This window comes from Actinomycetota bacterium (assembly GCA_005888325.1).
GTDB lineage: Bacteria > Actinomycetota > Acidimicrobiia > Acidimicrobiales > AC-14 > AC-14.
This window is the reverse complement of sequence record VAWU01000062.1, coordinates 1-43,216: the sequence shown is the minus strand read 5'-3', so window position 1 is coordinate 43,216 and position 43,216 is coordinate 1. Positions and strand designations below refer to the sequence as shown.

At 71.3% G+C, this 43,216-nt stretch carries 39 protein-coding genes and 2 pseudogenes (1 of these 41 cut by a window edge); 23 read left to right on the top strand and 18 right to left on the bottom strand.

The window, feature by feature from the left end; translation table 11 throughout:
* Positions 1-91 (top strand): annotated as a pseudogene (locus tag E6G06_17835) (VOC family protein); it begins 316 nt to the left of the window's first position.
* A 93-nt stretch (positions 92-184) separates the two neighbouring features.
* Here E6G06_17835 and E6G06_17830 read toward each other — a convergent pair.
* A pseudogene (locus E6G06_17830) lies at positions 185-896 on the bottom strand (aminoglycoside phosphotransferase family protein).
* Positions 897-1,109: 213 nt separating this feature from the next.
* On the opposite strand from E6G06_17830, the gene E6G06_17825 reads away from it, so the two are divergent.
* Positions 1,110-1,475: an alpha/beta hydrolase gene (locus E6G06_17825; GenBank protein ID TML87416.1), complete on the top strand. Its 366-nt coding sequence runs from the start codon at positions 1,110-1,112 to the stop codon at positions 1,473-1,475.
* Between the two features lie 4 nt (positions 1,476-1,479).
* Positions 1,480-1,857, top strand: a complete 378-nt coding sequence (locus tag E6G06_17820) for an alpha/beta hydrolase (protein TML87415.1) — start codon at positions 1,480-1,482, stop codon at positions 1,855-1,857.
* A gap of 59 nt (positions 1,858-1,916) precedes the next feature.
* On the opposite strand, the gene E6G06_17815 is transcribed toward E6G06_17820, so the two are convergent.
* Positions 1,917-3,299, bottom strand: coding sequence for an HAD-IB family hydrolase (locus tag E6G06_17815; protein TML87414.1), 1,383 nt, complete (start codon positions 3,297-3,299; stop codon positions 1,917-1,919).
* Positions 3,300-3,379: 80 nt separating this feature from the next.
* Here E6G06_17815 and E6G06_17810 point away from each other — a divergent pair, with 80 nt between their 5' ends.
* From E6G06_17810 to E6G06_17800, 3 genes are read left to right on the top strand one after another with little or no spacing between them, the layout of a single operon-like run.
* Positions 3,380-6,058, top strand: coding sequence for a GNAT family N-acetyltransferase (locus tag E6G06_17810; protein TML87413.1), 2,679 nt, complete (start codon positions 3,380-3,382; stop codon positions 6,056-6,058).
* 26 nt (positions 6,059-6,084) lie between these two features.
* A complete protein-coding gene (locus E6G06_17805; GenBank protein ID TML87412.1) occupies positions 6,085-6,342 on the top strand; it encodes a scaffolding protein in 258 nt (85 codons plus the stop codon).
* A complete protein-coding gene (locus E6G06_17800; GenBank protein TML87411.1) occupies positions 6,296-8,656 on the top strand; it encodes a hypothetical protein in 2,361 nt (786 codons plus the stop codon). Before E6G06_17805 ends, E6G06_17800 begins: the two co-directional genes overlap by 47 nt.
* Here E6G06_17800 and E6G06_17795 read toward each other — a convergent pair.
* A complete protein-coding gene (locus tag E6G06_17795; protein ID TML87410.1) occupies positions 8,625-9,947 on the bottom strand; it encodes a hypothetical protein in 1,323 nt (440 codons plus the stop codon). The two genes, E6G06_17800 and E6G06_17795, sit on opposite strands and share 32 nt — an antisense overlap.
* A 61-nt stretch (positions 9,948-10,008) precedes the next feature.
* Positions 10,009-10,698: a carboxymuconolactone decarboxylase family protein gene (locus E6G06_17790; protein ID TML87409.1), complete on the bottom strand. Its 690-nt coding sequence runs from the start codon at positions 10,696-10,698 to the stop codon at positions 10,009-10,011.
* Here E6G06_17790 and E6G06_17785 point away from each other — a divergent pair.
* The gene (locus tag E6G06_17785) at positions 10,647-11,129 is read left to right on the top strand and encodes a GNAT family N-acetyltransferase (protein ID TML87408.1); all 483 of its coding nucleotides are present in this window, start codon (positions 10,647-10,649) and stop codon (positions 11,127-11,129) included. The genes E6G06_17790 and E6G06_17785 overlap by 52 nt on opposite strands.
* Here the strand turns inward: E6G06_17785 and E6G06_17780 are convergent.
* Entirely contained in the window at positions 11,126-12,148 is a 1,023-nt protein-coding gene (locus E6G06_17780; GenBank protein ID TML87407.1) for a hypothetical protein, read from the bottom strand. The genes E6G06_17785 and E6G06_17780 overlap by 4 nt on opposite strands.
* On the opposite strand from E6G06_17780, the gene E6G06_17775 reads away from it, so the two are divergent.
* The 3 genes from E6G06_17775 to E6G06_17765 all read left to right on the top strand — a co-directional run bounded on the left by E6G06_17775 (position 12,042) and on the right by E6G06_17765 (position 15,085).
* Entirely contained in the window at positions 12,042-12,914 is an 873-nt protein-coding gene (locus E6G06_17775; protein ID TML87406.1) for a fumarylacetoacetate hydrolase family protein, read from the top strand. The two genes, E6G06_17780 and E6G06_17775, sit on opposite strands and share 107 nt — an antisense overlap.
* Before the next feature lie 72 nt (positions 12,915-12,986).
* On the top strand, positions 12,987-13,679 hold the full coding sequence (locus tag E6G06_17770) for a response regulator transcription factor (protein TML87405.1): 693 nt from the start codon (positions 12,987-12,989) through the stop codon (positions 13,677-13,679).
* A complete protein-coding gene (locus E6G06_17765) occupies positions 13,676-15,085 on the top strand; it encodes a HAMP domain-containing histidine kinase (GenBank protein TML87404.1) in 1,410 nt (469 codons plus the stop codon). The genes E6G06_17770 and E6G06_17765 overlap by 4 nt, the downstream gene beginning before the upstream one ends.
* Positions 15,086-15,112: 27 nt before the next feature.
* Here the strand turns inward: E6G06_17765 and E6G06_17760 are convergent, their stop codons facing one another.
* Positions 15,113-16,468, bottom strand: coding sequence for a hypothetical protein (locus tag E6G06_17760; GenBank protein ID TML87403.1), 1,356 nt, complete (start codon positions 16,466-16,468; stop codon positions 15,113-15,115).
* A 146-nt stretch (positions 16,469-16,614) separates the two neighbouring features.
* Complete coding sequence (locus E6G06_17755; GenBank protein ID TML87402.1) at positions 16,615-18,786, bottom strand: glycoside hydrolase; 2,172 nt, start codon at positions 18,784-18,786, stop codon at positions 16,615-16,617.
* 415 nt (positions 18,787-19,201) lie between these two features.
* Here E6G06_17755 and E6G06_17750 point away from each other — a divergent pair, with 415 nt between their 5' ends.
* From E6G06_17750 to E6G06_17735, 4 genes are all read left to right on the top strand, one after another.
* Positions 19,202-19,981 (top strand): MBL fold metallo-hydrolase, encoded by a 780-nt coding sequence (locus E6G06_17750; protein ID TML87401.1) that lies wholly within the window; start codon positions 19,202-19,204, stop codon positions 19,979-19,981.
* Positions 19,982-19,989: 8 nt separating this feature from the next.
* Complete coding sequence (locus E6G06_17745; GenBank protein ID TML87400.1) at positions 19,990-20,856, top strand: GNAT family N-acetyltransferase; 867 nt, start codon at positions 19,990-19,992, stop codon at positions 20,854-20,856.
* 100 nt (positions 20,857-20,956) lie between these two features.
* Positions 20,957-22,024, top strand: coding sequence for an o-succinylbenzoate synthase (gene menC / locus E6G06_17740; protein ID TML87555.1), 1,068 nt, complete (start codon positions 20,957-20,959; stop codon positions 22,022-22,024).
* Between the two features lie 71 nt (positions 22,025-22,095).
* Positions 22,096-22,584 (top strand): glutathione peroxidase, encoded by a 489-nt coding sequence (locus E6G06_17735; protein ID TML87399.1) that lies wholly within the window; start codon positions 22,096-22,098, stop codon positions 22,582-22,584.
* Between the two features lie 7 nt (positions 22,585-22,591).
* Here the strand turns inward: E6G06_17735 and E6G06_17730 are convergent, their stop codons facing one another.
* Complete coding sequence (locus E6G06_17730) at positions 22,592-23,206, bottom strand: ATP-dependent Clp protease proteolytic subunit (GenBank protein TML87398.1); 615 nt, start codon at positions 23,204-23,206, stop codon at positions 22,592-22,594.
* Between the two features lie 114 nt (positions 23,207-23,320).
* On the opposite strand from E6G06_17730, the gene E6G06_17725 reads away from it, so the two are divergent.
* Entirely contained in the window at positions 23,321-23,770 is a 450-nt protein-coding gene (locus tag E6G06_17725) for an ATPase (GenBank protein ID TML87397.1), read from the top strand.
* A 313-nt stretch (positions 23,771-24,083) separates the two neighbouring features.
* Positions 24,084-24,347 carry a helix-turn-helix transcriptional regulator gene (locus E6G06_17720; protein ID TML87554.1) on the top strand — a complete coding sequence of 88 codons (264 nt, stop codon included), beginning with the start codon at positions 24,084-24,086 and terminating at the stop codon, positions 24,345-24,347.
* Here the strand turns inward: E6G06_17720 and E6G06_17715 are convergent.
* The 4 genes from E6G06_17715 to E6G06_17700 form a co-directional block, all read right to left on the bottom strand.
* Complete coding sequence (locus E6G06_17715; GenBank protein ID TML87396.1) at positions 24,323-25,372, bottom strand: DUF2332 domain-containing protein; 1,050 nt, start codon at positions 25,370-25,372, stop codon at positions 24,323-24,325. The genes E6G06_17720 and E6G06_17715 overlap by 25 nt on opposite strands.
* On the bottom strand, positions 25,369-26,901 hold the full coding sequence (locus E6G06_17710) for an acyl-CoA synthase (GenBank protein TML87553.1): 1,533 nt from the start codon (positions 26,899-26,901) through the stop codon (positions 25,369-25,371). The genes E6G06_17715 and E6G06_17710 overlap by 4 nt, the downstream gene beginning before the upstream one ends.
* A gap of 116 nt (positions 26,902-27,017) precedes the next feature.
* Positions 27,018-27,539, bottom strand: a complete 522-nt coding sequence (locus E6G06_17705; GenBank protein TML87395.1) for a histidine phosphatase family protein — start codon at positions 27,537-27,539, stop codon at positions 27,018-27,020.
* Positions 27,540-27,566: 27 nt separating this feature from the next.
* The gene (locus E6G06_17700; protein TML87394.1) at positions 27,567-28,343 is read right to left on the bottom strand and encodes a phytanoyl-CoA dioxygenase family protein; all 777 of its coding nucleotides are present in this window, start codon (positions 28,341-28,343) and stop codon (positions 27,567-27,569) included.
* A gap of 119 nt (positions 28,344-28,462) precedes the next feature.
* Between E6G06_17700 and E6G06_17695 the strand changes: the two genes are divergently transcribed.
* The gene (locus E6G06_17695) at positions 28,463-28,648 is read left to right on the top strand and encodes a hypothetical protein (GenBank protein ID TML87393.1); all 186 of its coding nucleotides are present in this window, start codon (positions 28,463-28,465) and stop codon (positions 28,646-28,648) included.
* A 24-nt stretch (positions 28,649-28,672) separates the two neighbouring features.
* On the opposite strand, the gene E6G06_17690 is transcribed toward E6G06_17695, so the two are convergent.
* Entirely contained in the window at positions 28,673-29,554 is an 882-nt protein-coding gene (locus tag E6G06_17690; GenBank protein ID TML87552.1) for an EamA family transporter, read from the bottom strand.
* 26 nt (positions 29,555-29,580) lie between these two features.
* Complete coding sequence (locus E6G06_17685; GenBank protein TML87392.1) at positions 29,581-30,636, bottom strand: hypothetical protein; 1,056 nt, start codon at positions 30,634-30,636, stop codon at positions 29,581-29,583.
* A gap of 90 nt (positions 30,637-30,726) precedes the next feature.
* On the opposite strand from E6G06_17685, the gene E6G06_17680 reads away from it, so the two are divergent.
* Together E6G06_17680 and E6G06_17675 are read left to right on the top strand one after the other, a co-directional pair.
* The gene (locus E6G06_17680; protein ID TML87391.1) at positions 30,727-32,427 is read left to right on the top strand and encodes a hypothetical protein; all 1,701 of its coding nucleotides are present in this window, start codon (positions 30,727-30,729) and stop codon (positions 32,425-32,427) included.
* Between the two features lie 23 nt (positions 32,428-32,450).
* Complete coding sequence (locus tag E6G06_17675) at positions 32,451-33,599, top strand: acyl-CoA dehydrogenase (GenBank protein TML87390.1); 1,149 nt, start codon at positions 32,451-32,453, stop codon at positions 33,597-33,599.
* 42 nt (positions 33,600-33,641) lie between these two features.
* On the opposite strand, the gene E6G06_17670 is transcribed toward E6G06_17675, so the two are convergent.
* On the bottom strand, positions 33,642-34,853 hold the full coding sequence (locus tag E6G06_17670) for a hypothetical protein (protein TML87389.1): 1,212 nt from the start codon (positions 34,851-34,853) through the stop codon (positions 33,642-33,644).
* Positions 34,854-35,013: 160 nt separating this feature from the next.
* Between E6G06_17670 and E6G06_17665 the strand changes: the two genes are divergently transcribed.
* The gene (locus E6G06_17665) at positions 35,014-37,302 is read left to right on the top strand and encodes an arylsulfatase (GenBank protein TML87388.1); all 2,289 of its coding nucleotides are present in this window, start codon (positions 35,014-35,016) and stop codon (positions 37,300-37,302) included.
* 6 nt (positions 37,303-37,308) lie between these two features.
* Here E6G06_17665 and E6G06_17660 read toward each other — a convergent pair whose 3' ends face one another.
* Positions 37,309-37,653: a hypothetical protein gene (locus E6G06_17660; protein ID TML87387.1), complete on the bottom strand. Its 345-nt coding sequence runs from the start codon at positions 37,651-37,653 to the stop codon at positions 37,309-37,311.
* Positions 37,654-37,707: 54 nt separating this feature from the next.
* Positions 37,708-38,022, bottom strand: coding sequence for a hypothetical protein (locus tag E6G06_17655; GenBank protein ID TML87386.1), 315 nt, complete (start codon positions 38,020-38,022; stop codon positions 37,708-37,710).
* A 22-nt stretch (positions 38,023-38,044) separates the two neighbouring features.
* Here E6G06_17655 and E6G06_17650 point away from each other — a divergent pair, with 22 nt between their 5' ends.
* Both E6G06_17650 and E6G06_17645 read left to right on the top strand, forming a co-directional pair.
* Positions 38,045-38,263, top strand: coding sequence for a hypothetical protein (locus tag E6G06_17650; GenBank protein TML87385.1), 219 nt, complete (start codon positions 38,045-38,047; stop codon positions 38,261-38,263).
* A 512-nt stretch (positions 38,264-38,775) separates the two neighbouring features.
* A complete protein-coding gene (locus E6G06_17645) occupies positions 38,776-39,705 on the top strand; it encodes an alkaline phosphatase (protein ID TML87384.1) in 930 nt (309 codons plus the stop codon).
* 314 nt (positions 39,706-40,019) lie between these two features.
* Here E6G06_17645 and E6G06_17640 read toward each other — a convergent pair whose 3' ends face one another.
* A complete protein-coding gene (locus E6G06_17640; GenBank protein ID TML87551.1) occupies positions 40,020-41,984 on the bottom strand; it encodes a hypothetical protein in 1,965 nt (654 codons plus the stop codon).
* Between the two features lie 242 nt (positions 41,985-42,226).
* Between E6G06_17640 and E6G06_17635 the strand changes: the two genes are divergently transcribed.
* A partial coding sequence (locus E6G06_17635; protein ID TML87383.1) for a DUF1996 domain-containing protein occupies positions 42,227-43,216 on the top strand: 990 nt, incomplete at its 3' end.

Genomic DNA, 43,216 nt, shown 5'->3' with positions numbered 1-43,216 from the left:
TCACGGCCGCGAGCTCCGCGCCTATGTTCGCGACCCCGATGGTCACCTGATCGAGGTCGGCCAGTCCACCGGCATGCTCGACGAGATGTGAGGACCATCCGCACGGCCCACCGCTGACGCGCCGCAGAGAGGATGCAGCGGGTGTGTCGCTGCCTCACCCCACGCCGTCGAGGTTCGGCGGGCTTCAGACGACAGATCGGTGACGACGCTGCTTCTCGAGGAAGGCGGTCAGCGTGTCGAACTCCTCCTCGATGCCTTCGATGAATCTTGCCGCGACGCGGACGATCAGCCAGCGACGGAGCTCTCCGCTGTCGACCGGTCGAGCCGTCCGATAGACAGCGAGATAGCGGCGGGCAAACAGTGAGCGGCCCATGACCACGAGGGCCCGAAAGGCCGCCGGAGTGCCGGGCGGCGGCGCCGCGAGTCGGTGGAGGAGCTCGGTGCGGGCCACGTCGGCGAGCGGATCGCCCCGCGAGGCGTCGCCCCAGTCGATCACGGCCAGTGTCTCCCAGGTGCCCATCATGTTGCCCGGGTGGAAGTCGCCGTGGCACAGACGGTCTCCGGCCGGGAGACCGTCCAGCCGTCCGCAGTATCGGTGCCAACTCGATCCGCTGACGAAGCTCGTCGTTCAGCTGGGGGAGCGACGCCGGCGCCTGGCATTCATGCATGGCGGCGTGGGTCGTTGCCATCGCAATGGCGGCGCGCAGGAAGAGCCAAGGGCTACCGGTTAGCAGGCTCATCAGGTCCGTGCCCACGATGCGCTCGGATACCAGGCCCGGCCTTCCATCGACCGTGACGACCTCGTGGAGCCGAGGCGCGAGATGGCGAGGACCCGCCAGCGTCCGCAGGGCAGCCGCCTCGCGCTCGACCCGGAGCCGGTGGTCGGGCGAGCGCATGAGCTTGAGCACCGACCCGTCGGGCCGCAGGAACACCTCGGCCTCGCGCCCGGCACCCAGCGGCACAAGCCCGTCCAAGGCACCCACGATCCGAGGGAATAGCACACACCGCCGTAGGAGCGAGCGTGGCACGGACTGCGGTTCCACTGCCGCGAGGCAGGCCAAGGCGGAGAGCCGGTCGTCTTGCTCCACGGCTTCCCGGAGACGTCCCGTATGTGGACGGGCGTGATGGAGCAACTGGCTGCGGAGGGCTACCACTGCCTTGCTCCCGATCAGCGCGGCTACAGCCCCGCGGCACGACCGGACGATGTTGACCGCTATCGGTACGAAGACCTCGCCAGCGACGTGCTCGCCCTCGCCCAGGCGAGTGGCTTCGCAACGTTTCACCTGGTGGGCCACGACTGGGGAGCGATCGCGGGATGGGCCGCGATCGCCGTTGATCACGAACCGATCAAAAGTTGGACGTCGCTCTCGATTCCCCACTACCAGGCGTGTGCCCAAGCGGTGCGAGACGATCCCGAGGGCGAGATGTTATCGAGGGATGCTCGCAATGTTCACGGCTCGAGACGGAAGTGCTGAAGCCATGTGCTCCGCTGAGGACTTCGCCTTGCTGAAGGCGACATGGGTCTACAGCAGCCCGACGGAGGTCGAGGACTACCTGGAAGTGTTTCGCAGCCCTGGCGCACTCACAGGCGCGCTCAACTGGTATCGCGCGTCGGACGGGCACCGCCGGGCACTGGGAACTGACACAATCGACTTCGGTCCCGTCGGCACACCGACGCTGCTCATCTGGGGGAAGAACGATCCCTACGTGCGGCGTATGCCGGTGGACCTGGCCGCCAACCTCATGCGTGGGCCGTACCGCGTGATCGAGGCGGACGCCGGTCATTGGTTGGTACAGGAAGCACCGGAGCTCGTACACAACGAGTTGCTGGAGCACCTCCGGGCGAACGCCATCTGACCCGAACTTGAATCAGGAGTACCCACCGCGGCCGCGCCCTTCGGGCTGCGCCTCTGTGGTCAGTGGGAAGGCATGGCGAGCGCGATCTCCTCGGGCGTCGGCGTGTGCCGGTCACGCGCCTCGGCGGGCAGGAGCGAGATGATCGCCTCCATGATGCGCGCGGTGTCCGCGGCAACGTCGTCGTAACCCAGGGCCACCGGCGCGCCGACGCGCGTGCGCACGGTCGGGGGGCTCGTGAGGTTGGTGACGTTGGGCAGGCGCGCCCGGCGGGGCCACACCTTCTCGGTGCCCCACAGCCCGATCGGGATCACCGGGGCCTTCGTCATCGCGGCCAGACGGGCGGCACCCGGCCTTCCCTTCAACATCGGGTCGAAGAACAGCTCGCCACGCGGGATCGTGCCCTGGGGCATCAAGGCGACCAGCTCTCCCGCCTCCAACGCCTCGGCTGCGGCGCGTAGCGGCTCGTCGGAACCGCTCCCTCGCTCGACACGGATGCCGCCCATCGCGCGGGCGAGGGGACCGACGACGGGCGCGTCGAACACCTCCTTCTTGCCGAGGAAGCGGATCGGACGCCCTCGCTTCATCACCGTCAAACCCACCGCGGCGGTGTCAAAGTAGCTGCGGTGGTTGGCCACGATGATCGCCGGGCCCCGTTGGGGGATGCGATCGACGCCTGCGATGTCGAAGCGCGCGTACGGGAACAACTCGGGCCGGGTCAACAGCCGAACGATGTCGAGGGGCTCCAAGCCGGCCAGCTTGGGCACGCCGGGTGGAACGTCGAGCCAGCGCATCGGCCAGCGTCGCAGTGTGGCCAGCACGCGCAGCCGGGGGTCGGGGTTCACCGCGGTCGGATGACCGACGGCCGCGAGCATCGGCGCGTCGTAGACGCTGTCGGAGTAGGCCCAGCTCTGCCGGAGGTCGACGTCGTGCTCGTTGGCCCACCGTCGGATGGCAGCCAACTTGCCCGTGAACCACACGAACTCGCCGTCGATCCCGCCCGAGTAGCGGCCCTCGTCGTCGACTCCGTAGCGGGTCGCGACCACGTCGTCGAAGCCCAGGCGCTCGGCCAGGGGCAGGACGAGGTCGTACGGCGTGGTGGTGGCGAGCACCACCGGGCGCCCGGCGCGCTGGTGCTCGTCGACCAAGGGCACGGCGTAGGGCAGCACGTGCTCGGCCAGCGACTCGGCCGCCTTGGCCGCCGCCTCCTGGACGACCTCGCGGTTCCACCCGGCCGCGAAACCCGCCGCCCGGCGCGCGAGTGCCATGCCGACGAGCGTCTCCCCCACCACCTCGTAGACCTTGAAGACGAGGTTCTCGCCGGGCAGGTGCCGGTCGGGCAGCAGCCCGGCTGCGATCAGGGCCTCGTTGAGGAGCGGCCCGCTGGCCCCTCCCAACAGTGTGCGGTCGAGGTCGAAGAAGGCAGCGGCGCGGTCGGCGGCCATGCTGCGACGTTAGTGCGCCCGTGCGGCGACGACCGGGGTCGGTCGCGCCGGCACGAGGACGGGCGCGTACGCTCGCCCCCATGTCCGCGACCCACGGCTACCCGGCCGAGTGGGAGTCCGACGTGGTGCTCACGGATGGCGGCACCGCCCACGTCCGTCCGATCCGGCCGACCGACGCGGATGCGCTCGTCGCGCTGCACGCCCGCCTCTCGCAGGAGACGATCTACCTCCGCTTCTTCACGCCCCACCCGGTGCTTTCGACGCTCGAGATCGAGCGCTTCACCCAGGTCGACTACGACGACCGCATGGCGCTCATCGCCGAGCTCGACGACGAGATGGTCGCGGTGGCGCGCTACGACCGCAACCCCGGAGGTGACGGCACCGAGGCAGAGGTCGCCTTCACCGTCGACGATGTCCACCAGGGTCGGGGCCTGGGCACGATCCTGCTCGAGCACCTCGCGGTGATCGCCCGGGCCCACGGCATCACCCGCTTCGTCGCCGAGACGCTGCCGCAGAACCGCCGCATGCGCGATCTCTTCCACGCGGCCGGCTTCCAGGACGCCACCAGCTTCACCGAGGGTGTCGTGCGCGTCGTGTTCCCGATCGAACCGACCGAGGCGTCGGAGGCCGCGATGCACGATCGCGAGCAATCGGCCTCGGCACGATCGGTGGAGCGATTATTGCGACCCCGGTCGATCGCGGTCATCGGAGCCGGGCGGCGACGGGGGACGATCGGGCACGAGATCTTGCGCAACCTCCTCGACGGCGACTTCGCCGGGCCCGTCTACCCCGTGCACCCGACCGCGCCCCACGTCGCGAGTGTGCGCGCCTACCCCAGCGTCATCGACGTCCCCGACGACGTCGACGTGGCCGTGATCGTCGTGCCCGCCTCGCAGGTTCTGGAGGTGGTCGAGCAGTGCGCCACGAAACGGGTGCGTGGGCTGGTCGTCATCTCGGCGGGCTTCGCGGAGACGGGTCCCGACGGTGCCGAGGCGGAACGCGAACTGGTGCGGCGGGCCCGGGCGCACGGCATGCGCATGGTCGGGCCCAACTGCATGGGCGTGGTGAACACCGCGGCGGGCGTGAGCATGAACGCGACGTTCGCGCCCGTTCCGCCGCGTGCGGGCCGGGTGGCGTTCTCGTCGCAGTCGGGGGCGCTCGGGATCGCCGTCCTCGAGCAGTCGAGCCGCCTGGGCCTCGGTGTGTCCACGTTCGTCTCGGTGGGCAACAAGGCCGACGTCAGCACCAACGACCTCCTGCAGTACTGGGAACGCGACGATGGCACCGACGTCGTCCTGCTCTACGTCGAGTCGTTCGGCAATCCCCGCTCGTTCAGCCGCATCGCCCGCCGCGTGTCGCGCCGCAAGCCCATCGTGGCGGTGAAGAGCGGACGATCCGCGGCGGGCACGCTCGCCGCCACGTCGCACACGGCCGCGCTGGCCAGCCCCGAGGCCGCAGTCGACGCGTTGTTTCGCCAGACAGGTGTCATACGCGTCGACACGCTCGAGCAGCTCTTCGACGTGGCGCACGTCCTCACCCACCAGCCGCTGCCGCGCGGCGGCCGGGTCGCGATCGTCGGCAACGCGGGCGGTCCCGGCATCCTGGCGGCCGACGCGTGCGAGGGTCAGGGCCTGGAGGTGCCGGAGCTGTCGCAGGACACCCGGGGCGAGCTGCGGTCGTTCCTGCCCGCGGCTGCCGCGGTGCGCAACCCGGTCGACCTGGTGGCGTCGGCCTCCGCCGCCGACTACGGCCGCGCGGTCCGCACGGTGCTGGCCGACTCCGGGGTCGACGCCGTCGTCGTCATCTTCATCCCGCCCCTCGTGACGCGCGCCGATGACGTGGCTCGCGCCGTCAGCGAGGCCGCCGCCGGCTCCGACAAGCCCGTGCTCGCCAACTTCCTCGCCATGCAGGGCACCCCGGAGCCGTTGAGCCTCGGGCCGCGACCCATCCCTTCGTTCGCCTATCCCGAGGCGGCGGCCAACGCGCTGGCGCGCGTCGTCGACCACGCGGCCTGGCTGCGGCGCCCGGAGGGCGCGCTCCCCGATCTCGAGGGTGTGGACGGGCGAGCGGCGCGGATCCTCGTCGACACCGTGCTCGACGAGCGCCCCGACGGAACCTGGCTCGACCCCGCCTCGGCCATCGAGCTGCTCAGCGACTACGGCATCCCGATCGTGGCGACGACGCACGTGACGTCGGCCGACGAGGCGGTCAAGGTGGCGGAGAAGATGGGCTTCCCGGTCGTGCTCAAGGCCGGCTCCGGCGACATCGTGCACAAGATCGACGTCGGCGGGGTCCGCCTCGGGCTCGGCACCGCGCCTGAGGTCGCCGCCGCCTACACCTCGATGGAGGCGTCGCTCGGCGAAGCGATGGGCGGCGCAGTCGTGCAGACCATGGCCGACGCGGGACCCGAGGTCATCGTGGGTGTGGTGCAGGACCCGTCGTTCGGGCCACTGGTCATGTTCGGCTCGGGCGGCACCGCCGTCGAGCTGCTCGGCGATCGCGTCTTTCGCGTGCTGCCGCTCACCGATATCGACGCGTACGAGCTCGTGCGCGCCACCCGCGGCTCGCCGCTGCTCTTCGGGTACCGGGGTGCGCCGCCGCTCCGCGTCGGCCGCCTGGTCGACGACATCCCCGAGATCGCCGAGCTCGATCTCAACCCCGTCATCGCCTCGCCCGCGGGCGCGGTGGCCGTCGACGCCAAGGTTCGGCTCGCGCCGTGGATGCCGCGGCCCGAGCTCGCCCTGCGCCGGCTGCGGTAGACAGACGCCGATCAGGGAGGACGTCCATGGCCACCGCCTCACCCGCGCCCACGCCGAACCCCAACGCGATGCGGTTCCAGCTCGACACCACGCTGCCCGGCACGATCAACTTCAAGCGCGCCGCCGACGCAGTGGACCATCCGTTCGCCAAGGCCGTGTTCGAGACGGATGGCGTCGCCGCGGTGTTCGGTGTGAGCGACTTCGTCACGATCACGCGTGAGCCCGACGCGAGCTGGGATGCGATCGTCGAAGCCGTCCAGGCCGCGGCGGCCGAGCACCTCTGACGAGGTGACGCCCTGGCCGCAGCACTGGCGGGGACAGTGGATCTGGAGCCCGGAACCCGACACGGCCCGGCCGAGGCCCGACGCACCTGTGGCCCACGACGTCTACCTGCGGGTGGTGATCGCGGTCACGGAGCATCCGGTCTCGCTCCCCGCTCGCGCCACATGCGACTCGCGGTACGTGCTCTACGTCAACGGCGTCGAGCTCGGTCGCGGGCCCGTGCGCGGTGAGCCACAGTTCCTCGGGTGGGACGAGCACGACCTCGCGCCGCACCTGCGCGTCGGCCCCAACGTCGTCGTCGCGCACTGCCGCCACTACGGCACGCCCAACCCGTGGTGGGTGCCTGCCCCCCTCATCGGGTCTCTCGGCCGGGGGTCGTTCTGCTTCGAGACGGCCCCCGCCGCACCGGTCGAGATTCTGAGCGGCGGGCACTGGCGGGCGTTGCCGACCGAATGGTTGCCCTCGACCTGGGCGCGCCTGCACGGGCTGCCCCCCGAGATCGTGGACGGGCGGCTCTCACCGCCGGGGCTGCACGACGCCGCGGTCAACGGCTCCGAATGGCCCGCCACCGTCGGGTTGAGGTCGCGGCTCGGAACCGTCCTCGACCGGCCTCCCGCGGCGCCCTACACCTCGCCGCTCCCCCGCCTCATCCCCCAGCTCCGGTCGACACCCGTCGGGCCGGTACGCGTCGTCGTCGACCAACAACCCGTGCGCGCCGACACCGGGGACGATCCGCTCTCCGCGTTCGAAGCCATCGAACGCGCTTCGGACGGCGACCGCCGGCTGTCGGTGTTGGACCTGGGCCGCGTCTGCCTGGGCCATGTGCGGTTGCGAGCCAGGGCACCGGCCGGTGCCATCATCGACGTCGCCGGCGGCGAGGACCTGCGCGGCGACGGCCTGCCCGAGCTCGAGCCGCGCAACTGGGCCGGGCGGTACATCGCAGGGAGCACCACCGACGTGGTCGTCACCTTCTTCGACCCCGTGGGGCTGCGCTACCTCGCGGTGCATCATCCGGAGGGCACACAGGTCGACGTCGACCTCGACGAGCGCACGTTTCCCCGGCCGGAGGGGGCCGCGTTCACGTGTGACGACGAACGCTTCGAGCGGGTGTGGCAGGTCGGCGCGCGCACGCTCGACCTCTGCTCGACCGACGCGTTCCTCGACTGCCCCGGGCGCGAGCAGCGGGCGTGGGTCGGCGACTCCTACGTGCACGCGCTCGTGACCTACGTGAGCAACCCCGACTGGCGGCTCGCCCGTCACCACCTCGCCCTGGCCGGGCGCAGCCGCCGTCCCGACGGCCTGCTGGCGATGGCCATCGCCTGCGACCTGTCCCTCGGCGGGATCACCATCCCCGACTACTCACTGCACTGGATCCGCGCGCTGGCGCGCTATTGGGAGCACTCGGGCGACGAGGAGCTCGTCCGCGACCACCTCGCGGTCGCGGACGGGATCGTGGAGCGGTACGAGCGACAACGGGGCGCGAGCGGCCTGCTGGAGGACTTCCCGGGCTGGGTGTTCATCGACTGGGCGCAGGTCGAACGCGACGCGGTGACCGGCGCGCATGACGCGTTGTACGCCGCCACGCTCGCGGATTACGCGACCCTGCCCGGCGCGAGCAACGTGCGCGCGCTCATCGCTCGCACCGCGAACGCCTTTGAGGCGCTCTGGGACGACGAACGCGACGTCTACGTCGATGCGCTCGGTCCGCGCGGCCGCAGCCGGCGGGTGAGTCAGCAGACCAACGCCGCCGCGCTCCTGGCCGGCCTCGTTCCCGACGCACGCGTCCCCGGGGTCATCGAGCGCATCACCGACCCGGCGCGCCTCGTCATCACCGAGACACCGGCCGACCCCTCCGGGCTCCGGTCGCAATGGTTGGCGCCCGATCCTTTCGACGTCGAGCACGACGTGGTGGCGGCCCAGCCCTTCTACTGCCGGTTCCTCCACGAGGCACTCTTTCGCCACGGGCGGCGCGACTTGGTCGTCGCCAGCCTCCTGCGCTGGCACGCGCAGGTGGCGCGGGGCAACACGACGTTCGAGGAGTATTGGGACGCCCCGCTGGGCCGCTCGAGCCGCTGTCACGGCTGGTCGGCCAGCCCGACCTACGACCTCGTCGCGTACGTCGTCGGCGTGCGCCCCGTCACCCCCGGCTACGCGTCGGTGTTCGTCGACCCCTACCTCGGGCCGCTGCGGTGGGCGGCGGCCCGGGTGCCCACGCCGAGGGGCTGGGTGTCGGTGCGCGTCGACGGAACCGACATCAGCGTGGAGGCCCCCGAGGGGATGGCGGTCACGACCCGCCCGCCGGCGCCTTCTCCTTGACCCGCCGCAGCACCGCGAGCAGCGACAAAGCGACAGGGATGGCGAACAGCGGGACGGCGGGAACGTGGAAGCGCGGATCGCCGAAGAACACCAACGGAGGCGCCGCCAGCGCGGCCATCGCGAGCACGACGAACAAGCGCCGCACATCCTGTCGGGCCCGGATGCGCCAGAGGCCGAGCACCCCCAGGCCGAGCGCGGCGAAGAAGTAGAAGTCCGCGACCGTTCCCAGCAGCTCCCGCGCATGGCCGCTGAGGTACCGGTAGTGCCCGTACGACTCCGACGCCTCCAACCCGTCGCGGTCGTGATGGAACGTGAAGTACGCCCGCCAGAACATGAGACGCGGCTCGTCGAGCGGGTGGTGGAGGAGATAGCTGATGGCGCGGCTGCGGGTGCCGGCATCCTTGCGGATCTCGTAGTCCGGCGGCTTGTACTTCTCGAACCCGTGGTAGCAGTAGTCGCTGAGGTCGAAGCCGCCGGTGGCATGAGGGTGCCGGCTCATGCAGAGGTCCTCGCCGAAGTTGGCCGAGATCACCACCGGGTAGTTCATGCGGATGACGTTGCGGATCGTCCACGGGGCGATGACGGCGCCGGCGGCGAGCACGACAACGAGCAGCCACCGCAGCGATGGCCGCCACGCGACGCCCGCCCGCCTCCACGCGAACAGCAGCACCGGGAGGAACAGGAGCGAGATCGGGCGCACGAGCGCGGAGACGCCGACGAGCGCACCGAAGAGCGCCACCTGGCCGGTCCGCAGGCGGCCCCATGGCCTCCACACGATCACGAGCACCGCGCCCATCACCAGGAAGTTGAAGACGGTCTCCGACAGCGCGACCGCCGTGTGGAAGATGAGGTTGGGCCAAAGAGCGACGACGGCCGCCGCCACCAGGCCCGTGGCCTCGTCGTACAGGCGCCGCGCCACCTCGAAGACGAGGGCCACGGTTGCCACTCCCAGGACGAGCTGGAGGAACCCGATCACCCGCGCCGGGCTGTCCGGCACGAAGGTATGGTGCATCAGCCAGAACGCGGCGCCGAGCACGGCGGGGTAACCGACCGGATAGAACGCGGTGGGGTCACCGGAGAGGAGGGTGTAGCCGCGACCCTGCGAGATCTGCTCGCCGAACACGGTGTAGAAGTACGGGTCGTTCAGCGCTCTGGTCGGACGCGCGGCATGCAGGACCCACAGCACGCGCAACAGCGTGGCGAGGCCGAGAACGACGGCGAGCCACAGGCGCGTCGATCGCGGGCTTGCGACGCGCGGGCTGTCGGTCGGTGCGATGACCTCGTCGGTCACCACCTGCGCCAACGAGCCCCTCCCGTTCTCATCCGGGGCAGCCTATCGGGCGACCGCCGCGCTAGGGATCGACGGGAAGGCCCTCGAGGCCGGGCTCGAGCTGCACACCGAGCGAGTTCAGTGTGAACGCGACGAGGTGGTAGTGGCCCACGAGCATGGGCAGCTCGATGAGCTGCCGCTCGTCGTACCGCGCGGCCAATGCGGCCCACGTGTCGTCCGCGATGCACGCGTCGGCGTGCAACTCGTCGGTCGCGCGGAGGAGCACGCGTTCGAACTGCTCCCAGCCGTCGGCGTCGGGCCCCGACTGCACGCGGCGGATCTCGTCGTCGGAGATGCCGGCGGACCGGGCGATGAGGACGTGCTGGCCCCATTCGTAGTTCGAACGGCACAACCACGCGGTGCGCAGGATGGCGAGCTCGCGCTGGCGCGCAGGGATCCGCCCGCTCAGCAACTTCCCACCGAACGGGAGCCACCGGCGGAAGAGGCCGGGGTGGCGCACGAGGGTGCCGAAGATGTTCGAGGCGAAGGCGCCCGGCACGACGACCCCCTCGAGCAGCTCCCGCACCTCCTCGTCGTGCTCTCCCGGCGGGAGGGGCTCGATGCGGGCGTGGGTCGGGCGACGGATCACGAGCGAGAAGGCTATGCCCGTACGCTGGCCCCGGCTCCGAAGACGGTACGGCTCCGAAGGCGGTGATCCTGATGACGGTGACGGTGCGCGCGTTCGAGCCCGCCACCGACCGGTCGTGGGCATCCGAGGTGCTCGATCGCGATTTCGGGGGCGCGGTGCAGGCTCGGCGGGGTGAGGCCTTGAACGCGTTGGACATGCCGGGGCTCGTCGCCGAGGCCGGCGGGCGAGCGGTCGGACTTCTGTTCTACCGGTTCGACGGCGACGACTGCGAGCTGTTCGCGATCCTCGCCACCACCCGGGGAGACGGCATCGGCACCGCGCTCGTCGACGCGCTCGTCGCCCGTGCGGCGGGTCGGCGGCGCATCTGGGTCGTCACGACCAACGACAACCTCCGCGCCCTGCGCTTCTACCAACGTCGAGGCTTCTCGCTGTGCGCGCTGCGGCCGGGCGCGGTCGACGATGCACGACGCCGACTCAAGCCCGGCATCCCACTCGCGGGGTTCGACGGCATCCCCTTGCGCGACGAGCTCGAGCTCGAACGGCGCCTCGACTAGAGGACGCGGGTCGACGGGGTCGCCGCGAGGCGGACGCGTCGAGCGAGCTCCGACATCTGCACGGGCTCGAGTCGATCGTCGGACGCAACACGCGCAAGAAGGCGGTCGAGCACACCGAGCCGCTCGTCGTCGAGACACGACACATGGGCGTGCACGACGAACACCACCGGCTCGGCGTCCGCGACGGCGCGATCCAAGGTGCCGAGCCAACGGGACTCGACCTCTGCGGGACCCGCCGGCTCGGGCCGCAGGTAGTGGGCCCCGTCGACGTGACCCCACACGAAGGGGAGGGACACGACGCCGTCGGGCAGGACGCGGGGCGTGCGCCCGTCGCCGAGGCTGGCGTCGTAGTCGATGCCGCGCTCGGCGAGCAACGCTGCGGTGTGGACACCGCGCTCGCCGCCTGGGGCGCGAAACCCCCTCGGTGGGCCGCCGGCGGCCGCGGCGAGCGCATCGACACCCCGCGCGAGGAGCTCGTGCACCGTCGCCTGGTCGAGGTCGGCCCATGCCTCGTGGGCCCAGCCGTGCAGGCCCACCTCGTGTCCCCTCGCCACCACCTCGGCGACGCGCCCCGGATGGCTCGCAGCGTGCTCGCCCTCGACGAAGAACGTCGTGTGGAGGCCGTGCCGGTCGAGCACGTCGAGCATCCGGTCGTCGCCGGGGCCACGCAGGTGGTCGACAGTGACGCAGACGGGCGCGCTCATGCCGCCCCCGGGGCGACGACGCCGCGAGCCCTTCCTGGCGCGCTGAACCACCGCGACGGTGGTTGAGCGCGACGAGAACGCAGTTCGTCCGGCACCGACCCCGATCCTAAGGAGTGCGCCCGGCGGCTGCGCGTGACACCCTGACCGCGCGCCATCACCTCCGGCCGGCTCCAGCCTCCCGCCGGCCCCGAGCTCGAAGGAGAGCGCCATGAGACTGGTCACCTTCCGTGGCCCCGACGGGCCGCACGTGGGCACGGTCGCCGGCGACGAGGTCGTCGACGTCAGCGCCACCCGAACCGACCTCCCGCGCGACATGGCCGCACTCCTCGCGCTCGGCCCGGAGGCGCTCGACGTCGTGCGCGCCGCCGATGGTCCGCGCCTGGCGCTGAGCGCCGTCACGCTGACCGCACCGGTCCCCCGGCCGCCCAAGTTCCTCGCCATCGGCCTGAACTACGCAGCCCACGTCGCCGAGTCGGGCACACCCAAGCCCGACGTGCAGCTGTGGTTCAACAAGCAGTCGAGCTGCGTCATCGGTCCGGGAGAGGCGATCCACATCCCGCGCGCCTCGTCGATGGTGGACTACGAAGGCGAGCTGGGGTTCGTCATCGGGCGGCGCTGCCGCCACGTTCCCGCGGCGCGCGCCGCGGAGGTCATCGCCGGCTACACGGTCGTCGACGACGTCAGCGTGCGCGACTGGCAGTTCCGCAGCCCCACCATGACCATGGGCAAGTCGTTCGACACCCATGGCCCCATCGGGCCGTGGCTCGTCACGGCGGACGAGATCGGCGATCCGCACGCTCTCCGGCTCCAGACGTGGGTGAACGGCGAGCTGCGTCAGGACGCCAAGACCGACGACCTCATCTTCGACTGCTACGAGCAGGTCGAGCACCTGTCGACCGCCTTCACGCTGGAGCCCGGCGACGTGATCGCCACCGGCACGCCCGCGGGTGTCGGTATCGCGATGAAGCCGCCCCAGCTGCTGCGGGCGGGCGACGTCGTGCGCATCGAGATCGAAGGCGTCGGCGTGCTCGAGAACCCGGTGATCGACGAGCCGTCCGACACCGCGACCGGACTCGACTGAGGTTGCGGCGCCTGTCATCGTCGTCGCCGTGATCGCGACGGGCGCGCTCGCGCCTGCCCTTGTACCGTCGAGTTGAGCAACGTGGGTCCACCCGAGGTACTCGTCGTCGACGATGAGCCGGCCATTCGCCGGGCGCTCGAGCGCGCCCTGCGCCTCGAAGGTTTCACCGTCCGCACCGCCTCCGGCGGCAACGCCGCCCTCGAAGCCGTCGCGAAGGCCGCGCCCGACGTGATCGTGCTCGACATCGCGATGCCCGACCTCGACGGCGTGGCGGTCACCAGCCGGCTGCGCGCGGACGGCATCGACGTCCCGATCTGTGTCGTCTCCGCCCGAGACGAGGTCGACGACCGGGTCGCGGGCCTGCAGGCGGGCGCCGACGACTACGTCGTCAAGCCGTTCGCGCTGCCGGAGCTGGTGGCGCGCCTTCACGCCCTGCTGCGGCGCAGCTCCGAGCCACCGAGCGTCCCGGTGCACTTCGGCGACCTCCACGTCGATCCGGCCCGCCGGCAGGTGCGACGGGGGGACCGCCCGGTCGAGCTCACCCGCCGGGAGTTCGACCTGCTCGAGACGTTCGTGCGTCATCCAAGCCTCGTGCTCACACGCGCCCAGCTGCTCACAACGGTTTGGGGCTACGACTTCGAGGTGGACAGCAACGTCGTCGACGTCTTCGTGGGGTACCTCCGACGCAAGCTGGAGGCCGGCGGTGAGCCCAGGCTGCTGCACACGGTGAGAGGCGTGGGGTTCGTGCTCCGGGCCGCCTCGTGAGAGCCAGCCTGCGCCTGCGCGTCGTCGCGGCGGCGGTCGCCACCGTGGCCGTCGTCAGCATCGCCGCGGGCGCGCTGCTCGTCGCGCTCGTCCGGCACGACCTGCGCGCCACGCTCGACGATCGTCTCGCCGGACAGGCCCGCACCGTCGCGAGCATCGCCCGGTCGAGGGAGGCGACGCAGCTGGCGCTCGCCCTGAACCGCCCCGAGAACCGCGGGCTCCGCTTCGACGAGGGCATCACCCGCGTGCTGTCCGGCGACACTGTCATCCTCGAGTTCGGCCACGTGCCCCATCCGTTCCCCAAGCCGCGCGCCAACGGCTACGCGACGGTCGAGGCCGGTCACGCCAGCTGGCGCACGTTGACCCGTCGGCTCACGGCCGACCCTGCCCTCGACGTTCCGGCCAACCTGCGCATGCAGGTGGCGCGCCCACGCGGGCCCACCGAAGCAACGGTCGACGCGGTGCGCCGGCGGGTGGTGCTGCTCGCGGGCCTCGGGCTGGGTCTGACCGCCGCCCTCGGCTGGGCGCTTACGGGCCTGGCCCTCCGACCCCTCGGCCGGCTACGCATCGCGGCCTGGAACGTGGCGTCGACCCAGGACCTGGCGATGCGCGTGCCGGCCGGCACCGGTCCGGTCGAGGTCGACGCGTTCGCCGAGAGCCTCAACGCCATGCTGGCGCGACTCCAGACGTCGGTCGCGGCGACCGAAGCGGCCCTCGACGCCTCGCGGGGCTTCGCGGCCAACGCGGCCCACGAGCTGCGCACCCCGCTGACGAGCATCCAGGCCAACCTCGACGCGTTGCACCGCAACCCTGCCATGCCTGAGCAGGAGCGTCAGGAGACGCTCGGTGACATCAACGCCGAGCTGGCCCGCCTGGTCGCGCTGCTCGAGGCGCTCCGCACGCTGGCCAGGGGCGAGGCCTCCGAGGGCCTGTCAACCGAACAGGTCGACTTCGCCGACCTCGTCGACGCGGCCGTCGAAGGCACGCGCCGCCGTCACCCCGACGTGGAGCTGACGTTCGACGACCCGGGCGGCGAGGCGGCCGTCGAGGGCTGGGCCGAGGGGCTCGAGGTGCTCGTCGTCAACCTCCTGGAGAACGCGGCCACGCACGGGAACGCGGGTGCCCACCACCCTGTGCACGTGCGGGCCAGCGTCGAGCCCGCAGGAGACGAGGTGAGGTTCGTTGTCGACGACGACGGCCCGGGCATACCCCCGTCCGAGCGCGAGCACGTGCTCGACCGCTTCGGCCGGGGGGCGGGCGCCAGGGGCACCGGCTTCGGCCTCGGCCTGGCGCTCGTCGCCCAACAGGTCCAGCTGCACCACGGTGCAATCGTGATCGGGGAAAGCCCCGGCGGCGGGGCGCGCATCGAGATCCGTCTGCCTGCGTCGAACGGCAAGCTCGGCTAGACGCAGGGTTCGCGCCGTCGGCGCGCGTCAGGCGCCGTTGTTGGTCCAGGCGGTCCGGCCGATCCGTCCACCGAGCTCGGGGCACTCCGCGGCGAAGGCGCCCCAGCTGCACTCCCAGCCCGGGGCGACCCAGTCGTGCAGCATCCAGATGTCCTTGAGCGACACCTTGGCGCCACCGCGCCTCTTGCACTCCTCGGGCGAAGTGCTCTCGGCGCCGACGACGACCTGCTGCGGGTTGATGCAGAGGCCACCGTTGAACGTGTGCCCGTGCCAGCGGTCGTTCGGCCCCGCGAATCCCGCCGGTGGCCCACCCGGGTGGTACACGAGGTAGCTCAGCCCGACGATGTGGGCATCGGGAGTCGTACCGTCGAACAGCAGCTCCGACGGGGCGTTGATGTCGAACTTGGTCGCCAGCGCGGTGTTGGTGTAGTGCGCACCGATGCACGGGACGTAGGGCGTCGACTTCTTGTAACCCGCCTTCTCCGCCGAGGCCACGTTCGGGAACCTGAGGACGACGGCGCGCGCCACGAGCTGCTCCTGCGCAAGTTGCGTGCGCGTGGCGAAGTCCATCGGCTCCTGCAGCGCGGGGCCTCGGTGGTTGTGGCCCTCGGCATCCTTCAGCTGCCCCTCCGAGGCGGCCGGGCCCGACTTCTCACACGGGCTGGCCCCGGGTGCGAACCCACCCGCGCTGACGGGGACCGCGCCCGCCGCGCCGTGGGAGTGACCCGCAGCGGCCGTACCCGCGGCGGCCGTCCCCCCGGCGGACCCGCCGTGAGTGTGACCGGCCGCAGTTCCCCCGGCCCCGCCGTGGGTGTGACCGGAGGCGTACGCGGGGGTGAGCGACAGCGTGGCGAGCGCGGCGACGAGCACACCCACGCCGGCCACGCCGGGGAGAGCGGCGGTAGCGCGCGCCGGGCGATCGAGGAGCCGGGGCTTCAGCAGGGCGAGCGAGCCCAGGACGATGCCGACCTCGAGGATGGTGCAGAGCACGTCGGAGAACGCCACGCCCTCGGCGACGCCCGCGTCGGGGCCGAAAGGAATGCCGATCGTACGCGAGACGAGCCACACCTCGGCGACGACGAGGTTGCCGATGATGCCCGCGAGGAGGAGTCGGCGCGAAGGCTTCATGACGATGGCCACCGCCCACGCCAGTTGCAGCCACGCGGTGGCCGCGAAGAAGGCGCCGTGGTACCACGTCAGGTTGAAGTGGTCGCCCATCACCGCGAAGTGGATGCCGGCCGCGCCCAGCGAGAGGATCGCCAGGCCCCAGCGCACGTAGTCGCGCACCGAGGTGGCCTCCGGAGCTCGCGGTGCTTCCGGTCTGCGGGTCGGAGGGGAGGCCGGCTCGCCCTCGAGGGTGAGATCGTCCAGGGTGATCAACATGGACCTCCGGTGCATCGGGTTGTCTGCAGGGGGATCCTACCGGCGCGGCGCGCGGGGCGTGCCCCCCGTCACACAGCATCGCAGGTCGGCGTGTGCGCGTCCTGAGAGCGCACTAAGAGCGGTCTAAGCGCACCGCGTCACACCCGTCACCACCCGCCCCACCGGCGATCGGTCACGCCCGTGCGGTAGGCACCATGCAGGTTCTCCAGCCAGGCGCAGCTGTCGTCGAGCCCTCCGGCGCGGTTGCGGGCCAGCCACAGGTTCCGGTGGGTGTCGATGAGCGGCGCCAGCGCGGCCGCGAAGCCCTCGCGTCGTCGCTCGGGTACCGACGCCAGCCAGCCGTCGGCGTCGAGCCGGGCCCGGCCGTCGCGGCACAGGAGCGAGACGAGCGCGGCCGCGTTCCGGAGCTCGTCGAGCACGAGCGCGCCGTCGGCCCGGCGGGGACGCGCCCGATCGAGGGCGGCCACCGCGTCGGCGAGCCGCGCCTCCACGTCGGCCAGCTCGGCGCCCGTGATCCCGGCCGTGAACCCGCGGTCGAGCTGGAGCTGTGGGAAGTAGAGGTGGGTCACGAGGGTGGAGAGGTTGAAGAACTGGGGCGTCACCACGCGGTGGAGATCGCCGAGGGCCATGACCGCGCCACCGATCTCGCCGGCCGGGTCGTCGAACACGTGCACGTCGAGCGCGGCAGACAGGTCGAGGTCGCGGTTCGTCTCCGCGCACCACGACACTGCGGCTGCGTACGCGAGCGCGGGCTCACTGACCGGCAGGTACTGGAGATGACCCAAGTCGCCCCAGTCAGTGACGAGCAGTCCCGAGCCGCCATGGGCCCGCGCCGCGTCTGCCGCGGCTGCGCAATTGCCCATTGCGTTCGTCACCCGACCGAGGATCGACAGCCAGCTCGACGTGCCCGGGCAGAGCCAGAACGGGCGCTCGGCCGCCTCCAGCGTCGAGGCCCGCGCCGCGAAGGGGTGCCAGTCCTCGTAGCCCCATTCGCAGACCGTGACCTCGCCCGGCAGCGCGTCGACGAGCTCGGGGTGGTTGGCGAGGATGTCACCCCACAGGAGCACCTCGCGACCGTCGAGCTCGGGCAGCGCGCACAGGGCGATGACCCAATCGAGGTAGTCCTTCGCGCGCTCGGGCGGCAGCTCCCACGGCTCGTCGAGACCGACGTGCACCCGTGGGCTCGTGAAGGCGTCCAGCAACTCGGCCAGCAGCTCGCGCACCAGGGCGAGCGCCGCCGGTTTGGCCGGGTCGAGCGTCGTCGGAGCGCGCACCCGACCGCGGTGGTCCGTCCATCCATCGGGTGCGATCGCCAGCGGCCGGTAGCGCTCGTGTTTCAGCCAGCGCTCCATGTGGCCCAGGCAATTCCGGTTGGGCACGAGCTCCACCTGGTGGGCGCGGCAGAACCGGTCGAGGTCACGCACCTCGTCGCCGGTGAGCGGCGACGCGGACGCCCACACCTCCTCGTGGTCGCGGTAGGCGAACGTGTGCTCCATGTAGAGCTGCACCTGGTTCACCTTCCACGACGCGAGGCGGGCGATCAGCTCGCGCAGGGTCGCCTGTGTCGGCACCTTGTCGCGCGAGATGTCGAGCATCACGCCGCGCACCGGCAGGTCGGGCCAGTCGTGGACGGCGCCCACAGGCAGCATCCCGTCGTGCAGGCGCGCCAGCTGCGCCAGTGTGGCCCGCGCGTAGAAGGCGCCCGCGTCGTCGGCGGCGACGACCTCGACGCCCCCGTCGTCGACGGTGAGGCGGTAGCCCTCGGCCGGGAGCGAGGCGTCGAAGCGCACGACGGGCTCGCGAGCCGGGACACGCCGGTCGTCGAACGCGCTCGACCGGGGTCGGGGCAACAGGTTCACCGCAACTTCTTCCGGTAGACGAAGAAAACGGTGGACACCACCGCTCCGATGCGTGCGTAGGGCACGATCGGCCCGACCCACGCGATCTCCGCCCGCCGATGCCCCGCGGCGCGCATGCGGTGGAGGGCGCCCATCAGCACGCCGACCCCTGCCCCGCGCCCCAGCAGGTCGGGTCGCACCGCGACCGGCCCGATCCACCCGTCCCGGTTCACGCCGTAGGCGCAGAACGCGCTCATTCCGTCGGCGTCGCCGGCGACGACCAGCGTGCCCTTGTCGAGCGCGCGCAGCGCCTCGGCCTTCCAGTGCGGCCAGTGCGTGTCCAACCACGCAGCCACATCGGCGCGGTCGTTGGCGGTCGCGGTCGTCGTGTCGCCGCGGTCGGGTGCGAGCGCGTCCAGCTCGACGGTCATGTTGAACGCGGTGTCGCGCCGCTGGTAGCGACGATGCTCGAGGAGGCACAGCAGCGCGGTCTCACCGGTCTCGACACCGGGGAAGAGGTAGAAGGGCGCGTCGGTGCCGACGGTGATCGACGGCAGGCCGCTCAGGTCGGCCTCGGCCGCGTCCAGCAGCGCCAGCCCGTGCCCCTTCCCCCGGTGGGCCGGGTCGACGACGAGCAGCTTCACGAAGCCGTTGCCGCCGCCTTCGCCGGTGGCGACCACGCCGACACCCGGATCTCCCCGGACGAGCGCGGGTTGGTCGGCGGTGAACAGAACCGCGGCCAGCTCCTCGGCGGTGGGCGGGTCGGCCAGGGATCGCCGGCAGAGGGCGGCGATGCCGTCGACCGCAGCGTCGTCGAGCACGTCGATGGAGGTCACCCGACGGATCTTCCCGCGAACATCCCGCCCCCGCGCCATCCACGCGGGAAGATCGGGGGATGAGAGTGGGTGAGATCGACATCGCGCCGTTGCACGACGGCACCGCGTACTTCCGTCCCACCGAGGCGTTCGTCGGCACCACCGACGAGCAGTGGGAGCCACATCGGGCGCTGCTCACCGCCGACGGCATGGTCGAGCTCGAGCTCGGGGGCTTCCTCGTACGCACCGGCGACCACGTGGTGCTCGTCGACACCGGTGTGGGCACCATCTCCGGGGTCTTCAGCGGCGGCGCCTTCCTCGAGAGCCTCGCGGCCCACGGCCTCACCCCGGACGACGTCACCGACGTCGTCTTCACGCATCTGCACTTCGATCACGTGGGTTGGGCGACGCGCAAGGGGAGCATCGTGTTCCCCCACGCCACCTACCGGTGCGACGAGCGCGACTGGTCACATTTCGTCGGGCCCGACCCCGGCGCCACGCGCAAGCTCACGCCGCTCGAAGGACGCGTCACGCTGTGGGACACGAGCGGACCGCTCCTGCCGGGCATCGACGTCCTCGCCGCGCCGGGCCACACTCCCGGCAGCACGGTCGTCGTCGTCTCCTCGGGTGACCGGCGGGCGCTCCTGCTCGGCGACGTCGTCCACTGCCCGGTCGAGCTCGTCGAAGACGAGTGGGCCGCGCTTGGCGACGTCGACCCCGCCCTGGCGAAGCGCACGCGCAACGCCCTCGCGCGCGAGCTCGAGGGCACCGACGTGCCCGCGGCGGCGTCGCACTTCCCCGAGATGAGGTTCGGCCGTCTGCTCGCGGCCGACGGTCGCCGGCGTTGGGTGTTCGACTGAGGATGGCCGTGACGGGGGGGCTCCTCGCCGAGGCCGAGGCGGCAGTGGCGGCCGCGTCGACACGCGCGCGGGTCGACGTGCGCGAGCTGACCACGCTGACCGAGCTTCAACGGGCGGAGTCGCTGCTCTCCGACATCTGGGGGCGCCCGCGCGACGCGCCGACCGTGCCGAGCGACCTGCTGCGCGCGTTCTCCACGACCGGCAACTACGTGGCCGGTGCGTGGCGGGGCGACGAGCTGATCGCGGCTGCGGCCGGCATCCACGGTCGCCGTGAGACGGGCGTCTACCTCTACTCGGTCGTCGCCGGCGTGCACGCGGGACACCAGACCCGCCACGTCGGCTTCGCGCTGAAGCAGCACCAACGGGCATGGGCGCTCGCCCGCGAGCTCGAGCTGATCACCTGGACGTTCGACCCCCTCGTGCGGCGCAACGCCTACTTCAACCTGGCCAAGCTGGGCGCCGAGGTGACCGGTTACCACGAGGACTTCTACGGGCCCATGCACGACGCGCTCAACCGAGGCGACGAATCCGACCGTTGCCTGGTGTCCTGGCACCTCGCGGGCGCGCGGGCACGAGCGGCCGCCACCGGCACCCCGCGGCCCGAGCCGACCGATGCCGCCCGGACCGACGCGGCCCGGATCCTCGTCGCCGGTCCCGCCGGCGAGCCGGTGGCTACCGTCGTCGCCGGTCCCGCCGGCGACGTCCTGCTGGCGTGGGTGCCGGAAGACATCGCGGCGATGCGCGCCGACGACCCCGCGCAGGCGCGGGCGTGGCGTGCGGCCGCGCGCGACACCCTCGGCCGCGCCCTCGCGGGTGGCTACGCCGCAGTCGACATGCTGCGATCCGGCTGGTACGTGCTCGAGCCCCGCCGGTGAGCGCGCAGCGCGAGGTACGAGGCACGGTGAACCGGTGAGCGATTCCGTCCCGGTGCTCGGCGGCGTCCGCCTCGAGCGGGTCGAGCTCCGCCGCATCCGCATGCCGTTGATACGGCCTTTCCGCACGTCGTTCGGCACCGAGCACGTCCGCGACGTGCTGCTGGTGAAGGCGGAGACCACCGACGGCGAGGGCTGGGCGGAGTGCGCGACCGAGCCCGAGCCGCTCTACAGCGCGGAGTACACCGACGCCGCCGAGCACGTCCTCGAGCACCACCTCATCCCCCGGCTGTTCGCGGCGAACCACGTCACGGCACCCGCCGTGGCGACGTTGCTCGCGCCGGTGAAGGGCCATCGCATGGCGAAGGCCGCGGTCGAGACAGCCCTCCTCGACGCGGAGCTGCGCGCCGCGGGACTGTCGTTGGGCGCGTACCTCGGTGCCGTGCGCGGCGCGGTCGACTGCGGTGTGTCGGTCGGCATCACCGGCACCGTCGACGAGCTGCTCGAGCACGTCGCCGGCTACGTCGACGACGGCTACCGACGGGTGAAGCTCAAGATCGAGCCGGGCTGGGACCTGGAGCCTGTCGCCGCCGTGCGGGCGCGCTGGCCCGACCTGCCCCTCCAGGTCGACGCCAACACCGCCTATCGAGTCAGAGACGCGCCACATCTCGGCCGGCTCGACGAGCTCCGGCTGCTGTTGATCGAGCAGCCGTTGGCCGACGACGACCTCGTCGGCCACGCCGAGCTGGCAAAGATCCTGCGCACGCCGATCTGCCTCGACGAGTCGATCGTCTCCGCGGCCGTCGCCGAGAGCGCCATCCGCCTCGGCGCGTGCTCGATCGTGAACGTCAAGCCCGCCCGGGTGGGTGGCTACCTCGAGGCCCGACGCGTCCACGACATCTGCGCGACCCACGGCATCCCCGTGTGGTGCGGCGGGATGCTGGAGACGGGTGTGGGGCGGGCCGCCAACCTGGCCCTGGCCGCGCTCCCGAACTTCACCCTCCCCGGCGACACCTCGGCCTCGGCGCGCTACTACGAGCACGACATCACCGAGCCGTTCGTGCTCGACGAGGGTCGCCTGCCTGTGCCGACCGGTCCCGGCATCGGCGTCACTCCCCTGTCCGACGTCCTCGCAGAGGTCACCACTGTCGTGCGGGCCGTCGTTCGCTGAGGGCGACGCCCGCAGCAGACGCGCGGCGGATGGGCCAGACTGGCCTCCCAACCGGAGAGAGGAGCCCGCAGGTGTCCCTTTACGACATCCCCCTGCGGTCGTTGCGAGGTGAGCCCACCTCGCTGGCCGAGCACAAGGGCAAGGCCCTGCTGGTCGTGAACGTGGCGTCGAAGTGCGGCCTGACGCCGCAGTACACCGGCCTCGAGGCGCTGCACGAGCAGTACGGGCCGCGCGGCTTCGCCGTGCTCGGCTTCCCGTGCAACCAGTTCGGCGGACAGGAGCCGGGCAGCCCCGACGAGATCGAGACGTTCTGCAGCACCAACTACGATGTGACGTTTCCCCTGTTCGAGAAGATCGACGTCAACGGCGAGGGTCGCCACCCGCTCTACGAGCAGCTGACCCAAAAGACCGACGCCGAGGGCAAGGCCGGCGACATCCAGTGGAACTTCGAGAAGTTCCTCGTGTCGCCCGAGGGCGAGGTCGTCGCCCGGTTCCGGCCGCTGACCGAGCCGGCCGCGCCCGAGCTCGTCAGCGCGGTCGAACAGGCCCTGCCGAGCTGACCCGCGCTCAGCGCTGGGCCGCCACCAACGCGGGACGGCGTCGCTCGATCACGTGATCGGCAAGGCCGTAGGCGCAAGCCGCCTCACCTCGCAGGATGAAGTCGCGGTCGATGTCGGCGGTGACGCGCTCGAAGGTCTTGCCGGTGCGTTCGACGAGGATCTCGACCATCCGTCGCCGCATCTCGACCATCTCCTGCACCGCCAGCTCGAGGTCGGTCGACTGACCCTGGGCGCCACCGTGCGGTTGGTGGATCAGCACGCGGGCGTTGGGGAGCACGAAGCGCTTGTCGGGCGCGCCCGCGGCGAGCAGCACCGCGGCGGCCGAGGCGGCCTGCCCCACGCAGATCGTGCTCACGTCGGGCCCGAGGTACTGCATCGTGTCGTACACCGCGAACAGCGCGGTCATGTCGCCACCCGGGCTGTTGATGTAGAGCGAGACGTCACGGTCGGGTGACAGCGACTCGAGGTGGAGCAGCTGGGCGATCACGAGGTTGGCGACGGCGTCGTCGAGCGGACCGTTGAGGAACACGATCCGATCGGCCAGCAGCCGCGAGTAGATGTCGAACGCCCGCTCCCCCCGCTCGGTCTGCTCGACCACGGTGGGCACCAGCAGCTGGGTCATCACACACGCTCCTTGCTCGGCTCATCTCGGCGGCAGTGCTAACTTGCAACCTGTTCGTTGCACATCCTACAGGTGCAACCACTAGGTTGCACGTCGAGACGAGCGGGGAGAACCATGAGCGATCACGCCAGCGACGTCAAAGGCACTCGGGATCCCGACACGGCCGTACGCCGGGAGGTCGAGCTGGACGCGGCCCCGACCGACGTCTGGAACGCGCTCACCCGCCCGGAGCTGCTCGAGCAGTGGTTCGAGGCCGAGGTCGAGCTCGATCCGCGCCCGGGCGGCACGGGCCGCTTCATCGGAGCAGATGGCGATGACCGCGTCGCGCGGGTCGACGACGTCGACGAGGGACGGCGGCTCGCCTTCACGTGGTGGCCCGACGCCGGAGGCGACGAGCTTGCGTCGAAGGTGGAGTTCGTCCTCAAGCCGACACCGGGCGGCACCCGGCTGGTCGTGACCGAGTCATCCCGCACCGCTCGTGCGTGCGCCGCGACCAACGGCACCGGCTGGGCCTGGCGCCTCGAGCTGCTCGTGCTCACGCTCTTCCTGCTCGTTCGCGCATGAGCGAGGACCGAAGCGAAGCGGAGGACCGCAGCTCCCATGTGGCAGAGCGGTGCCGCGCCCGAGGAACGAGGGCGCGCATGAGCGAGGACCGAAGCGAAGCGGAGGACCGCAGCTCCCATGTGGCAGAGCGGTGCCGCGCCCGAGGAACGAGGGCGCGCATGAGCGAGGACCGAAGCGAAGCGGAGGACCGCAGCTCCCATGTGGCAGAGCGGTGCCGCGTCCGAGGAACGAGGGCGCGCCACCGGTGAGCAGTAGAGACGACCCGCTCGACCGCGTCTTCACTGCGCTCGCCGACGGCACGCGTCGCACGGTCATGCGCCAGCTCCTGGACGGGGGCCCGACGACCGCGAGTGAGCTCGCCGGCGGGCTGCCGATGACCCGGCAGGCAGTCGTCAAGCACCTGCAGGCGCTCGGCCAGGCGGGGCTCGTCGACGCGCAGCGTGCGGGCCGCGAGGTCCACTACCGCGCCACGCCCAAGCCCATGGGCGACGCAGTGGCGTGGATGCTCCGGACCGGCGCGCAGTGGGACAAGCGGCTCGAACGCCTGCGCCGTCAGGTGAGCCAGCGCACGGGCTGACCGTGGAAGCCGGCGGTGGCGAGCACGCGCTCGCGGCCGCCCGGCCACATCGCGAGCCGCACGTCGGCGTGGTTGGGACCTCCCGGTTCCATTCGCAACCACGCCAATGGAGCCGCGTGACTGGCGCGCCGGCCCGCCGCCTCGATCGTCGCGCGTAACCGGGCTCGGCCCGCGACGCCGAGGTACTGCACGAAGATCGAATGGAACACCACCGTCGCGACGCCGTCGACGGGCGCCGACAGCGCGGTCTCCAGCCAATCGCACGCGTCTGCGGTGTCCACCACGACCGCGACGCGGCCCGCCACCTCGAGCGCGCCGGCCAGCCGCTCGAACCGGGCGCGCTGGTCGGGCCAGACGTAGGACAGCAGCCGCAGACGGTCCTCGTCGCGCGTCGGGTCGATCGGAGCCGCGTCGCAGCCCCGTCGCTCACCGATCGCGACCTCCCGGGGCAGCGACCACGTACCCTCGAACCACGACGAGGGGAAGCGCACCGGTGAGCGGGGGTCGCCGACCGGCGTCGCGCCGACATCGAACCAGTACCGGTCCCAACGCAGGTTGAGGCCCGCGCTGGTGCCCACCTCGAGCAGACGCAACGGCCGCTGGGTCTCGGCCGCGACGGTGTGGAAGCCGACGAGCAGCGCGGCGGATCGACCCACCTCGTTGGTCTGCGGGGGCGAGCTCAGGCCGGCCCGCAGACGGGGCGCCTCGTCGCGCACGGCGGCGAGTACGGCCGGCCAGGCCCCGTCCGCGTCGGCGTCGCCGCCGGTCGATGGGAAGTGGGCTGCGATCTCGGGCGCGGCTCCCTCGAGCGCGAGGCGGTGCAGCCCCGCGAAGAGGCGCAGCGCGATCGCGTCCTCACCGGGATCGCCCTCGTGCCCGACGAGCACGTCGAAGACGGGCCCGCGGGCTTCGACATCGGCCGCGGCGCGCGCCATGAGCTCGGCGTAGAGCGGGGAGCCAAGGTCGGCGCAGGCCCGCGCCTGGAAGCGGAGCCGCCGAGCCAGCACCTCCTGCGGAGCGGTCACGGCCGAGGCGTCACGCGGTAGCGCTCACGCAGCAGCTGCCGGTAGAGCTTCCCGTTGTCGTGTCGGGGCAGCACCTCGACGAAGTCGACGCGGCGCGGCCATTTGAACCGGGCCAGACGTGGACGGCACCACTCGAGCAGCTCGGTCGCCAGCTCGGGGGTCCCCGTCACGCCGGGCTGCGGCTCCACGACGGCGACCACCTCCTCCCCCCAGTCGGTGTCGGCCACGCCGATGACGCCGACGTCGCCGACCGCGGGATGGTTGATGAGCACGGCCTCGACCTCCGCGGGATAGATGTTCACGCCCCCCGAGATGATGAGGTTGGCGCTCCGGTCCGTGAGGAACAGGTAGCCCTCCTCGTCGAGGTAGCCGACGTCGCCCAACGTGTAATGCCCGCCCCGGTAGGCGCCCGCCGTCTTGTCGCCGTCCTTGAAGTAGTCGAAGCGACCCTCGGAGGGCGCCTTCAGGTAGACGGTGCCCACCTCGCGCGGGGCACACGGATTGCCGTCGTCGTCGAGGATGAGGATGTGGTCGGAGGTCTCGGGGCGCCCGACCGTGCCCGGTCGTTGCAGCCAGTCGTCGGACAGGACCACCGTGCCCGCGCCCTCGGTGGCCGCGTAGTACTCGGCGACGATCGGGCCCCACCACTCGATGATCGCCTGCTTCACGGGCACCGGGCAGGGCGCGGCACCGTGCACGACGAAGCTCAGCGACGACAGGTCGTGGCGTTCCTTCACGTCCGCCGGCAGCGACAGCAGCCGGTGGAACATGGTCGGCACCATGTGCGTGTGCGTGACGCGGTGGCGCTCGATGAGCTCGAGCGTCTCCTCCGCGGACCACCCGTCCATCAGCACGACACCGACGCCTCCCGTCTGCGGCACAACCAGCGAGAGCTGGAGCGGCGCCGCGTGGTACAGGGGACCGGTGCACAGGTGGAGCTGCCCGCGCCCGGGGCGGTAGCCCGAAGCCCACGCCAGGGTGGCGGCCGTGACCGCGCCGGGCGCCGCGGTCGAGTCATCGCGGTGCACACCCTTGGGGCGGCCGGTCGTGCCCGAGGTGTAGAGCATCCGGGTGCCGATGCACGGGTCGTCGATGTCGTCATCCACTTCGGGCGCCAGCGCGTCGGTGTAGGTCTCGAAGCCGTCGACGTCGCCGCCGATTGCAAGTCGCACGGTCACGCTCGCCGCGTGCGCAGACGCCGCCGCAGCCACCTCGCCGAAGCGGGCGTCGGCGATGACCGCGCCCGCCTCGCAGTCGTCGACGATGTACCCGGCCTCGTCCGCGGTGAGGTGCCAGTTCACTGGCGTCAACCGGAGGCCGGCACGATCGGCCGCAGCGACGACCTCGACGAATTCCGTGCGGTTGGCGCAGAGGAGCGCGATGCCCGCGCCCGGGCGCACACCCCGTCGACGCAGGGCACGCACCAGCCGGTTCGCCTGCGCGTTGAGCTCGGCGAACGTCGAGACGCGATCACGCTCCACCACTGCCGGCGCGTCGGGATGGTTTGCCGCCCAGTACGCCACCGCCATGCCCCGTTGCGCGGCCTCCAGCAACGCGTCCCGGTCGCCGGTCTCAGGCACACGACTCACCTCGACAGCGTGTCAGGTCGCCCGCTCGTCCTGCCCGCGCGGCCGAGCAGGCGGTGTCAACCGAGGTCCCGCGGCACGACGTAGGAGGCAAGGGTCGCCCCACCCGGCGCCAGGTCACCCCAGGCCGTCGGCACCGTGAGCACGGCCAGCGCCGCGGTCGGGAACTTGATCGCCATCCGGTCCAGTCCGTCGGCGACACCGGCTCCGGCCAACGTCGCGGCCAGGTCCTCGAGGCCCGGGTTGTGGCCGACGATCATCAGCGAGGACACGGAATCGGACACGTCGCGCACGCGAGCGAGCAGCTCGCCGGCGCTCGCCCCGTAGAGCCCGCGCTCGACGAGCACGACGGCCTGCGGGCCCAAGGCAGGCGAGATCAGCTCGAGCGTCTCCTGGGTGCGCCGTGCCGAAGAGCAGAGCACGAGGGCGGGGGCGATCTGTGCGTCACGCATGTGGTCGGCGACGAGGCGCGCCGCGCGTCGACCGCGGGGTGCGAGCGACCGCTCGTGGTCGGACGCCACCGGCTCGCTCCACGTCGACTTCGCATGCCGAAGCAGACACAGCTGCCGGACCTCGGTCACGTCAGATGTCGCGCGGGCGCAGGCGGGTCACTCGGTCGGGTCGACCTCGAGGAGGCGGCGCGGGTGGCGGCCGTCGACGTAGCCCAGGAACGGCGGGTAGACGTTGTACCCGAGCAGTTCCTGCAGGCGCTCCGGAAGCTCGCGCACCACCTCGCGCGGGACCGCCAGCAGGTGCGTCTCCTGCGGCCGCAGCCACGAAGCGACGTACTCGACCGCGACCCCGAGGCGCGGCCGGTCGGTCGTGTTCGCACCGCCGCCGTGCCAGAGGCTCCCGACGTAGAGCATCACCGAGCCCGCCGGCATCTCCGCGATCGTCGTCGGCGTGCTCTGGTCCGGTCGCTCCGCGACCCAACGGTGGCTGCCGGGAACGACGCGCGTCGCCCCGTTCGCCTCGGTGAAGTCGTCGAGCGCCCACATCACGTTGGCGACCACCTCGGAATGTGGTCGGGTCAGCGGGTACACGCCATCGTCGTGGTGCAGCGACTGCGCCACCTCGCCCGGCCCGATCTCGATGCCGGTGGGTGCGCTGAGCTGGAACGGGCCGAGCACCCGGTCGAGCACGCCGAGCACGACCGGATGCGTGGCCGGACCGTCGAGGCACCGTGTCTTGGCGAAGAGGGCGTAGATGCGGCGGGTGTTGAAGCCCTCGAACGGGTTACGACCCTCGGGGATGTTCGACAGGAGTCGGGAGAGCTCGGCGCGGGCCGAGGCCGCTTCCGCCGCCGAGAGCATCCCCTCGAGGATGGCGTAGCCGTCGGCGTCGAGGGCCCCGACGACCTCGTCGACGCTGGCGGCGGCGTTCATCGCGGCCAACGTAGCGCCCGGCCGCGATGCTCGGCGTTCGCACGATGCGTGCTGCAGTTAACCCCCTTTCACGAGCCGGGGGTCGGTCCTAGACTGCCTCTTTTCTGACTGGAGGATCGATGGAACCCGGCTCTGAAGTGGAGGTGCAGTCGCGCTTCAACGGCTCGTGGGTCCGCGGCTTCGAGCTGGTGGAGGTGCACGCCCAGCAGCCCGATTCCCTGGAGATCCGGCGCCGGTCCGACGGTGCGGTGCTGCCGACGCTCTTCAACCCCGAACAGGTCCGCGAGGTCTCCCGCCCGCGCTGACCGCCCGGCCCGGGCGCGCCGCGCCTAGCCGAGGTTGAGCAACACGACGCCGGCAGCCACGAGGACGGCTGCGACGAGTCGACGGCGACCGAAGCGCTCGTGGAACACGACCGTCCCGATGACGGCGGCGACGATGACACCTGTCTCGCGCAGGGCGGTGACCGCGGCGAGCGCTCCGCGCGTCTGGGCCCACAGCACGATGGCGTAAGCCGTCACCGAGAGAAGGCCACCCAGTCCTGCCACCCGCCAGGTCGAGCGCCACGCCCGGCGCACCCGGGCCCGTTCGCGCAGCAGCCCGTAGGCCGGGATCGACACCGACTCGATCAGAACCAGCCAGGCGGCATACCCGAGCGTCGACTCCGCCCGTCGCACGCCGAGCCCGTCGACCAACGAGTACGCGGTGATCAGCAGCCCGGTCGCGAACGCGAACGCTAGCGCGGGCGGTGGGCCGGGTCGGGCCCGCGCACTACCGGCCGCTAGCCAGTCCCGGAGATGAGCGAGGCTGATCAGCCCGCTCCCGATGGCGACGACGCCGGCGAGCTGGGCTGCTCCTAGGCGCTCGTCAGCGAGGGGCACCGCGAGGAGAGCGACGAGCAGGGGCGCGGTGCCGCGCGCGATCGGGTACACCTGGTTGAAGTCGCCCACCCGATAGGACTGCAGGAGCAGTGCCTGGTAGCCGACGTGCACGACGACCGACAGCGCGAGGAACGGCCAGGCGCGGCGCGCCGGCGCGTCCACGAACGGCACGACGAGCAGGCACACGGTGCCCGCCCCGAGGTTGAGCGCGACGAAGCCGACCAGGTGGTCCTTCACCGACTTCGCCAGCGCGTTCCACGTCGCGTGCAGCACGGCCGACCCGAGGACGGCGGCGCTGACCGCCAGAGGAGGACCCGTCGTCGCCGCGATCGGCGGCAGCCTAGGGCGGCGTTCGGTCAGGTGCCGGGGCAGAAGCCGACGGCGTCGGTGTTGGCGGTGCCGTCGGCGCAGAGGAGATCGGGGTTGTCGTGCGAGAACACACCCTTCGGGCTCTCCCACCCCGGCACCACCCACGCGTGCACCATCCACACGGTCGTCTTCATGAACGTGCCGTGCACGCCGTCGCACATCGCCTGGGTCACGTCGGAGTCGGCGGGGAAGGGAACCTCGATCCCGCCCGCGGCATACCGGATACAGGTGTTGAAGTGACGATGCCAGTGGTCGTTCGGGCCCGCGAAGCCCTCGGGCGCGGGTCCGGCCGACAGCGAAATGTACATGAGCCCCACGAGCTTCGACGTGGGGCTCACGCCGTCGTAGATGTAGGAGGCCGGGCTCGCCGGGTCGACCTCCCCGTTCTTGATGCCGCCAGTGACACCGCGCATCGACATGTAGTGGGCGCCGGCGCCAGGCGTGAACTTGCCGGCCAGGTACATGCCCGCCGCCTTGGCGTCGGCGACGGTCGGGTACTTCATGGCGGCGTCGCGTGCCACCACCAGTTGACCCGCCAACTTCTCCCGCGTCGCGACATCCAACGGCTTGTCGGGCTGCAGCTCCGCGTGCTGGTCCGCGTTGCGGGTTCCGATGTTGCCGCCCGTCGAGACGCTGTGGTCGTGGCCCGAGGCAGCGGCCGCCGTGCCCGTGCTCCTGTGCGAGACCGTCGCCGCGCTGGCACCCGTGGTCGTGACCCGCTGGGCTTCGTGCCCGCGGGTGCCACGGTGGATGGCGACGGCGCCGGCACCGACGAGGACCACGGCGGCGCAGCACGACACCAGGCCGAGTGCCGGCCCTCGGCCCGGCGCGAACACCACGGGGCCGCCGAGGGCGAGAGCAGCACCCAGGACGGTGAGCGCGACGCCTCCCATCAGCAGCGTGCGACTCGCGTCTCCGTCGATGACGGCCCCGGTGAACTGGGCGACGAAACCGGCCGCGGCAACGACGACGCCTACCGCGCGAGCGCTGACGTGCGCCCGGGGCCGACCCAGTGCACCGCCGACTTCGGAGACCGTGCTCACGGATGAACCTCCCTCACGCACCCCAGGCCCCAGGAGTATGGCATCTCGCCTGGCGCGATGACGCCGACACCGTTCTGCTGTACTGCTGGAGTGCGTGAAGGCGCTGAGCTGAGTCTCGAGACGACACCCGAGGTCACACCGACCCAGACCACAGGGCGCGTCCCCGCGCAACGGGTCGCGGAAAAGGACCGTGGCGGCCACCTTCGTTGGATACCGATCGCGGTGGCGCTCGCCTACGCCCTCGTGTTGCCCGTCCGCTTCGTCGACGACGCGTGGATCAGCTACAGGTACGCCGCCAACGTGGCCGACGGCGTGGGCCCGGTGTTCAACCAGGGCCAGCGCGTCGAGGCGATCTCCAACCCGCTGTGGACCGCGCTCCTCGCCGTCGCCTACAAACTGCACCTGTCGTTGCCGCTCACGGCGTGGGTGATCGGGGTGGCGTGCGTTCTCGCGGTGGTGTGGATGACCACCGCCCTCGTGCGCCGCATCACGGGCTCGGAGCTCATCGGCGTGGTGTGCGGAACCGCGCTCGCGCTCACGACCCATTTCATGCGGTCGTCGCTGAACGGGCTCGAGACGTGCCTCTACTCGGCGCTGTTGCTCGCCGCGTTGAGCTGTCTGCTCAGCGAGCACCGGCGTGCCCGCCTCGGGTTCGGTCTCGCCGTCGTGGGCGTCGCGCTGACGCGTTTCGAAGGGCACCTGCTCGCCGCCATCCTGCTCGCGGGGCTCTTCGCGCTCCGGCGCGACGGCACCCGCGCGACGCTCAGGCGCAACATCGTCACCGCGGCTGGAGTCGCGGCATCGTTGCTCGCCGTCGAGCTGGCGCGTATCGCCTACTACTCCGAGCTGGTCCCCATGACCGTGATCGCCAAACGCGACGTGGGCCGGAGCGTGAAGCTCCAGGTGGGCAGCATGATCCGGCCCTTCGCGACGTACATGGTGCAGACGTTCGGGCGAGGGGGACTCGTGCTGCTGGCGGGCACGGCCGCCGTCGGGGTCGCGGTGATCGCCGTCGGCCGCCGGCGGCTCCCTGTCGTCTACCTCGCGCTCTGCGGCGTGGTCGTGGCCTTCGGGGTGGCCGTGACCTTCGAGAACAAGGGCGACTGGATGCCGGCGGCGCGGTTGCTCGCCCCGTACTTCCCCGTTCTGCTCGTCCTCGTGGCGTCGATGCTCTGGGCGGCGTTCGCGTTCCGGCGCCGCCAGGCGACGATCGCGCTCGTCGTGTGGGCGCTTGCGTGGCTCGCGCTCGTGCCGGGCACCTGGAGCTTCAACCGTGATCGCGCGCCGAAGGGGTACCGCTTCGCCGCCGCCTTCCGGCACGGCGCGTTCGCCAACAACGCGGACGACGTGGGCCGGGTGCTGCGGAGGGTCTACGAGCCGGGCGACGTCTTCGCGACGGCCGCGATCGGGCACATGGGCTACTACGGTCGCCCCGCGCCGATGTTCGACATGCTGGGCCTCGCCGAGCCCGCGATCGCCCGGTCGCCCGGCAAGTCCACCAACGGCGGCAAGTACGACTTCGCGTACACGGCCGGGAAGCGGCCCAGCGTGATCATCGACGTCACACCTGCGACCGTCGTCGCGACGGCTGCGCTCGCGCCCGATCGCTATTGCGGGTTGCTGAGCCCCGCCCTCACCGGCCAGCTCCTGTTCGTCGCGGTGCGGTGCGACCTGAACGATCGCATCGGGGCGCCGTTGACCGCCCGTTTCGGCGGCCGCTCGGTCGGGATCAAGCAGGCCGAACGGATCTGGCTCAAGGGCCACCGCTTCGGCGACCGCTTCCGCGGCTGAGGCGACCGGTATCGTGACGAGCCATGCACCGCGATCTGTTCGACGAGGAGCACGAGCTCTTCCGGCGGAGCTTCCGACGCTGGCTCGACAAAGAGGTCGTCCCCAACTACCTCGAATGGGAAGACGCCCAGATCGTCCCGCGCGACGTCTTCCTCGCTGCCGGCGAGCACGGCTTCCTCGGCATGGCGATCCCCACCGAGCACGGAGGGGGCGGCAACGACGACTTCCGCTACAACCTGGTGATCGGCGAGGAGATCCAGGCCGCCGCGGTCAATGCCGCCGGGCTCGGGATCACGCTCCACAACGACATCTGCCTTCCGTACTTCCTCCGCTATTGCGACGAAGGTCAGCGCCGGCGCTGGCTTCCCGGCATCGCGTCGGGCGAGCTCATCACCGCCATCGCGATGACCGAGCCGGGCATCGGATCCGACCTCGCGTCGATGTCGACGACCGCGATCCGCGACGGCGACCGCTACGTCGTGAACGGCTCGAAGACGTTCATCACGAACGGCATCAACGCCGACCTCGTCATCACCGCGGTCAAGACCGACCCCACCCAGCGCCACAAGGGGATGTCGCTCCTCGTGCTCGAACGCGGGATGGAGGGCTTCGAGCGGGGTCGCAACCTCGACAAGATCGGCCTGCACGCCCAGGACACCGCGGAGCTGTTCTTCAACGACGTGCAGGTACCGGTCGACAACCTGCTCGGCGGTGAGGGCGAGGGCTTCACGTCGCTGGTCTCCAACCTGCCGCAGGAACGGCTGTCGATCGCAGCCACCGGAATCGCCGCGGCCCGAGCCGCGCTGACCTGGGCGCTCGACTACGTGAAGGAGCGTACGGCGTTCGGCCAGCCCGTCGGCTCGTTCCAGCACAACCGCTTCGCACTGGCCGAGTGCGCCACCGAGGTCGAGATCGGCCAGGCCTTCATCGACCGGTGTGTCATCGCGCTCAACGCCGGGGAGCTCACCGCCGAAGACGCGGCGATGGCCAAGTGGTGGTGCACGGAGCTGCAGAAGCGGGTCGTCGATCGCGGCGTGCAGCTGCACGGTGGCTACGGCTACATGCGCGAGTACCCGATCGCCCGGGCCTATGCCGATGCCAGGATCACGACGATCTACGGCGGCACGACCGAGATCATGAAGGAGCTCATCGGCAAGTCGCTGGGCCTCTGATTCCCGTGCCTTCTTGTCGTAGCGAGCCGTCCTGAGGACGGCTCACGACGCCGAGATGTGGCCGGGCTTCTGCGAGACCGTCTTGTAGGACTGCTCGCGCACGCGGCGGATCTCATCCTCGCCCGCCACCGCCCGGCCTTCGGGATCCGACAACCGGAAGCCGGTGTACATGACCCGCCGCTCGCGGGTGACGGGCGCGTGGCTCATGTGCAGCGTGCAGGAGCAGTGCACGGTGATGTCACCGGCCCGGGTGGGGAGGTCGACCACCGGCAGGCCCCAGACGCTCCGCACGAACGCGGGCTGCACCAGGGCACGATGCGACCCGGCAACGACGGCGAGCTGGCCCGACGACGCGTCCGCGTCCGTCACCGAGACACCCACCGTGAGGCTGCAGCACCGGTAGGAGTGGCGACCGAGCGAGCAGTCCTTGTGCCACGGGAGGTCGGAGATGCCTTCGACCACGCCGATCGGCTTCTCGAGGGCCTCGATCGACTCGGGCGGCTCGTACTCGTCACCGGTGAGGCGGCCGAGCCGGAGCAGGCGCTCGTCCTCCAACACCGCGGCGGTGGTCGGGCTGTACCGCTCGAAGCCCTGGAGGCGCACCGCCCGGTGCTCACCCGTCGCCGTACGCGCCCACCACGAGTGGCCGTCATCGGGCTCGTAGTGAGCGAACGCGGCGTCGATGTCGCGGGCCACCGCTCGCATCTCGTCCGCGTCGAACAGGCCGCCGACGTGAAGGAACCCGGCCTCGGCCAGGAAGTGCGCCATCTCCTCGTCGTCGTCATCCGGTGAGAAGGTGCGGTGGAGGTCGAGGGGCGCGCCGTCGGGGTCATGGAACTCGACGGACCCCGCCGTGTGCGCGGGACGCCCGTCGATGAGCGACCGCAGCACGACCCACCAGTCGAGGAAGTCACCGAGATCGCCACGGTCCATGCGCAGACGCCCTGAGGTCACCAGCGTCATGGGCGTCGAGAGGTCGTTCACGATGTCGGCCAGCTGCTCGCTGTCGAGCTGGACGCGGGCCGCGCCCATGTCGTCCGGCGTGACCGTGAAGCCGCCGTCGTCACGCGCGAGCGTCCAGGTGCCCGCCGGCGTGGCGACGGTGAACGGTTGGAGGTCGAGCTCGGCCGCGCCAGGTGCCGCCAACCCGGCGCGCTCGACGATCAGCGCGGGGAGCTCGTCCCCGAAGAACGACACCGCGTCGATCGGGCGGATGTCAGCATCGACCCGGGTACGGACGTCGAGCGAAACCATGTGACTCCCCTTCTTGCGTGGGCGGACCTCACCGCGCTCCGGACCACGGCTCGCGCAGTATGCAAGACACCGGTTCCACAGGCAAGGGTGGCCGAACCCCCGGCCCGTTCGACCGCCACCGGTCGCGGCGCGGCGCCGGACCGTCCGGCATACTCCCGCGATGCGCGAGCCCGACTTCGGCGGTGTGATCGGACCGACCTGGCGGGAGTCCACCCCGTGGTGGCCGCCGGAGCCCACGCCCCCGCCGCACGCGCCCAACGTCGTGCTGATCGTGCTCGACGACGTGGGCTACGCGCAGCTCGGTTGCTACGGGTCCGACATCGAGACGCCGACGCTCGACCGTCTGGCCGCAGGCGGTGTGCGACTCGCGAACTTCCACACGACCGCGCTGTGCTCGCCGACGCGTGCGTGCCTGCTCACCGGGCGCAACCACCACTCGAACTCGATGGCGCGCGTCGCCGACCTCGCGGTCGGCTTCCCTGGTTACTGGGGTCGCATCCCGCGCCGCAACGGCTTCCTGTCCGAGATCCTCGGCGCCAACGGCTATGTGCCGTGCGCAGTGGGCAAATGGCACCTCACGCCCGAGGACGAGACGCACATGGCCGCGCCGCGCGACACCTGGCCGTGTGCTCGCGGCTTCCAGCGCTGGTACGGCTTCCACGGTGGCGAGACCCACCAGTTCGTCCCTGCGCTCTACCAGGACAACCACGCGGTGGCGCCGCTCCGCACCCACGACGGCTACCACCTCAGCGAGGACCTGGCCGACCGGGCGATCCGCTACCTCGGCGAGCTCCGGTCGGTGGAGCCGGAGCGACCGTTCCTCCTCTACTTCGCGACCGGCGCCTGCCACTCTCCGCACCACGCGCCCCGTGAGTGGATCGAGCAGTACCGGGGGCGTTTCGACGCGGGTTGGGACGCGTGGCGCGTCGCCACCTTCTCCCGCCAGCAGGCGATGGGCCTGCTGCCGCCCGGGACCCGCCTCTCGCCCCGGCCCCCCTGGGTCCCCCGGTGGACGGACCTCGACCCACAGGACCAGCGCGTGGCGGCGCGCTTCATGGAGTGCTTCGCCGGCTTCCTCTCGCATGCCGACGCCCAGATCGGCCGGTTGCTCGCGTTCGTCGAGGAGCTCGAGGAGTGGGACGACACGCTCGTGGTCGTGGTGTCGGACAACGGTGCGAGCGCGGAGGGCGGCGAGCGCGGCTCCATCAACGACGCCCGGCTCTGGAACGGGGCGCCGGCCGGGCGCCGCGAGCTCCGCGAGCGCATCGACGAGCTGGGCGGGCCGAGCGCGCACAACAACTACCCGTGGGGTTGGACGATGGCCGGCAACACACCGTTCCGGCGGTGGAAGCGCGAGGTGCACGAAGGCGGGATCGCCGACCCGTGCATCGTGCACTGGCCGCGAGGCATCGCCGGCCGCGGTGAGGTGCGTCACCAGTTCGCTCATGCGATCGACGTCCTGCCGACCGTGCTCGAGCTGATCGGCATCGAGCCGCCCGACGAGATCGCGGGTGTCACGCAGACGCCGATCGAGGGCACCAGCTTCGCCTACCTCCTCGACGACGCCGGCGCGCCGGAGCGGCACACGACCCAGTACTTCGAGATGCTCGGCAGCCGCGGCGTCTACCACGAGGGTTGGAAGGCGGTGACGTTCAAGCCCCTCGGGCGGATGTACGACGACGGCATAGATCCCGATGCGCCCTTCGAGGACGACGTGTGGGAGCTGTACCGCGTCGCGACCGACCTGACGGAGTGCGAGGACCTCGCGGCGACGCACCCCGAGAAGCTGGCCGAGCTGGTCGAGATCTGGTGGACGGAGGCGCGCCGGTTCCAGGTGCTCCCTCTCGACAACCGTCCTGTCGCCGCGCTGCTCGCGCCGCGGCGACCCTTCGACACGCGGGCCCGGTACGTGTTCTGGCCGGGCGGCGCGCTGGTGCCCGAGACGGTCACCGTCAACGTCCGTGACCGCACCCATTCGATCGTGGCCACGGTGGAGGTGCCGAGCGGGACGCCGCCCGAGGGCGTGCTGCTCGCCATGGGCAACGCGCTCGGCGGTTGGTCGTTCCACGTGCACCGAGGCCGTCTCCGCTACGTGAACAACTACCTCGGCAAGGAACGCCACGTCGTCGCGTCGGACGTCACGCTGCCGCCCGGCGCGCACGAGCTCGCGTTCTCGTTCACGAGCGCCGGGGGCTTCCGCGGCACCGGACGGCTGCTCGTCGACGGACGGGTCGTCGGTGAGGCCGAGATCCCCAACGTCACGCCGGTGCGCTACTCCATCACGGGGGGCGGCATCACGTGCGGGTGGGAGCAGGGGCCCTCCGTCGGTGACGACTACGAAGCGCCGTTCGCCTTCAACGGGACGATGCGACGGGTCGTCGTCGAGGTGGACGGCCACCCCCACCGCGACCAGAACGCCGAGTTCGAGGCGATCATGTCCGAGCAGTGAGAGCGCTCACCGGGCAGTCCGTCGCAGCGCGGTGAGGAACTCGCCAACCTCATTGGTCGCCGAGGACCCGTACGCGCTCACGAGGACACCGCGCCAACCGCACGACCTGCACGCGACGGCGACCACGATCGACTCGTCGTCGGGATTGCTCTCGCCCTCGGAGCGGTGCACCTCTACGACGTCGAGGTCGGCGACCGCCGGCCCGCCGTCGCACGTGGGACACCCCGTCTCCCGGCCCTCGACGCTGAAATCCACATAGCCGCCGGCGTGGAGCCGATCGAGCGTCTCGGCCACGCCGATCTCGGTGCCCGGCTCGTAGCCGGCCTGCTCGGTCGTCCGAAGCGGGGACACGCGCCGAACCTAATCCGGAACGTCGGCGTACGGAGCAATCCCGCGGGCCGTAGTTCAGGCGCGAGGCGATCGCCCGCGCGAGCGATGGCGGCGTCGACCGCCGACCGGTGGCGCGGTGGCGCGCAGCCGCTCGAGGGCCACCGCCATGCGCTCCGCCGGCGCATGCGCCTCGCGTTCGGCGCTCTCGAGGTCGACGAGCACATCATGGGTCGTGGCCTCGTCGACCTCGGCGTGGACCGGCGCGGTCCGCATGCGTCGCCCGCCCACGATGCTGAGCCCGCCGACCGCGACCGCGAGCGCCCCGGGCCACCAGAACGAGGCCAGGGGCCTCCCGCGTGTGCCGGATGCCGCGGCGATCTGACGTCGCACGGCTGCCGACCGGGGGGCCGAGGTGCTGGAAGCGGGATCCGCGATCGTCGTCGCCGGCGCCGGGACCGGCTCGATCGAGCCGCCCGCCGGCGAGTCCACCATGCTGGGGCTGCCCGGCGAGGTGGTTGCAGCTCGCAACGTCGGACCTTGCGTCGTCGGCGTCCGGCGGGGGCGCCCGGCCGCACTGACGGCCGACGGTGACGGTCCGGCGGTGGGCGGTGGAGCGGTGGGCGGCGGTTGAGTCACGGCCGGTGTCGTCGTCGATGGCACCGTGGGCGACGTGGTGGGGGGCGGCTCGGTGGTCGGCTCGGAGGACGTCGTCGTCTGTCCGATCGCACGAGTCGGGGCCGAAACCGTCAGGATCGTCGTGCCCACGACCATCGCGGCGAGCACGAACGCGCGCGTCGGCCGGGACCGCGACGGCATCACCGACAGCTCGCCGAGGGCCGGCTCCACATCGCGTCCGACCGCGCGTCGGTACAACCGGATCTCCTCGCTGTTCTCGCTCCTGGGCAGATGCCGACGAGCGGGGCCTTCGCTCACACCGCGGCGACGTCGTCGCACCGACACGCGTCGGACCGGAGACGAGGACAGCCCCCTCGTTGCTGTCTGCCGCCACCCTCTCGCCGCAGCCACCGCATGTCAAGCGAGCGCGGGCCGGGCAGCTGCGATGACAATGGGTGGCCGCCGGCCACGCGATGCGATGTCGATTCGTCCGGCGGACTATGATCCGCGCCCGATGCCCCCGCGGCTTTGCTAGCGCCTCACCGCCGGGCCCCGAGTGGGCTCGTCGTGCTCGTCGCCCTTGCCCTGGCGGGGACCGGCCTCGCCGCGTGCGCCCCGGCCGACCCGACGATCGTCTTCGCAGGTGACGTCGCGTGCCATTCGGCCCCGAAGACGACCGGCACGTCGTGTCGCTACGGCTCCGGCACCACCGGAACCGCGGGTCTCGTCAGGTGGCTCAATCCCGAGCACGTCGGCGCGCTGGGTGATCTCCAGTACGAGGACGGCGCCCTGGCGGACTACAACGCGTACTACCAGCCGACGTGGGGCGCGTTCAAGGCAAAGACCTTCCCGGTGCCGGGAAACCATGAGTACCACCTGACGGACGCAGCGGGGTACTTCGACTACTGGGGCGCCCGGGCCGGTACCCGCGCCAAGGGCTGGTACGCCAAGAACGTGGGCAAGTGGCTCATCATCGCCCTCAACTCCGAACTGGGCGTCAACACGTCGAGCGAGCAGTACAACTGGCTGAAATCGCTGCTCGACCTCAACAAGGGCGGCGCCAGCCCACAGAACTGCGTCCTCGCGTTCTGGCACAAGCCGCGCTGGTCGTCGGATACCCAACACGGCTCCAACTCCAGCTTCGGACCGTTCTGGAGCCTCCTGCGCGCGCACCACGCCGACGTCGTCGTCAACGGCCACGCGCACGTCTACGAGCGGTTCCGCAAGCAGAACGCCTCGGGCGTCGCCGATGCCGGCGGCATACGACAGTTCACGGCCGGCACTGGCGGCAAGAGCGAGTACGGCTTCGGCACGCCGCTGGCCAACAGCCAGGTGCGCCTCGTCGGGCCCGGCGTGCTCCGCCTCCAGCTCCAAGCCGACGGGTATGCGTGGGGGTTCTACGACGTCGCCCGGAGCGTTCGCGACTCGGGGACGACGGCCTGCAACGCGGGGTCGTAGCCGCCTAGCGGAGCACGGGCCCGACGATTCGCCCGACGATCACCGACAGGGCGAGCCACACCGTGAAGACCAGCGCCACCGTCACGCGTCGTCGTCCTGCGCCGAGGACTCCGACCCGGGAGCGCCGTCGGGATCCGGGTCCTTGTCGTCGCTGGTCCCGTACGGCTCGAGGAGGGTGGCCAGGTCCGGCGAGTTCGCGGCCGAGGGCTTCCGGATTCGCTTCATGATCGGCGGCATACCTGACTTCTCGGCCGTCTCGACCTCGACCTGAAGTGCTCTCCGACACGATCCGATCGCCCCGGTCGGAGCAGCGGTCAGGCGTGGGGAATGCGGCACGGGCCCGGCCCGCACACGTCGATCACCTCGCCGGTGGTGAGGAACACCGCCTTCTGCACCCGCGCGACCGGTGCGGCCCGAGGATCCTCGTGAGGGTCGACGCCCGCGCCGGGTGGCGTGTTGGTCGTGGGTGGCGGCGGACTGCCGCTGTCCCAGACGACCAGCGCGGATCCCGCGAACGGATAGTGCGCGATCGTCGGGATGCCCCAGGCAGGAGTCACGTCGGGCGAGCGCCCGTCTGCGAGCGCGGGCGCGCGAAGGACGGCGCCGATCGTGCGTGCCTCGACGTCGCTCGCGACGTTCGCAACCTGGTGGTCGCCGAAGGCCACGTGCACGAGCACCCGATGCGTAGGGGTCCGTGGCAGCGGGTGGTCGGCGAGGTGGTTCGCGTACCCGCTGGCATCGGCGCGGTCCCAGACCATCTGCATGAGGGCGAAAACGAGCTGCTGATCGAGCGGGTCGGGGTAGGCGCCCTCGAACAGCCCACGCGGAAAGCCGATGCTCCGGTCGAGCAGGGTGGAGAAGTTCATGCCCGCCACTCCCAGCACGGCGCGGGTGAAGTCCTGCGCCACTGCGGTGAGCGCCCCGCCCATGATCCCTCCCAGGCTGTTCCCGTCGTAGACGAGGCCCGCGGCCGGGTCGAGCAACGGGGCCCCACCCGAACGAAAGGCCGGGTCGGAGCCGAAGCCTCGGGGGTGGATCATCAACCGACCCAGGAACAGGGCGTCGAGCATCGCCTGCTGGAGTCGGTCGGCCAGCTCCGGCAGGTGGGAGAAGTCGGTGAAGACCGTGGCTCCCTCGCCGAGGTCGGGGCCGGCGCCGGTCAGGCCGAGCCAGTCCGTGCCGCAGAAGACGAAGTCGTGCTCGTTGGCCATGTCCTTCACGTTCTCGGCCCTCACCTCGGTGGCGTCGTTGAAGAGGCCGTGCCCGTAGAGGGAGGGCTGGGCGGGATGATCGGGCGTCGCGCTCCTCGGCACGATGCAGACGAAGTTCGCCACCTGGGTGTTGCCCGCCAGCCGGCTGGGCAGGTCGTGGCGCGGATCTCGGTAGTTGAAGCGCGAGCCCGCCGGTCCTCCGGGCCGGCTCAAGTAGCTCGGCACCTCGAACGTGCCTTGGATGCGACGGGCCACTCTGGGGCTCGTCGCCGCAGGAGGCTCCTGCACCTGGGTGACGGTGTAGCGCGGGGCCGCGCCGCCCAATGAGTCGAAAGCATCGTCGCGTATGTGGAGCATGCGCTCCGACAGGTTGCGCGTGCTGGCGACCGTGAAGTCCCAGGCGAGGTAGAGCTCACGTCGCGCGATGCCGCGGCGGGCCAACGTGGCGAAGAGACGGTCCATGTGATGTTGGCGATCGCGGTCACCGTCGCCGCGCAGGAACGCGGCGAACGCCGGCGCGGGGTGGACCACGGCACCGACTCTGTCGCGGAGATCGCGCAACGCCACGATGTAACGCCGGCCGTCCTCGAGGTTGCGCGCAGGACGGATGATCAGCGCGCGCCGGGCATCAGCGGTGGCGTGGGCGTCGAGCTCGGCCCAATACGGAGCGCGCCTACCGGTGCGGGCGTCGAGCAGGACGATCGGTGCATCGCGACGGAGTGAGCGCGCGATGTCGGTGATGGGCGCGGCGCCGGTACGCACCAGGTCGAGCCCGGGCACGTGGGTGACGATCTCGGCGCCCGGACTGAAGCCGTCGTTGTGGTTCCACTCGCTCACGTCGATGGGCGTGCCCTGCGCGTTGCGGGGCATGGCGGTCGGGGCGAGGTGCACCCGAAGGCCGGTATCCGTCGACGGGTCGGGGACGGTGAAGAAGTCGTTGGGGAACGGCAGGAGGCAGGCGGTGGGATCGATCGGGTCGCAGGGGCCGCGGTGGGTCTGATCCCGATCCGGGGCCCGCTCTAGGGCGAACGCGGTCGGAGCCCCCAGGCCGGCGACGACGAGGGTCATCGACAGCCATGCGCCCAGTCCTCGCCGGTAGCTCCACCGACGTCTCCCCACGCGCCAGACCCTAGCGGTGCGTCGCGGCGCGCCCTTGGTGCGCGCGACGCGCGCCGGGCGCGACGGAGGCGAGATGGCGTCGCGAGCCGAGCGCGCTCACGACGAACCTCGCGGTCTCTCGTCACTCCACAGGTCATTCCCCGCGCCCTTTTTTTCCTTTTGTCCCTAAGGGCGCGGGCGGCGATGTGTCGATGAACGACGAAGCGGAACTCCGCACGGAAGCGCCCGAGAGACGCTCTCAAGAGAGGTCACGGACTGCCATGTCGAAGCTCGACCGCCCCACCAGCCATCGCGTCGATCACACCCCGTCGCCCGCCATCCTCGGTGACCGCGTGAAGCGCAGGCTCGTGATCCTCACGGCCGCGCTCGGGCTGTTCGCCACCGTCATCGCGCCGCTGACCCGCGCCGCGAGCACCGGGGGCCAGTTCCTCGTGCAGTGTGGCGGGCCGGTGCGCTCGGCCTCCGACGACCCCATCGTGGGCGGCGCGAGCCACAGCCACGAGTTCTACGGGAACGAAACGATCTCCCTCGGCAGCACCTACACCAGCCTCTCCGCGGGTACGACCGCTTGTCACGACCCGCACGACAAGGCGAGCTACTGGCACCCGACGCTGTATGTCCGCGGGACACGTGTCCCGCTGCCGAAGTCCACTGCGTACTACACGGCCCACGGCAAGTCGCGCGGCTCGATGTCGTCGTGGCCCGCGGGCCTCAGGATCATCGCGGGAGACAGTCACGCCACCGCGCCCCAGCCGACACGCATCGTCTACTGGGGCTGCGGCAACGGCTCGTCGGTCTCCAAGGTCGCGTTCGTCCCGCAGTGCCAGAGTGGCGACACGGGTCTCACCGCGCACGTGCTCTTCCCCGACTGCTGGGATGGCTTGCACCTGGACTCCGCGGATCACAAGTCCCACATGGCCTACTCGGTCTCGGACCAGTGCCCGCCCACGCACCCTGTGTCGCTGCCCACTCTCATCATTCGGTGGCAGTGGACGGGCCTCTATCCCGCTCCGGGTGACGTGACGCTGGCCTCCTGCAACAGCGGGACCTGCGACTCCTCCGGTTCGCCTTTCACCATGCACTCCGATTGGATCAACGCATGGGATCAGCCGGTGCTCGACGCTCTTGTCGCGCAGTGCATCAACGCCGGGGTCGATTGCCCCGCGGGCACGAGTGTCAGC

Coding starts and splice junctions, on each gene's coding strand:
- E6G06_17825 (TML87416.1), top strand. CDS start 1,110: ATGTGGACGGGCGTGATGGAGCAACTGGCTGCGGAGGGCTACCACTGC.
- E6G06_17820 (TML87415.1), top strand. CDS start 1,480: ATGTGCTCCGCTGAGGACTTCGCCTTGCTGAAGGCGACATGGGTCTAC.
- E6G06_17815 (TML87414.1), bottom strand. CDS start 3,299: ATGGCCGCCGACCGCGCCGCTGCCTTCTTCGACCTCGACCGCACACTG.
- E6G06_17810 (TML87413.1), top strand. CDS start 3,380: ATGTCCGCGACCCACGGCTACCCGGCCGAGTGGGAGTCCGACGTGGTG.
- E6G06_17805 (TML87412.1), top strand. CDS start 6,085: ATGGCCACCGCCTCACCCGCGCCCACGCCGAACCCCAACGCGATGCGG.
- E6G06_17800 (TML87411.1), top strand. CDS start 6,296: ATGCGATCGTCGAAGCCGTCCAGGCCGCGGCGGCCGAGCACCTCTGAC.
- E6G06_17785 (TML87408.1), top strand. CDS start 10,647: ATGACGGTGACGGTGCGCGCGTTCGAGCCCGCCACCGACCGGTCGTGG.
- E6G06_17790 (TML87409.1), bottom strand. CDS start 10,698: ATGCCCACGACCGGTCGGTGGCGGGCTCGAACGCGCGCACCGTCACCG.
- E6G06_17775 (TML87406.1), top strand. CDS start 12,042: ATGAGACTGGTCACCTTCCGTGGCCCCGACGGGCCGCACGTGGGCACG.
- E6G06_17780 (TML87407.1), bottom strand. CDS start 12,148: ATGTCGCGCGGGAGGTCGGTTCGGGTGGCGCTGACGTCGACGACCTCG.
- E6G06_17760 (TML87403.1), bottom strand. CDS start 16,468: ATGTTGATCACCCTGGACGATCTCACCCTCGAGGGCGAGCCGGCCTCC.
- E6G06_17750 (TML87401.1), top strand. CDS start 19,202: ATGAGAGTGGGTGAGATCGACATCGCGCCGTTGCACGACGGCACCGCG.
- menC (TML87555.1), top strand. CDS start 20,957: ATGCCGTTGATACGGCCTTTCCGCACGTCGTTCGGCACCGAGCACGTC.
- E6G06_17730 (TML87398.1), bottom strand. CDS start 23,206: ATGACCCAGCTGCTGGTGCCCACCGTGGTCGAGCAGACCGAGCGGGGG.
- E6G06_17725 (TML87397.1), top strand. CDS start 23,321: ATGAGCGATCACGCCAGCGACGTCAAAGGCACTCGGGATCCCGACACG.
- E6G06_17720 (TML87554.1), top strand. CDS start 24,084: ATGCGCCAGCTCCTGGACGGGGGCCCGACGACCGCGAGTGAGCTCGCC.
- E6G06_17710 (TML87553.1), bottom strand. CDS start 26,901: ATGGCGGTGGCGTACTGGGCGGCAAACCATCCCGACGCGCCGGCAGTG.
- E6G06_17700 (TML87394.1), bottom strand. CDS start 28,343: ATGAACGCCGCCGCCAGCGTCGACGAGGTCGTCGGGGCCCTCGACGCC.
- E6G06_17695 (TML87393.1), top strand. CDS start 28,463: ATGGAACCCGGCTCTGAAGTGGAGGTGCAGTCGCGCTTCAACGGCTCG.
- E6G06_17675 (TML87390.1), top strand. CDS start 32,451: ATGCACCGCGATCTGTTCGACGAGGAGCACGAGCTCTTCCGGCGGAGC.
- E6G06_17670 (TML87389.1), bottom strand. CDS start 34,853: ATGGTTTCGCTCGACGTCCGTACCCGGGTCGATGCTGACATCCGCCCG.
- E6G06_17665 (TML87388.1), top strand. CDS start 35,014: ATGCGCGAGCCCGACTTCGGCGGTGTGATCGGACCGACCTGGCGGGAG.
- E6G06_17640 (TML87551.1), bottom strand. CDS start 41,984: ATGACCCTCGTCGTCGCCGGCCTGGGGGCTCCGACCGCGTTCGCCCTA.